The organism is Paraperlucidibaca baekdonensis (assembly GCF_003387535.1).
GTDB lineage: Bacteria > Pseudomonadota > Gammaproteobacteria > Pseudomonadales > Moraxellaceae > Perlucidibaca > Perlucidibaca baekdonensis.
On record NZ_QUNR01000001.1, the window covers coordinates 744,741 to 801,637 of the forward strand.

Below are 56,897 nucleotides of genomic sequence, written 5' to 3' on the forward strand. Positions count from 1 at the left end.
CAAAATGACAGTGTCTTTACGCTGTATCATCAACTCGACTACCAGCAAGACAATCAAGACGACGGTGCATTTTGGTCGCGTGGCGCGGTGTTCGGTCGCGCGCTGAGCGCCAATAGCAGCGCGGCCATTGGCGCCGCGCAGGAGGGTGTGAGTGATGCATGGCAGGAGCGTTCGCGCTATGTTTGGCTGCGCTATCGGCAGCAGTTTTTACGGGACTGGCTATTTTATGAAATCGAGCCACGCCTGACGCAGACGCGTGCCCGCGATTGGGATACGCTACCGTCTTTTACCTTGCGCCTTGAGGTGCACTTTGGCCATCAGCGCCGCGAAAAGCCTGCGCGTGTGGCATTTTTTCCTGATCAAGATGAGCGGTAATGACAACACTTCCCGCCAAGCAGCCGCATTGGCTAGGTGGCTTCGATGAGCATGTGCGTTGGGGCCTAAATGGCGACAGCGCTTATTGGCTGCAACACGACACGGTCATGCACCCACTGCGCCGCCACGCTCAGCGGCGTGTGGCCATGGCGCTATTTTCCCGCCACGATGGCCCGCGTTTGCACACATTGCACGATGAGTATGCCTTAGGCGCTGCCGATTTAGCGCGCTGGCGTGAGCGCGGCGACTGGGCGGCAGTCGAGCATACGTGGCCGTCGGGCAGCTTCTTAAGCGAGCGTGATGGCCTGCTGCGCGCGCGCTTTTTCGGCGCCAATGGCCAGGCCCAAATCAGCAGTCAAGCGCTGTCATTGCCCGAGCATCGCGTCACCTTGCGCAGTCCATTGGGCGCGCTCAAGGCTCAACCACATTGCCGCGATGGCCTCTGGCAGTTCACTCCGCCCGCGCGCCTCGGCCAAGCAGCGATGACACTCGACGGTCGCAGCGACGGCGGCCAATGGCAGTGCTATAGCCGCCTCGCCGCCATGGGCAGCGCCCAGCTACAGTGCGTGAGTTTTGCTGGCCAAACCAAGGCCAATGTGCTGGCCATGGGGCAGTGGCTGGCGCCGGCGCTGGGTCGTCGCGCGCCGTTGACCATTGCGCAGGCACAAGTCAGTGTCGGCGGCCGACAGTATTGCTTCGATCGCTGGCTGCCCAATGCCACTACCGATGCGCCGGAGTTTGGTGATTACCGCTGGCTGGCGACGCTCGTCAACGATGAGTTTCGCCTGCACATTCATGCCGATGGCGGCAATCCGCGCATCACGCCGTGGTTGGCTCTGCCCGACACGCGCAATCGCTGGCTGGCGCGGACCTTGCGCGTCACCCCCTTTGCCAGTTTGCGGTTGCGCATTTATCCGCGCGGTAGCGATCAGGCGTATATTGATCTGCGTAGCGAAAACTGCTTATTGCAGACCGTGCTGCCGGACTAAATCAATGGGCATAAAAAAGGCCCGGCAGTTGCCTGCCGAGCCCTTTTTCATGTGCGCTGCCCTTACGAGTGCGCAATAGCCTCGGCAACGGTCACGGCAGTCATATTGACGATACGGCGTACCGTCGCCGTGGGCGTGAGGATGTGCACGGGGCGTTTGGCGCCGAGCAGAATCGGGCCAATCGTCACGCCATTGCCGCTGGATGTTTTCAGCAGGTTAAAGGCGATATTGGCGGCATCTAAGTTCGGCATGATGAGCAGGTTGGCGGGGCCTTTCAGGCGCGCATTCGGGAACACTTTATTACGAACGTGCTCATTGAGTGCGGCGTCACCATGCATCTCGCCATCGACTTCCAGATCTGGAGCCTGCGCTTGCAGCAAGGCAAACGTCTCGCGCATTTTACGCGCGCTGGGGTTGTCATCGGTGCCAAAATTCGAGTGCGACAGTAGCGCCACTTTCGGTGTTAGGCCGAAGTTACGCACCACTTCCGCGGCTTTCAGTGTGATGTCGGCGAGCTGTTCAGCGGTGGGGTCTGGGTTCACATACGTATCGGTGATGAACAAGGTCATGTCTTGCAGCATCAGCACGTTTAAGGCGGCATAGTTTTGTGTGTCATGCGACAGGCCAACGACACGGCTGACATAGCGCAAATGCAAATCGTAGTTGGCGAAGGTGCCGCAGATCATGCCGTCGACATCGCCAAAATGCACGAGCATGGAGCCGATGAGCGTGGTGCGACGACGGACTTCGCGCATGGCCAGCTCTTGGCCAATACCGCGACGCTCCATCAGCGATAAGTAGTGCTTCCAGAACTCTTCGTAGCGCGCAATATTGTCTTGGTCGACGATTTCAACATCGTGTCCGGGACGAATACGCAGGCCTAGGCTCTTGATTTGTTCATTGATATCGCTGGTGCGGCCAATCAGCACGGGGAAGGCAATGCCTTCATCGACGGCGATTTGAGCGGCGCGCAGCACGCGTGGATCTTCACCTTCGCAATAGGCAATGCGCTTTGGCGCGGCTTTGGCGGCGGCAAACACGGGCTTCATCAGGAAGGCCGAGTTGTAGACAAATTCGGACAGGCGCTGACGATAGGCAGGGAAGTCGGTGATTGGGCGCGTGGCAATGCCGGAGTCCATCGCGGCCTGCGCAACGGCTGGCGCAATCGCCATAATCAAGCGTGGGTCGAGTGGGCCGGGGATCAGGTATTCGCGGCCGAAGCTGCTCGGTGACCCGCTATAGGCCGCCGCGTCTGATGACTCCACGTGTGCCATTTTTGCGATGGCATAGACACATGCGATCTTCATTTCTTCATTGACCGTGGTGGCACCGGAGTCGAGCGCACCGCGGAAAATATACGGGAAGCACAGGGCGTTGTTGACCTGGTTCGGGTAGTCCGAGCGGCCCGTGGCAATGATGGCGTCTGGGCGCACGGCTTTCGCCAGCTCGGGGAGAATTTCCGGCGTGGGGTTGGCGAGCGCGAAGATGATCGGGTCATCGGCCATGGCCTTGACCATGTCTTGCGAAACGATGCCGGCAGTGGACAAGCCGAGGAACATGTCGGCACCGGGAAATAGGTCGGCCAATGTGCGTGCGTCGGTGTCTTGCGCGTAGAGCTGCTTGCTGGCGTCGAGATTGTCACGGCCGCTGTGAATCACACCTTTGGAGTCGGTGACAAAAATGTTGCTGCGCGTAGCGCCGAGCGACACCAAGAGATTCAGGCAAGAAATCGCCGCCGCACCGGCACCGGAGCAGATGATTTTGATGTCTTCGATTTTTTTCTTCGACAACAGCAGTGCGTTTAATAAGCCCGCGCCGACAATTATTGAGGTGCCGTGTTGGTCATCATGGAAGACCGGAATTTTGCAGCGCTCGCGGAGTTTTTTCTCCACATAAAAGCATTCGGGCGCTTTGATGTCTTCGAGGTTGATCCCGCCAAAGGTTGGCTCCAGCGCAGCAATAATATCGACAAGTTTTTCTGGATCGCGCTCATTGATCTCGATGTCGAAGACATCGATGCCGGCGAACTTTTTAAACAGCACGCCTTTGCCTTCCATGACCGGCTTGGAGGCCAGTGGGCCAATATCGCCAAGACCGAGCACGGCAGTACCGTTGGTAATCACGGCCACTAAGTTGCCGCGCGCGGTGTAGCGTGAGGCGGTGGAGGGGTCGCGTTGGATTTCTTCACATGGCGCGGCGACACCGGGCGAGTAAGCCAGTGCCAAATCGCGTTGATTGACTAGCTGCTTGCTGGGTGTGACGTTGATTTTGCCGGGCTGGGGAAATTCGTGATAATCCAGAGCCGCTTTACGCAGTGCCTCATCCATAGTGATACTCGCTTGTGCCGTGCCTAGTAATAGCGCGCGATTATAGCACCGCAAAAGCGAGATCGTGTGCGCGTTTAGTCGCTTGTGCGTGACCCTTCAGTCTCGCGCGCAATGGCTCGGTAGCCAATATCGTGGCGATGAATTTCGCCGGCCCACTGGATTTTTGCCACCTCTGCATAGGCCGCTTGCTGCGCCGCTTTCACGGTCTCGCCAAGGCCCGTGGCGCAAAGCACGCGACCGCCGCTGGTGCAAATCTGATCATTGATGAGTTTGGTGCCGGCCTGGAAGACTTTCGCACCAGCAGCCTCTTGGCCTAGGCCTTCGATAGCATCGCCGGTCCGAATGTCGCCGGGATAGCCGGCAGCGGCCATTACCACGCCGAGCGCGGCCCGCGAATCCCACTGCGCTGTCGTGCTGGCCAGCTTGCCATCGAGACCGGCTTCAATGAGCTCAAGCAATGAGCTTTGCAGGCGCATCATGATGGGCTGGGTTTCGGGGTCGCCAAAGCGGCAATTAAACTCGATGACTTTTGGCGTGCCATCGGCATCGATCATCAGGCCGGCATAGAGAAAGCCGGTGTAGTCGTGACCTTCGGCTTTCATGCCCGCGACAGTCGGCTCGATGACGTCGCGCATGACGCGGGCATGCACCTCGGGCGTGACCACGGGCGCTGGCGAGTAGGCGCCCATGCCGCCGGTGTTGGGGCCCGTGTCGCCATCGCCAATGCGCTTATGGTCTTGGCTGGTGGCCATGGCCAGGGCATGGTTGCCATCGACCATGACAATAAACGAGGCCTCTTCGCCGTCGAGGAACTCTTCCACGACCACGCGCGAGCCGGCGCTGCCGAATTTATTGCCGGCGAGCATGTCGGTGATGGCATCTTCGGCCTCGGCTAAGGTCATCGCGACAATGACGCCTTTGCCGGCCGCCAAGCCATCGGCCTTGATGACAATGGGCGCACCCTTTTCGCGAACATAGGCGAGTGCGGCATCGGTCTCGGTGAAGACTTGGTAAAACGCGGTGGGGATGTCGTGGCGCGCTAAAAAGTCTTTGGCAAAGGCTTTCGAGCCTTCGAGCTGGGCCGCGTGTTGGGTTGGCCCCCAAATGCGTAAGCCGGCACCACGAAAGGCATCGACCACGCCATTGACCAACGGAGCTTCGGGGCCAACCACGGTCAGCGCAATGTCACTGCGCTGCGCGAAGGCCAGCAGCGCGGCGTTGTCGAGAATATCTAACGCGACATTTTCACACTTAGGCTCGGTTGCTGTGCCGGCGTTGCCCGGGGCGACAAACACGGTGTTGACGCGGGCATCTTGGGCCAGTTTCCACGCCAACGCGTGCTCACGACCACCGGAGCCTAAGAGTAAAATATTCATCGCAAAACTCGCTTAATTAGTGACGGAAATGACGCATGCCGGTGAAGACCATGGCGATACCCGCTTCATCGGCGGCAGCAATGGTCTCGGCGTCGCGCATGGAGCCGCCGGGCTGAATGATGGCGACAATGCCAGCTTTGGCGGCGTTATCGATGCCATCGCGGAACGGGAAAAAGGCGTCGGAGGCCATCACCGCGCCGGGCACGGGCAGGCCGGCATGTTCGGCCTTAATGGCGGCGATGCGCGCGGAGTTGACGCGGCTCATCTGTCCAGCACCAATGCCGATGGTCTGACGGTTTTTCGCATAAACAATGGCATTGGACTTTACGTATTTGGCGACTTTCCAAGCAAAAATGAGATCATGAATTTCGGCCTCAGTTGGCGCGCGTTGGCTGACGATTTTCAGGTCATCGCTGCCGATCATGCCCATGTCTTGATCTTGCACGAGCAAGCCGCCATTGACGCGCTTAAAGTCCCACTGGCTGGCGCGAGCATCAATGGCAGGCAGTTCGCCGCAGGCCATCACGCGCACATTTTGCTTAGTGGCAGTCACCGCCAAAGCCTCTGGCGTGATGCTCGGCGCAATAATCACTTCAACAAATTGACGCGAAACAATGGCCTGGGCAGTGGCGGCATCGAGCTCACGGTTAAAGGCAATGATGCCGCCGAATGCCGATTCGGTATCGGTGGCGTAGGCGAGCTCGTAGGCTGCCAAAATGCCATCAGTTGAGACTGAGACGCCGCAAGGATTGGCGTGTTTGACAATGACGCACGCCGGTTTCGCGAAGCTTTTCACGCACTCCAGCGCGGCGTCGGTGTCGGCGATATTATTGTACGACAGCTCTTTGCCTTGCAGCTGAGTGGCGCTGGCCACGCTCGCTTCGCGGCTGCTCGATTCGACATAAAAGGCCGCGCGCTGATGCGGGTTTTCGCCGTAACGCAGCTCTTGAGCTTTAACAAACTGACTATTGAACGTGCGCGGGAAGGTGTCGCGCGCGCTCAAATCGGCTGGCTTTTCACCCACTAATGCACCTAAGTAATTAGCGATCATGCCGTCGTAGCCGGCGGTGTGTTCAAAGGCTTTCACGGCTAGGTCAAAGCGCGTGGCGTGTGACAGGCCGCCATCGGTTTGGATCTCGGCGAGCACGCGATCGTAGTCAACTGTGTTGACAACAATGCCGACGTGGGCGTGATTTTTTGCCGCCGAGCGCACCATGGTGGGGCCGCCAATATCGATATTTTCGATGGCATCGGGCAGCGTGCAGTCAGGCTTGGCCACGGTCGCTGCAAACGGGTAAAGATTGACCACCACGAGGTCGATGCCGCCAATGGCGTGCTCGCTCATCACTGCGTCGTCTTGGCCGCGACGGGCCAAAATGCCGCCATGAATTTTCGGATGCAATGTTTTTACGCGACCATCCATCATCTCGGGAAAGCCGGTGTAGTCCGAGACCTCGGTGACGGCAATGCCTTCGCGACGCAGCAGCTGATACGTGCCGCCGGTCGACAACAAGGCCACGCCAGCCTCAGCCAGGCCGCGGGCAAACGGCACCAGGCCAGATTTATCGGATACGCTTAATAAGGCGCGCTGCACGCGATGGGTCGTGGATTGGCTCATAAAAACAGGCTCTTAAGACAAATGGTGAGGCATAAAAAAGCCACGGACAGGCCGTGGCGTGGGGCTTAGTTCATTAAGCCGTGTTGCTTGAGCTTTTTACGCAGCGTGCCGCGGTTTAAGCCGAGGATTTCCGAGGCGCGGGTTTGGTTGCCGCGGGTGTATTCGAGCACCACTTCTAAGAGCGGGGTTTCGACTTCGGCCAAGACCATTTCATAGACGTCGCTGGCGCGCTCACCGTCGAGATGGGCGAAGTAGTTACGCATGGCCAGCTCAACGTGATCGCGCAACGTTTGGTTTGGGCGGGTGCTGGTGCTGGTTAACGGTTTTTTAATGACAGACATGTCCATGCAAAACTCTCACAAGTGGCAAATGCACATTAGGCCGCACAACCCGAGCTGGGCTGCGTGCGCAAGTGCGAAAAAAATTCACTGACCAAGCGTCGCTGCTGGTCGGCATCCGTTAGGGCATTAAATGGTCGGCTCAAGGCGCGACCGTTGGGCATATGCTCGGCGTACCAAGACATGTGTTTGCGTGCAAAGCGCACGCCGAGACCCGGCCCATAAAACTCATGCAGGCTATCCAGATGGTGCAACACAATAGCTTCCCGCTCCGCCCACGGGATGGGCGGCAGTTGCTGACCTGTGCTGAGGTAGTGCTGGATCTCGCGAAATAACCACGGGCGCCCATGAGCGCCTCGGCCGATCATTATACCATCGCATCCGGTGTGCTCAAAGACGAAGCGCGCCTTTTCTGGCGTGCAGATGTCGCCATTAGCCAAAATAGGTAGGCTCACGGCGGCTTTTATCTCGGCAATGGTGTCGTATTCGGCATCGCCTAGGTATTTGTCTTCGCGGGTGCGGCCATGCACCGAGAGCAGGGCGATGCCAGCCTCTTCGGCGATGCGCGCGATGCTCACGCCATTGCGGGCGTTGCGCGCCCAGCCGGTACGAATTTTCAGGGTCACCGGCACATCCACCGCGGCGACCACGGCCTGCAAAATCTCAGCAACCAAGGGCTCATCTTGCATGAGCGCGGAGCCGGCGAGTCGATTGCAGACTTTCTTGGCGGGGCAGCCCATATTGATGTCAATGATTTGCGCGCCATTAGCGACATTGAGCGCAGCGGCCTCGGCCATCATGGCGGGATCATAGCCCACGATTTGCACAGTAATGGGGCCGGGCTCGCCGGTGTGGTCGAGGCGAAATCGTGACTTTTGCGAGTCCCATAGGCGCGATTCGGAGGTGACCATTTCCGAGACCACATGGCCGGCGCCTTGCGCGCGGCAGAGCTGGCGAAAGGGGCGATCGGTAACGCCGGCCATGGGCGCTAAGGCCAATGGCACATCGAGGCGATAGGGGCCAATCTGCAGGGGGCGTAAAAAGTCCGTCATGGCAGCACTTTTAGTTCGGCCTGCTCAAATGCCGGATAGCGACCATCGGGGCCGGGCTCGAGCGCCACGGAGACGCGAATGCGCACAGGCTGGCCATAGGCAATTAATGCCGTTGGCGCAAAGCGCGGCGGTAGGCCGGCGGGCAAGTAGTCGCTGGCTTGGACATTGCGGCGACCAACGAGGCTATTTTGCCAGTCGCGTAAGTTGACTTGCAGCGTGGGCCACGGTTGCAAAATGCGGGCGCGATTATTGAGCACGGCATCGAGATGCCAAATGGTGGTGCTGCCAGGCTCGGCGCTCAAGTTGAGGCCGGTGACTTCCCAAGCATTAGTCAGTACGGGGCGTATGAGGCGGTAGCCGACACGGTCCAAGGCTGGGCTCAGCACGCTACGCACCAGCGGTTGTTGCAGCCAAAAGTTTTGGCTCAGCCAAGCGCCTTCAACAATGATGGTTAGCGCGGCCAACAACGCCAGCACGAGCCATGGCCATTGGCGGGTGTGCGCGGGCAAGGCCTCCAGCTCCACCGGCACATCAACGCGGTAGAGGTCGGCAATGGGGTTGCTGCGCGCGTTGTCGCGTGGCTCGCTCATGTTATGCCTCGTGCTTGCGGCCTGAGAGTCGGCACCAGTCTTCATCGCGGGTGGCAAGGCCATCCATGGTAAACCATTGCTCATAAATTGAGCGTAGTTCATCGGTTTGTGAGCGGATGATGCCCGATAAGGCGATCTCACCGCCGGGCTTGCAATAGCCGGCGAGCAGCGGCGCGAGCTGGCCTAGGGGGCCGGCGAGGATGTTGGCAACCACCACATCAGCACCTTCGCCGCCATTGAAATCGGCAGGCATATCATCGGGCATAAACACGCGCAGGCGGTCCGCCACGCCGTTGCGCTCGGCATTGCTCTGCGTGGCGGTCAGCGCTTGCGGATCGAGGTCGACACACCAAGCCTCGCGCGCGCCGAGCAGCAGGGCCGCGACGGCCAAAATGCCGGAGCCGCAGCCATAATCGACCACGACTTTATCGCTGAGATCGAGGCTATCGAGCCACTCCATGCACAGTGCCGTGGTTTGGTGCGTGCCGGTGCCAAAGGCCAAGCCTGGATCAAGCAGCAGGTTGATGGCATCGGGGCGGGGCGGCGGTGTCCAGCTCGGCACCACCCACAGGCGCTCGCCAAAGCACATGGGGTGGTAGTTATCCATCCACGCGCGCTCCCAGTCTTTGTCTTCTAAGACCTCGATGCGGTGCTCGGGCAGGGCATGGCCAAGTTGGCGCTCAAGAAACTCCACCACGGCATCCATCTCGGAGTCGACGACAAACAACCCAGTGATTTTCGTGGCATCCCATAAGGGTTGCGCGCCGGGCGGTGGTTCGAGCAGCGGTTGATCGCCGGCATCTTGCATGAGCACGGCACTGGCGCCAGCGAGTTCGAGGAGCTCATCGAGTTGGTCAACAGCCGCTTTCGTTGTGCTGATGGTCAGTTGCAGCCAAGACATGATGTGCTCCAAAAAAACAGGACGCGCAGTGTAGTCGGGAAGCTGGCGATTTTATAGTCAAAAAGGGCCGCTTGGGCCCTTTTTTGTTGTCGCGCAGGCCGGTTTTACGTCAGGCCCAGCTTGTTTTCGAGGTGATGGATGTCGACGCCGCCAGCCAAAAAGCCAGGGTCTTGCAGGATGATGTCGCGATGCAACGTGATATTGCTGCGAATGCCATCAATGACGATTTCGTCGAGCGCATTTTGCAGACGCTTCAGTGCAATCTCGCGGCTTTCACCAAAAGCAATGAGTTTGCCAATCAGCGAATCATAGTGCGGTGGCACGCTGTAGCCGGAATATAAATGCGAGTCCATACGAATGCCGGGGCCGCCGGGTGCGTGGTAGTAGTTGACCTTGCCGGGGCAGGGCATAAAGGTTTTCGGGTCTTCGGCATTGATGCGGCTTTCCACGGCATGGCCGTGCAGGGATATTTGATCTTGCGTGACCGATAAGCCGAGACCGGCGGCGACGCGCAGTTGCTCTTTAATGATGTCGACGCCAGTGACCATCTCGGTTACCGGATGCTCAACCTGCACGCGCGTATTCATCTCAATGAAATAGAAGCGCTCGTTTTCGTAGAGAAACTCGAAGGTGCCGGCGCCGCGATATTTCATTTGTTCGCAAGCTTTGATGCAGGCGGCGTAGACGTCTTCGCGCAGCTTCATGGGAATGTGCGGGGCGGGGGCCTCCTCGACCACTTTTTGATGGCGGCGCTGCAAGGAGCAGTCGCGATCATACAGGTGGATGGCCTTGCCTTCGCCGTCGCCAATAACTTGGATTTCGACGTGGCGCGGGTGCACCAAAAACTTTTCCATATACACGGTGTCATCGCCAAAGGCCGCGCCGGCTTCTGAGCGCGTTACCGCTAGCGCACTTTTTACGTCGCTCATCTTGTGCACCACGCGCATGCCGCGACCACCGCCACCGGAGGCGGCTTTGATGATCACCGGCAGGCCGATTTTCTCGGCCATGGCTTCGGCATTTTCTTCACTGACGGCGCCATCGGAGCCGGGAACGGTGGGCACGCCGGCGGCTTTCATGGCGACAATGGCGGAGACTTTATTGCCCATCATGCGAATGGTTTCCGCGCGCGGGCCGATGAAAATAAAGCCTGACTTTTCCACGCATTCGGCAAAGTCGGCGTTTTCCGCCAAAAACCCATAGCCCGGATGAATGGCTTGCGAATCAGTGACTTCTGCCGCGGAAATGAGCGCCGGAATATTCAAGTAGGAGGCTTTGCTCGGCGCCGGACCAATGCACACGGCTTGGTCGGCTAAGCGCACATGCAGCAGGTCGCGATCGGCTTTTGAATAGACCGCTACGGTTTTAATGCCAAGTTCTTTGCAGGCGCGCAAAATGCGCAGCGCGATTTCGCCTCGATTGGCGATGACCACCTTGTCCAACATAGAGGTGATCTCCGCTTAAACGATGGTAAAGAGCGGCTGGTCAAACTCAACCGGCTGGCCATCTTCGATGAGAATGCTTTCCACCACGCCGGCTTTATCGGCTTGGATTTGGTTCATCATTTTCATCGCCTCAATGATGCACAGCACGTCGCCGGCTTGCACCGTGGCGCCAACTTCAACAAAGCGTGGCGAGGTCGGCGAGGGCGAGCGATAAAACGTACCGACCATTGGTGAGCGTTGCACAAAACCATGGGTAGCGGGCTCATCGGCAGCCGGTGCCGTGCCTTTTGATGCGTCAGCGGCGGCTGGCGCTGGCGCCGGTGCGGCATATGCAGCAGGCGCTGGCGCGGCGGCCGGCGGCAACGAGTAGCTCATGGCGGTGGGTGGGCGATTACGCGCAATGCGAACAGACTCTTCACCCTCGGTAATTTCCAGCTCATCAATGCCGGATTCTTCCACCAGCTCAATAAGCTTTTTAATCTTACGAATGTCCATATGTGTACTCCTAAAGTGTGGCAGGGCTCACGGAGCGCGGCCTGAAAGTTTTTATGTTGTCGTTACGGCCAAATGGCGTAACGCATAGTTCAGTGCGAGCTCGTAGCCTTGCGGCCCAAGCCCACAGATCACGCCAACGGCGCGATCCGAAAAGTATGATTGTTGACGAAAATGCTCACGGCTGTGGACATTGGAAATATGCACTTCAATAAATGGGACAGAGACCGCCAACAACGCATCACGCAACGCCACCGAGGTATGCGTAAACGCCGCTGGATTAATGATAATAAAATCAATGCCTTCTTGGGCGGCTTGATGAATGCGGTCGACTAAAACGCCTTCGTGATTGCTTTGCGTGGTGGCGAGTGTTGCCCCTGCTTGACTGGCTTGCTGCGTTAATCGGGCATCAATAGCCGCCAATGTTTCGGCGCCATAAATGCTGGGCTCGCGTTGACCGAGTAAATTCAGGTTGGGGCCATGCACAACTAAAATGGCGGGCATAAACGATATCCTAAAGTAAGTTCGGCTAACGTCGGCGAATGTCGCTGAACTGTCATGCACAAAGTATTCGCACAATACCGAATGCGTCGGCTTCCGGCAATCAATGGATGCGGTTTGCTGATCAATGGGCGGCGACTATGACTGAGCGGTCACTGAGTTTCAACACGACTATGGTTTGTTCACAGAGAAAATACAGTGACTGGCTAGACACTCGTCGCCGATGCACTTAATCTCGGACTCGATAAGAAGAGGTGGACGCGTAGAACGGCCAGTCACCCAGCCAACCTGCGCAATAAATCCATCAGTGTTTATGTTGCATCACACTTGAGGGGTCCGTTGCATGCGGAAAACCACATTATTTGGCGCTGTTTTTGGCGCTGCTGTTTTACTTTTTTCGCCATGGCTTATGGCTTCAACTAACTGGGATATGACCCCCGGTGTCACTGACATCAGTCAGCAAGTGCACGGCTTGCATCGCACTATTCTCTATATATGTATTGTCATTGGCCTGGGCGTTTTTGGCCTGATGTTTTGGTCTATTTTGCATCACCGCAAATCCAAAGGTGCGGTGGCCGCGAATTTTCACGAAAGCACCACTGTCGAGATTATTTGGACCGTTGTGCCATTCATCATCTTGATTGGTATGGCTATTCCGGCGACGAAAGTGCTGGTGGCCATGAGCGATACCAGCGAGTCGACCATGACCATTCGCGTCACCGGCTCGCAATGGAAATGGCACTACGAGTACCTCACCTACAACGAAGACAAAGACGTAGGCGTTAGCTTCTTATCAGCGTTATCTACGCCGCGCGAGCAATACGAGCGCCAGGGCAAGGGCTGGGACGCATCCAACATTCCTGACTTTGAAAAACACCCCAACTACTTAATTGAAGTCGATAAGCCACTGGTTATTCCAACAGGCCAAAAGGTTCGCTTCTTAATTACTTCAGATGACGTTATTCATGCGTGGTGGGTGCCTGATTTTGCGCTGAAACGTGATGCTGTGCCGGGCTTTATCAATGAAGTATGGGCGAATGTGCCGGTCGGCCAAGAAGGTATTTACCGTGGCCGTTGCGCCGAGCTGTGTGGCAAAGATCACGCCTTTATGCCCATTGTTGTGGAGGCTAAATCACCCGCTGACTTTAAAGTCTGGCTGGCCGATGCCAAGGTGCAAGCCATCGCTGATGCGAAAGCTGCTGCCGCTTCAGTCGATTACAAGTTCCCGTCATTGGCGGCCGCGATGACTGAAGGCGAGGGTGTATATGTGGCGCGTTGTGCTGCTTGCCACCAAGTCAATGGCGCTGGCTTACCGCCCATGTTCCCTGCCTTGAAAGGCAGCAAAATGGCCATCGAAAAAAGCGGGCTGCAAGATCACATCAATATTATTTTGCACGGCAAAAATGCCATGCCTGCGTGGAGCAGCCTGCTAACAGCGCGCGAAATGGCGGCAGTAACCACGTATGAGCGCAACGCCTGGGGTAATGACACCGGCGACCTCGTCCAGCCTTCGGAGTTTGCCAAATGAGCACCACAGCGACACACGCCGATCATCACGGCGAACATCATCAGCTCAAGCCGTTTTTGCTGCGCATGTTTACCACCACCAATCACAAAGATATTGGCACCATGTATTTGGTGTTTGCCTTCCTCATGCTGCTTTGTGGCGGCTTGGCGGCAATGGTTATTCGTGCCGAGTTAATGTACCCAGGCATGCAGCTGGTGCAGCCGGACTTCTTCAACCAAATGACCACGGTGCACGGCCTGCTCATGGTCTTTGGCGCCATCATGCCGGCCTTTACTGGCTTCGCGAACTGGATGGTGCCGATGATGATCGGCGCGCCCGACATGGCCTTGCCGCGTCTTAATAACTTCTCGTTTTGGTTGCTGCCATTCGCCTTTGCTATTTTGATTGGCTCGGTGATCATGTCGATTCTTGGCTATGGTGCCGCGCCCAACTTCGGTTGGACGTTCTATGCGCCGCTGTCGACTACGTATGGCCCGGCCAGCACCGACTTCTTTATTTTCTCTGTCCATCTCATGGGCATTTCGTCGATCCTTGGCGCCATCAACGTGGTGGTCACCATTTTCAACTTGCGTGCTCCCGGCATGACCATGATGAAAATGCCGCTATTTGTCTGGACCTGGCTCATTACAGCCTTCTTGCTGATCGCCGTGATGCCGGTCTTAGCCGGTGCGGTTACCATGATGCTCACCGATCGCCATTTTGGCACCAGCTTTTTCGATGCCGCTGGCGGTGGTGATCCGGTCATGTTCCAGCATATTTTCTGGTTCTTCGGGCACCCCGAGGTCTACATCATGATTCTGCCGTCGTTTGGCATTATCTCCGCGATTATTCCGGTCTTTGCGCGCAAGCCGCTGTTTGGCTACCCCTCCATGGTCTATGCCACCGCATCGATCGCGCTGCTGTCATTTGTGGTCTGGGCGCACCACATGTTCACCACCGGTCTGCCGCTGGCCGGGTCACTGTTTTACATGTACATGACCATGCTGATTTCCGTGCCCACGGGCGTGAAGGTCTTCAACTGGGTGGCCACTATGTGGCGCGGCTCGATGACCTTTGAAGTGCCCATGCTGTTCGCCTTGGCCTTTGTGGTGCTGTTTACCATCGGCGGCTTTTCGGGCCTCATGTTGGCCATCACCCCGGCAGACTATCAGTACCAAGACACCTACTTTGTGGTCGCGCATTTCCACTATGTGCTGGTGACCGGTTCGCTGTTTGCGATCTTCGCAGGGGCTTACTATTGGCTACCGAAATGGTCGGGTCATATGTTTAGTACATCGCTAGCTAAGCTGCATTTTTGGAGCTCATTGCTGTCGGTGAACTTGCTGTTCTTCCCCATGCATTTTGTTGGCCTCGCCGGCATGCCACGCCGTTATGCCGACTACTCCATGCAGTTTGCTGATTTGAACTTTTGGATCTCGATAGGTGGCTTCTGGTTTGGTGCTAGCCAGCTGTTCTTTATTGCCGTGTTGTTCACGTTGAAGCGCCAACCGAAGGCCAGCGCTAATCCCTGGGAAGCTGTTGATGGTTTGGAATGGACTGTGCCTAGCCCAGCGCCTTATCACACCTTCGAAACGCCACCCGTGATCAAGTAAGCGAGTGCCAAGATGACCATGCCCGCCAGCCAAAAACGTCAACTGCGCGTGTTATCACTCAGTGTGGTGGGCATGTTTGTGTTTGCTGTGTTTCTTATGCCGCCGCTATATGACGCTTTTTGTGAGCTCACCGGCCTCAATGGCAAAACCAATAATACCGCTGCCGCGGCGACCTCTGAGGTCGATCTTGAGCGCACCATTACGGTGGAGTTTTTGACGTCGGTAGATGCTGGTCTGCCGTGGCAGTTCACAGGTGAGCGCAATGCCATTGAGGTGCATCCCGGACAAATCAATACCGTCAACTTTGCGGTAGTCAATAACGCCGGTCAGGCCATCATTGGCCGCGCCATTCCGTCGGTATCGCCGGCGCAAGGCGCGAGTCATTTAAAGAAAACCGAATGCTTCTGTTTCCGTGAACAAACCTTGCAGGCAGGCCAAACGCTCGATATGCCGGTGGTGTTTTATATCGACCCTGACTTGCCGAAAAGTATTAAGACAATCACCTTGGCGTATCGATTTTATCGGCACCAAGAACCAAAAATCTAAACGCAACGCGCGCTAAAAATAACAACAGGAGCGTCACATGAGTGCATCACCGCAAGCGACTCCCGCCGGCGAAAAGCCCGCGCAATACTTTGTGCCAGCCAGCAGTCCGTGGCCTATATTCGGGTCGTTTATTTTATTTATTTTGGTGATCGGTGCCGGTAGTGTCATTCAGAGCATGAGCGGTTCGACGATTGCGCCCAACGAAGGCACGCTCAACGCCTTACTGCCGATTGGTCTGCTCGGCGTCTTTGTGCTGATGTATTTTTGGTTTCGCGACACCGTGCGTGAAAGCTTGGGTAATCAAAACTCATTGCAAATGGATCGCTCCTATCGCCAAGGCATGACCTGGTTCATCTTCTCCGAAGTGATGTTTTTTGCTGCCTTTTTTGGCGCGCTATTTTATGCGCGCGTGCTCAGCGTGCCGTGGTTGGGCGGCGAGGGTAAAGGGGTGATGACTCACGAGGTTTTGTGGCCGCAATTTCAGGCGCTATGGCCGCTGGTTTCCATGCCCAGTGGTGACACTACCACCGCCATGGGGCCATGGGGCCTGCCGTTTATTAACACCGTCATCCTGCTCGCGTCATCGGTGACATTGACCATTGCCCATCATGCGCTTCTGGTCGGCGATCGTGGTCGCCAAATCAGCTTCTTGGCGATCACCTCGCTGCTCGGCGTGATTTTCTTGGGCTGCCAAGTCTACGAGTATTACCACGCCTATAACGACCTGGGCCTGACCCTTGACTCTGGCATTTATGGTTCAACATTTTTCATGCTTACCGGTTTTCACGGCCTGCATGTGACCATCGGCACCATCATGCTAATAGTGATGACGCTGCGCTCGATGAAGGGCCATCTAACCGTTGATAATCATTTTGCCTTCGAGGCATCCGCTTGGTATTGGCACTTTGTCGACGTGGTCTGGTTGTTTTTGTTTGTCGTGGTGTATTGGCTCTAAGGCAATAAGTCGCGCCTCGTTGGAGACGCGGCTGACTTACAACGCGTGCGGTGTGATAACGCCCATGGCGCCAAGTACAAACAGCGCAGTGACAATAATAATCGACAAAATCACGCGCCGTTTTAGCGCTTCCATAAGTCGTTGCGGGTCACCTGTTTGGCCTCGTGATAACGCGCGTAACGCAGAGACCAGCTGCCACACCACTAAACCCAATGCCACGAGAAGAACAATTTTGGTCAGCATGCTTCTACCCCCTAATGTTAGTTGCCCAGTATACGAGGAGTTGTCCTCTTGTCTGTAGTGACAACATCGCCGGCGCCTTCTTGGCTGGCATGGCTGCTGTTGATCGCGGTGGCCTCAGCGTTACTGTCGCTGGCGTACTGGCAATATCAGCGCGCCGATGAAAAGGCAGCATTTATGGCCTTGCAGCGCGAGCGCGGCCAAACGGCTGAGCTCAGTTGGCTGCAGGCGGAGCAAGCGCCAGAGGTCATCGCGAATCGACCGATGGGATTGCGCGGTCGCTTTCTGCCTGAGTTCACCATTGCCCTAGATAATCAAATTCGTGCGGGTCGCGTTGGTATGGAGCTTTTGGTGCTATTTCAGCCCGAGGGTGCAGCGAATTTTGTGCTGGTCAATTTAGGCTGGGTGGTGAGCGATCGCAATGGCGGCTCAGCGCTACCAACAGCAGTTCCCAGCGATGGCGAAATCACCGGCGTGGTGCATCAGCCTTCGCGCTTCATCACCTTGGGTGGCCCTGAGCTGCATGATGGCGTTTGGCGCGTGGGGCGTGTGGAAACTGACTATTGGGCGAAGGCTTGGCAGCGTCCGCTCGTGCCATGGGTGCTGCGTTTAGATGCTACCGTGCCTGGCGGTTTTGCTCGCGACTGGGCGCCAACGCAGGCACAGCAAATTGGTCCTGATCGACATCGTGCCTATGCCTTTCAATGGTTGGCGTTAGCGCTGGCGTGGTGCGGGTGTTGGTTTGCATTTTGGCGTAAGGGGTTGGTGAAACAATGAGTACTCAGAATAAACCCACAGCACGTCGCAATCGCTGGTTGTTGCTGGGCTTTCTTGCCAGTTTTATTTTGCCCATCGTCATTGGCCAGATGGCCTACGATGGCGCCTGGTTCAGTGGTGGTCAAACCAATAAAGGTGATTTGCTCACGCCGCCTATGTCGCGCGATGGCTTAGCCTGGCAGCAGCATCATGACGAGGGGCCTGAGCTGTCATCGCGCTGGTGGGTTGTGTATGCCTTGCCGGCGCGTTGCGATGCCGCTTGCGAGCAAAGTCTGCAGGCTTTGCCGCGGCTGCACGAGAGCATTGGCCGTGAACGCGAGCGTCTCGGTATTTTGCTGGTGTTGGCGCCGGGCCAGACGGCGCCGCCCAGCTGGTTGCCCGAGACCCTGAGCGCTGCAGCCTTTGTACAGTGGGTGAGTGCGCCGGCAACGCCACAGGGCTCGGCAGCACTAGCCGATGACAGTTGGTATGTCATGGATCCGATGGGCTGGCTGATGTTGCGTTACGTGATCCCAGCAGACGAGGCGCCGGCTATTTTGCGCGCACAAGATTTGCTCGATGATCTGACGAAACTTTTAAAGGTATCTCGCATTGGTTAAGTCACGTTATCCGCGGCTTTATCGCGCCACACAGTTTGCCGTCGTACTGACGCTGGTGGTGATTATTTTGGGTGCCTGGACACGCTTGCGTGATGCCGGTTTGGGCTGCCCTGACTGGCCCATGTGCTATGGCCATCTCACGGTGCCATCGAGCCCTGAAAGCTTGGCGCGCGCCGAGCAGCTTTACCCTGGCCACGTTGTTGAGCCCGATAAAGCTTGGCCCGAGACGATTCATCGGTATTTTGCCGCTAGCATTGGTTTGGTGATTTTGCTGCTGGCCGCCGTGACCTGGCGCAAGCGCCGTCTGGCTGACATGCCGTGGCGTCATGCCGGCGCTTTGCTGGTGTTGGTGTGTGTGCAGGGCGCCTTCGGTGCGCTAACCGTCACCGAGAAGCTGTATCCGCCGGTGGTCACGCTGCATTTATTGTTTGGCTTTTCCACGCTCACCGGCCTGTTTTGGCTATTGCTGCGCATGCGGCGTGCCTTCGCGCCCACGGGTGATCGCTATGTGGTGCGGCTCAGGCCGTTATTAAGCCTGACAATCGTGGCTTTGGTCGTGCAAATCTTATTAGGCGGATGGACGGCATCAAACTACGCCGCCACGGTGTGTACCGAGCTGCCTATTTGTCAATCTGGGTGGCAGCAAGCGTGGTCACCGGCGGAGGCCTTTAGCCTATTTCATGCTGATGATCAGTCGTTCGAGTTCGCGCCACACTTAGGTGCGGCTGAAAAAATTACCATCCACGCCACACATCGCATTGGCGCGATGGTGGTGACCGGGCTTTTTGTGCTGCTTATTGCGCTGTTGCTCTTGCGTACGCAAGCGGGGCGTTATCGCGTCTTCGCCGTGATCTTGGCCGTAGGGTTGTTCGTGCAGATTGGCTTGGGTGTTACCAATGTTGTTGCCGGCTTGCCGCTCTGGAATGCGGTGGCGCATAACGTATGGGCAGCGCTATTGCTGCAAGTATTAGTGGCACTGGCCTATGCCATGCATCGCGAAAAACGCTTAGGAGGCTTTTCATGACAGCTCATATTTCCACCGTGACCATGAATCCAAGTTGGCGCGACTTTTGGGCGCTGACCAAGCCGCGTGTGGTGGCCATGCTCATGGTCACTGCCTTGGTGGGCATGGTCTTGGCGCCGCACGAATGGCTCGGTGTGTGGCAGTACACAGCGGCGATTGTTGGTCTATGGGCTGGCATGGCGTCGGCCGCAGTGATTAACCAGTGGGTCGATCAGCATTACGACGCCGTGATGGCGCGCACCCAAGGCCGGCCATTGGTGCAAGGAAAAGTCACCGCCGCGATGGCATTAGGTTGGGCAGGCTTGCTGGCGGCGGTGTCAATGATTCTGCTGAGCGTTTGGGTGAACCCGCTAACGGCTTGGCTGACAGCGCTAGGCATGGTCGGCTATGCCGGCATTTACACGCGCTATTTAAAGCGTGCCACGCCACAAAATATTGTCATTGGTGGGCTATCCGGTGCCTTGCCACCGCTGCTTGGCTGGGCCGCCGTGACCGGGCAAATGTCTGCCGAGGCGTGGCTGCTGGTGCTGCTGATTTTTGTCTGGACGCCGCCGCACTTTTGGGCGCTAGCCATTCATCGTCGCGATGAATATGCCGAGGCGGGCATTCCTATGCTGCCAGTGACGCATGGCATTGCGCTGACCAAAACGCTGGTTTGGTACTACACCATTTTATTGCTCGTGGTCAGCCTGTTGCCGTATTTGATTGGCATGATGGGGCCGGTGTATTTGCTCGCGGCCGTTGTCTTTGGCTTGGGCTTTATGCGCGAGGCTTGGAAGTTGCGTTTCCAGCCAACGGAAGGCCAGGCCATGAAAACCTTTGGCTTCTCGATTGTCTACTTGCTGGGCGTTTTTGGCGCGTTATTGCTCGATCGGGTGATCAGTGTGCTGCTGGCTTGACAAAGAAATCAACTTTGCTTATTGCCAAGCCGGTGCTTTCCGTGTCTAATCAGTTAGCCCGTGGGCATCGTCACCTCGTAACGCTATGTTTACCCATTTGCGCCAACGTTTGATGGCAGCACCACGGCCATCCGATACAGCGTTATTTGAGGTTGATTATGTCGCAACGTGAAGAAGGCACCGTGAAATGGTTCAACGATGCCAAAGGTTTTGGTTTTATTCAGCGTCAGGCCGGTGAGGACGTGTTTGTTCACTTCCGCGCTATCCGTGGCGATGGTCACCGCTCATTGCGCGATGGCCAAAAAGTTGAATTCAGCGTCGTGAAAGGTCAGAAGGGCTTCCAAGCCGAAGACGTCCTGCCGCTGGACTAAGACTGTTGTGAGAGCGGGCCTTCGGGCCCGTAATCATATCTAGCGCGGGTTTTTTATTCCCCGCCATTTTTAAATTTTTCGTTACCGCATCGGGAGCCGGGTTTTATTTCCTGACGTGCTCGGCTTTGGTATTGGTACCGTGTTGGCCCGATGCCCAACCGGGTGATAACCGCGTCGAGAGTACCCGTTATGCGTAGCAAGCAAACTATTGCACTGATCTATTCCATTTTAGGTTTAAGTTTCGCCCTCAATGGCCTGTTTATGCTGGCCCTGCCACACCTCTGGCTGACCTTTTTCCCCCTCGCTTTTGCTGAACCCTCTGCCAATGCTGAATTTGCTGTGCGTCTGCTCGGCACTGTAGATATTGGTTTAGCGCCGTTATTTTTCTGGTGTGCTCGCAACTTAAAGCGTTGCCGTACCGTGCGCCTGACTTTGACGATCATCACCACTGGTTCAGCGGCGGTCGCTATTATCAGCATGATCGCCGCCTCAGTGCCATTGCTCAACTTGGCGCCGTCGATTGTGTTGATGGCGTTGCCCGCGCTGGTTTTGCTGGCTCTTAGCTTCCCGGCGCGTACCATTCGCGTGAAAGGCCCGCGTGAGCAGGGTGAAGTGAAATGGTTTAACGCCAACAAAGGTTTCGGTTTTATCACCCGCGACATGGGCGACGATGTGTTCGTGCATTACCGCGCGATTCGCGGTGAGGGTCATCGCACTTTGCGTGAAGGTCAGCGTGTCGACTTTTATCTCAAGCGTGGTGATAAAGGTTTGCAGGCAGATGATGTGCAGATGATCTAAGCCATGACAGATGCCATTGCTGCCAATGACTCCGTCGAGTCGATTGACGTAGATGTTGAAACCGTGAGCGCGCCAGCCGCGCCCACATTGTTTCGAGACCTACCACTACCTAATGAGATTTTGCGCGCCGTTGACGATCTGGGCTTTTCGCAATGCACGCCAATTCAAGGCCGTGTGCTGCGCTTTACCCTAGCTGGCCACGATGCCATTGGTCGCGCGCAAACCGGCACAGGTAAAACCGCTGCGTTCTTGCTCACGGTCATTGCCGACTTCTTAAAAAATCCACCAAGTCCTGAGCGTTGCTTAGGTGAGCCCCGCGCCTTGGTGCTGGCGCCAACGCGCGAGCTTGCCCTGCAGATCGCGCGCGATGCCGAGGATTTAGGCAAGTACGCCAACTTGAGCGTGGTGACTTTAGTCGGCGGCATGGACTACGAGAAGCAGCGTCGCCAGCTCGATCGTGCGCCAGTCGATATTGTCGTGGCCACACCGGGTCGCCTCATCGACTTTGCCAACAAACAAGAGCTGTTTCTCGATCAAGTTGAACTCTTGGTTATAGACGAAGCCGACCGCATGCTCGACATGGGCTTTATTCCCGATGTGAAGCGCATTGTCCGCCTCACGCCACCGAAGTCTCACCGACAAACCTTGATGTTCTCAGCTACGTTCACGCGTGATGTCCTCAACCTTGCCAGTCAATGGACATTTTATCCGGTCACCGTGGAAATTGAACCTGAGTCCGTGGCCACGGAAACCGTTGAGCAAAAGGTTTATATCGTCACGGCCGATGAGAAAGTAGCACTGCTCTATAACCTCATCACCACGCAGTCACTTGAGCGTGTCATGGTGTTTGCTAACCGTCGCGATCAGACGCGTCGGCTGACCGATGTATTGAAGGCACATGATATTTCCTGCGCACTGCTATCGGGTGATGTGCCTCAGGAGAAGCGCGTCAAAACGCTCGAAAACTTCCGTGAAGGTAAAATCAAGGTGCTAGTTGCCACCGATGTGGCTGGTCGTGGCATTCACATCGATGGCGTTAGCCACGTGGTGAACTTCACGCTGCCTGAGCAGCCCGACGACTATGTGCACCGGATTGGCCGAACCGGTCGTGCCGGTGCCAGTGGCACCAGTATTAGTTTCGCTTGCGAAGACGATGGTCACCTGATTCCTGAGCTGGAGTCCGCCATTGGTCGTAAATTAGAGTGTCTTTATCCACCCGCCGAGCTGTTAGCAGCGGTGCCAAAAGTACACGTTGTGCATGGTGCATCCGGCGCCAAACCTGCTCCTCGTAAGCCGCGCCCAAGTGGTGCAGGCGCTTCACGTCCTGGCGCTCGCCGTCACTAAACCTCCCCGCTGCATCCGCTTTTTGTGCTGAATACGACCAAAGTCCTGATTCCTCAATCAGGGCAGGTCGTTACAGTCGGTACTAGGCATCTTTGCCTTTTCGTATCGGAGAAAACAAATGGCGAGTTCCAATAACTCTCAGGCGAAAGCCTATTGGCAAGCCAACCTAAGGCTCCTACTTAGTTTGCTTGTGGTGTGGTTCGTGGTGTCGTTTGGTTTTGGCATTTTGTTAGTGGATGCCCTCAACCAAATTAACCTCGGTGGTTTCAAACTGGGCTTCTGGTTCGCCCAGCAAGGCTCGATTTTTACTTTCGTGATTTTGATTTTTGTCTACGCGGCAAAAATGAATGCGCTCGATCGTAAATACGACGTTCACGAAGATTAATCGGAGCTCATTCATGGATACTCAAACCTGGATTTATTTAATGGTGGGCGGCTCGTTTGCGCTCTATTTCGGTATTGCGCTGTGGGCTCGTGCGGGCTCAACCAGCGAATACTATGTCGCTGGCGGCGGCATTCACCCCATCGCCAACGGCATGGCAACAGCCGCCGACTGGATGAGCGCCGCGTCGTTCATCTCCATGGCCGGCATCATCTCTTTCTCTGGCTATAGTGGCTCGGCCTACCTCATGGGCTGGACCGGCGGCTATGTGTTGATGGCGTTGCTGTTGGCGCCGTATCTGCGCAAGTTCGGTAAGTTCACCGTGCCTGAGTTCATTGGCGACCGCTTCTATTCGCGTACCGCGCGTATCGTTGCCGTGGTCTGCTTGCTGGTGATCTCGCTGACCTATGTGATCGGTCAGATGCGTGGTGCCGGTGTGGCGTTCTCGCGCTTCTTGGAAGTCGACATCGAAACCGGCCTCTACATTGGCATGGCGGTGGTGTTTAGCTACTCAGTGCTCGGCGGCATGAAAGGCATTACGTATACGCAGATCGCGCAGTATGTGGTGCTGATTTTTGCCTACACTGTGCCAGCGATTTTCATCTCCTTGCAGTTAACCGGTTGGGCGTTGCCACAAATCGGTTTGGGTGCGACTTTGCAAGGCAGTGACAACGTCTTCTTGCTGCAAGCCGTTGATAACATTGTTCAAGACCTCGGTTTTGCGCAATACACGGGCATGGGCTCTGCGACCACATTAAATGTGTTCTTGCTGACCATGTCGTTGATGATCGGTACCGCGGGTCTGCCTCACGTGATCGTGCGCTTCTTCACTGTGCCTAAAGTACGTGATGCGCGTCGTTCAGCCGGTTGGGCATTGATCTTTATCTCCATTCTTTACACTACAGCACCTGCTGTGGGCGCGATGGCCATCTATAACTTGGTGAAAACTATTCAGCCCGGTGAGATCGGTAGCCCAACAGGTAATATGGTCCTAGAAGAGCGTCCTGAGTGGATGAAAACCTGGGAGCGTACTGGTCTGCTGTCGTTTGACGACAAAAACGGCGATGGTCGTGTGCAGTACTACAACGAGAAAAACCCAGAGTTTGCTGCGAAAGCAGAAGCCATGGGCTGGAAAGGCAACGAAGTCACCATCGATAAAGACATCATGGTGTTAGCAAACCCAGAAATTGCCAAGCTACCCGGCTGGGTGATTGCCTTGGTGGCTGCTGGTGGTTTGGCGGCTGCGTTGTCGACGGCTGCAGGTCTGTTGCTGGCAATCTCCTCAGCTATTTCGCATGACTTGTTGAAAGGCATTTTTATGCCAAAAATCAGCGATAAAGCCGAGTTGCGCGCAAGCCGCATTAGCATGGTTGGTGCCATTGTTGTGGCTGGCTACTTGGGTCTGAACCCACCGGGCTTTGCGGCGGAGGTGGTGGCATTGGCCTTCGGCTTGGCGGCGGCGTCATTGTTCCCCGTGTTGATGATGGGTATTTTCAGCACACGCATGAACAAAGAGGGCGCCATTGCCGGTATGTTGGCTGGTCTGCTCAGCACCGTGATCTACATCTTCTTGTTTAAGGGCTGGTTCTTCGTGAAAGGCACGAACATGTTCCCTGACACATTAGATGGCTGGTTCTTCGGCATCTCACCATCGGGCTTTGGTGTGATCGGTGCGCTGATCAACTTCGCTGTGGCCTATGTGGTGTCCAGCGCGACATCGGCACCACCTGTGCACATTCAAGAGCTCGTTGAGAGTGTTCGTGTGCCACGTGGCTCCGGTACTGCCGTTGCTCACTAAGTAGTTCCTGCTGAGAAAAAGGCTGCCCTCGGGCAGCCTTTTTTATGGTCCAAACATTAGTTAGTAGGCACCGATTCAGCGACTGCTTTTGGCGGCCAAAATAACGTCAGTGGCCGCTGTTTTAGCTGGGCAAAAATCTCTTGCAGTAATGGCCACCAGAGCCGGAACTTCACCCCACGAGACTTCAGGGCCAGCATTAAGGCCAGTGAAAAGCTCACGCCGAGGTTGGTCATGCCAATAGCGGCAATACCTATGCTGCTGATGGCAACGACTTGCCAGCTCATCACAAAGTCAAACGTCACCAAGGCGTAAGCAAAGTTGGCGGTCGAAAAGGCGATGTGGCGGATATCGAGCGGCAAGCCAAATAAAAAGCCAATCGTGCCCATGCTGCCGAGCATCACGCCGAAATAAAAATTGCCGGCCAGTGCGCCGAGGTTGTGACGCAGGTATTTAGCGATTTTTTCGCGCCGCCGCCGTGAAATCCAATACAGCGCGCGATGGGCAATAATCCGTTCGGGGATGCGCGAGTAGATGGCTTTATTGTCGTAGTAGCCTGAGATGATGCCGGACAGAAACAAGAAAAAGCCTGCAATGGCCGCATGAAAAATTGCCAGGCTATCGATCGGGCTGAGGTCATGGATTAAGTGGTTGGCCTTGTCGACACTGACGGGGAAGTGCCCCAGCCATTGCCACATCAAACCCACCGCAATGGCGATAGGGAAGGCGATGCCGACATTGCCTAAAATGGCGATGAACTGGCTGCGGAACACATCAATACACAGGCGCGCTAGATCGCCTAAATGCTTCTCGGGCCGGTGTGTGCCAATTTGTTCAACGCTCGCGGCAAGATGCGAGGCGGTCATGGCTGGCTGCTTGGTGGCAATGGTGCCATGCAAAATATGAATCAGCATGAAGCCAAACGAGTAGTTCAAGCTGTAAACGAGGGCCTGCCCCAATGGCGCAAGCGCTAGGCGCGTGGAGATGATTTTCAGCAGCGCCATGAATGCGACAATAACCCCGGCACGAGCGGCTGAGCGCCACATATCAAAAAAACCACTTCGCGATGTGGTGACGTAGTGATCGCCGGTTTCGCTGGCGTGTTCGGTGACGTTGCGCGCAAGCAGCTCGGTATTGCGCGACATCAGGGCGCGCAGGCTGTGGCTATCGGCTTCGCTGCGACTCATTTGTTTGAGAAAGCGCGCCAAGCGCAGCGGATGCGAGGTGTTGTCGCCGGCAATAAACTCAAGCAGCAGCTCCATGCGCTCGAGCGTTTGATTCATGCGGACCATCAAGTAGGTCAGGCTAATGCTCACGCCGTATTGCGCCGAGAGGCGTTTGACCTTGCGAATGAGCTCATGGCATTGATCCATCAGCACCTGCATTTGGCGATGATCAATGCCGTCTTCGCGGAGCTCTTGCAGCAGCTCACGTTGATGCCGAACAAAGCGCTCGGTCTCATTGCTCAGCGCCATAAAAGGCGACTCGAAGGCCTCCACGGCGGGGTAATTGCGTACCAGCTCAGGCTCTAGACCCATGGCGCAGACGCGGTGAGCGAGCACACGGAGGGCGTCGAGCTGCTCCAAATGCGTGTGGCGTAGCACCGCTTTCGGGCGAGCGCCGGATAGCAGCGCCTCAAACACGCGCGCCCAGGTTTCATCGGGGACGGCCTCGATCCAGTCGGCATCTTTACCGCGCCGAATAAGCCGCGAAAAGGCTTCGTCTAGGTATTGATCATCGCTAATGGGCGGCAGCAGACGCTCGCCGACACGCCGCCAAAAGCCTGCCGCCAGCCCTTCGCTGCTTAAAATGCCGGTGTCGGTGTAGAGGTGAATTTGTCGGCGACCAACGAGTAAATGGTCAATATAGCGTTGCAGGCCAGCGCGCAGCTCGGGGCGGCGCGAGAGCAGGCCCAGCAAGGCCTCAAAATTACGATCAATGCTTAGGCTGTCATCGGCTTGTTCAGGCCGCAGTTGCTTGAGAAGGCGCCCAAGTGGGCGGAAAGCATCTGTTTCAGGGTCGCGTGTAATCTCTTCCAGTATATCTTTGAGCATCTGATGGAACTCATGGGGCCATCAAATAGCAAACAGCCCGAATTAAAGAATGCCGCGCATCAAGTTTGTGTTGTCGTCGTGCCATCTAAGGCCACAGGCTTCACGAGTGCGGGTGTACGGCGATAACGAATGGGTGATAGTAGCGAGCGCAATGCAATACGATTTTTGTAGGCAAGTACGAGCAGTATCAGCCCTAAAACAACGCCAACACCAACGCCTGCGCTCAAATAGAGCAAGAAATAATCATAGCTCATGATGGGCTCCTAAAGGCTTTCAGGCGGTGGTAGAGACGCAGATAATAAATGATCTGTGTAATCAGTGTAGCCAACAAACTCGGCATTGTAGCGAATTTTTTCGAGTACCTGACCGATCTCGTTTTGCAGCACGATGATCTCATAGAAGGCAAATAGCGAGCCGACTTCCATATGAAAGAGCTTGCCCATGAGGGCGTCGACATCCGAAGCGGGGCAGGCAAACAGGAATAAATACAGATACTGGTTATCGTTGGTGATAAACACGCCGGGACGATCTGGTCGAAATGCATCAAGCGCGGTCAGGTGTGGGCACTCGGAGCGCAGTGTCAGGCGCACCACCACACTATCAATATTGGTATTGGCGCTCACCCGCATAAACTCATCGGCTGTAATGGCAAAGTCCACCGGCGTCATGTAGCCGACGCTTTCATTGGGCTGTGCTTCGGCAAAAAACTGGTCAAAGTCGGGCTCGATTGCGCGCCAAAACCACTGGCCTTTGAGTGATGAGATCACTCGGAAGCTCTCAGAGACTTCCAGGTCTTTGCGTAATAATCGCGTGGCGCCGGTGTGGTAGAGCTGCATTTCCTGCTGATAACTTAAGCTGGCATCGACCTCGTGAATAACGATTTTCAGGCGCCGGCCGCAGGCAATGCGGAGCTTATGGACTTGGCGTGCGAGCGTGCTGAAGTGTTGTGCCACGCGGTGGTCGAGAATGACCGTGGCCGCCACCGCCGACTGCGTGACCTCGGTCATCAGCTCGTCGATATCGTCGAAAATCTCCCAGTTCACCGGCGTACTCTGGCCAAAGCGTGCAGGGTTCCAGCAGCTCAATACCCGGTGTGCGTCTTCGCCACCGCGCAGGTTATTTTCCGGCTGCTGATGCAGGCCGAGGGTAAATAAGCGGCCATCTTGGCGCGAGCCCATGCCGTAGCGCGCGTCATTAATTTGCGCATTGCTGCTGTGCCAGTGGTTAATGCGCCACGTTAGGCGGCTGTCATCAATGAGCAAGCCGGCGAGACCATCGAGCTGTTTGGCGTGGCGCAATAACGTTGGCCACAGCTGGTCTGCATCTTCTGCAATAAATAGTCCAGTGCAGCCGTGCTGACGGTGCCAGTCGTGCAAAATGCCGAGCTGGCGTTTATTGGCCGCGCGATGATGCGTTGCCAACAAACTGCTGGCGCCAACGTAAATGATGCAGTCGCTGCGATGCGCTTTTTGCGCCTCCAAGCTCTCCAAGAAATCCCAAATAGTGCGCGATGGATGATTGATGGCGAGTGGGTCGATGCGCAACAAGGTGGTGCTGTTGACCTGGCCATGTTCATTGAGAAATGCATTCAGCGGCGTCACGAGGTGTTGCGGCGCGGCGGCACAAATCGTCACGCGGCTGCCTTGTTGCAGGCCGCTGGCGAGTGTGTCGATCACCAGTGCACTGGTGGAGTGGCCCCGGGGCAAGGTGGCCACATAGAGGCTGCCGGGCCGGAGTTCAGCGGCTTCCGCCGGCAAGCCTTCAATGCCCATTAGGCACGGCGAAAATGGCGCTAAGATGGCGGGCGATATGTCTTGCCGGCGCGGCTTTAGCAGCCGAAAGATATCAAAGGCCATCACAACTCCTCAAAATGACAAACAATGTCGGATTAGAAGCAGTATATAGTGAACATCTCGATAGACTGTTGTCTAATTGACTACGTTGCGTTGGAGTATGTGGATGTATGTGTTGTCGCTGTTTTCGCGAAAAGGCGGGGTGGGGCGTACGGTATTTGCGGTCAATTTGGCGGCAATTTTTGCCGAGCAAGGCCTGCGTGTAGCTGTGCTCGAGTGCGACCCACAAAACACCTTGTCACAACATTTTGATGACCTTGATGCGCACACGCGTGGCTGGGCGCATACCTTATTGCCCGATAGCCACGCGGAGCCAGTGCATTGGTCGCCGCGCGACAACTTGATGATTATCCCTTTTGGCAGCATTGGCTCTGCCCAGCGCTTGATTGTTGAGCAAGCATTGGCCGCGCAACCACAGAGGCTAGCGGAGTTTATTCGGGCGCCATTTTTAGCCGATGTCGATGTGATGCTGATCGATACCCCTGGCGGCTATAGCGTTTATAGCGACCAAGCTGAGCGTGTGGCCAGCGCCGCGCTGTCGATTTGGCTATGCGACGCCGCCTCGCAAAAAGCCTTTATTGGCAGTGAGCGCCGCGTGTTGCCGGTGGCCTGTGCGCACCGCCATATCATCAATCAAATTAATGCCAGTAAAGGCTCCCGCCGCGTGCTGATGAAGCGCTGGCGTGAGCTCGTTGGCGATGAGTTATTGCCAACGCCCGTCCATCAAGATGAGTTGGTATCCGACGCCTTGCATGAAGGCACGACCGTGACCTGGTATGCGAACTACAGCCAAGCCGCGCATGATTTGCAGGGTGTTGCCACATGGCTGCGTCAGGAATGGTTAGCCGATGTCTGAGCCGACCATCAAGCCGCGCTGGATTGATCGCTGGCGGGCACGACCCGCGTGGCATTGGTGGTGGCTATTTATTCTGCCGGCCACTCAGCGCCGCCCCATTGCGCTGCTTGATGGCTTGGCCCTGCGCGCACGTGCGTGGGTGGCCGGCGAGCTCGGCGTAGAGCAGCCAGCGCCGCTGCGACTCTGGCTCTGGCGCGTGTTTGTGCTGCCCGATAGCTATGCGTATCGGCATACGAAAATCCTCTGGCGCATCATTCGCCAAGCGGTGATGTGGCCAATCTATACCCTACTGCGTGCCTGGCGGCCCGTTCAACACTGGCTAGATTTGCAGATCGATCGAGCAGCGATTGGCGACCGCATGGACAGCGCGGCCTTGGCTTTGCCGACCTTGACGCTGGGTTGGCGCTTGCTCATTGCGGTGGTGTGTTTGCCCCTGCTCGGGGTGATTGTGAGTACGCCATTGCAGCCGTTAGATCAGGCGTTGTTTGCCGTGCTGATGCTTGGCTTGGCGGTTTTTGCACGACAAATGCCGGGCAAAACCGCGCGCGTGTTTTTGCTAACCCTGTCATTGGTCGCCACCTTGCGTTACCTGTGGTGGCGGGTCACTGTCACGCTGCCCTATAACGAGCCGGTCGACCTAGCCTTTGCGCTGATCTTATTTGCTGCCGAACTCTACGCCGTGACTATTTTGCTGCTCGGCTATTTTCAAACCGCGTGGCCATTGGGCCGTGAGGTGGCAACACTGCCCGCGAACACCGACGAATGGCCATCTGTCGATGTCTATATCCCGACTTACAACGAGCCTTTGAAAGTACTCAGGCCCACCGTGCTGGCGGCGCTCGGTATGGATTGGCCGGCCGACAAGCTGTCGATTTGGGTGCTTGATGATGGTCGCCGCGATGACATCAAGCGCTTCTCTGAAGAGGCCGGCGTGAATTATTTGATTCGCCCAAATAACTTCCATGCGAAGGCAGGCAACTTAAACCACGCGCTGCAACATAGTACCGGCGACTATATTGCTATTTTTGACTGCGATCACATTCCTACGCGGCCATTTTTGCGCGCCACCATGGGGTGGTTTTTAAAAGACCCGAAATGCGCCGTGGTACAAACGCCGCACCATTTTTTCTCGCCCGACCCGTTTCGCCGCAACCTCGGCATGAAAGATGGCGAGCCCGCCGAAGACATGCTTTTTCACGGCCTGCTGCAAGACGGCAACGACTTTTGGAACGCGACGTTTTTTTGCGGCTCCTGTGCGGTCATCAAGCGTGAGCCATTGCTCGAGGTCGGCGGTATTGCGGTCGAGACAGTGACCGAAGATGCCCATACCGCGCTCAAGCTGCACCGGCGCGGCTACACCACCGCGTTTATCAATATGCCGCAGGCGGCGGGTTTAGCCACCGAAAGTATTGCCGATCATGTAGGCCAACGGATTCGCTGGGCGCGCGGCATGATTCAGATTTTTCGCACCGATAATCCCTGGCGTGGGCCGGGCTTAAGCTGGGCGCAGCGCCTGTGCTACACGAGCTCAATGCTGCATTTTTTGTATGGCATTCCGCGGCTGATTTTTTTGCTCGCCCCCATGGCCTATCTATTTTTTGGGCTGCACTTAATCGCCACCACGGCGGCAGCCATCATTGCCTATATTTTGCCGCAGCTTATTCATGCCAATTTGGCGAACTCGCGCGCGCAGGGGCATCACCGTCACTCCTTTTGGTCCGAGGTCTATGAGACCGTGCTGGCGTGGTATATCGCCGTGCCAACGACCATGGCCTTGATTAACCCGAAGCTGGGTAAGTTTAATGTGACCTCGAAAGGCAGCTTAGTCGATAGCAGCTTTTATGACTGGGGTATTGCCAAGCCGTATTTGCTGTTGATTGTCATCAACATAGCCGGACTGGGCTTTGGTGTGGTGCGGCTATTGGCGCCGGATAATCCCGAGGTGGGCACGGTACTGCTAAACGTCTTTTGGGTGCTTTATAATCTTGTGGTGCTTGGCGTGGCCATGGGGGCCTCGCGCGAGAGCATGCAGCTGCGCGTATCGCCGCGCGTCAACGGCGAGATGCCGGTGGTGGTCTATCGTATCGATGGCCAAGCCATTCGCGCACAGTCATTAGACTACTCCATGACAGGTATTGGCTTGGTATTGCCCGATGGCATTGATTTGGCCGATGGTGAGCATTTGCGCATATTATTGCCCTCGGATGACGACGAGATGGCATTTAACGCGCAGGTCATGTGGCGTAGCGAACGTCGCGTCGGTTTACGTTTCGAAAATATGACGCTACGCGATGAGGCGAATTTGGTGCGCTGTACGTTTGCGCGGCCTGGCGCTTGGTATACCTCGCCGGTGGTCAATGACAAGCCGTGGCAAAGTCTGGTTCGCATCAATACCTTGTGCTGGCAAGCCTATAGTCAGCTCTTTTCTCTTGTTCCGACCCTCTGGCGATTGCGCCGCGAGCGTCACCATTCCTCTGCTGTGGAGCGCACATGAGCTACTCGCGTCGCATGACCTTATCTTTTCTGCTGCTGGCTTTTGCTGGCCTCGCCAATGCGGCAACGAGTCAAGGCTTTACGCCATCGGAGCGTAGCTATGCCCGCAGTTTTAGCGAGATGGGCGCGGGCAACTATGAGCTGGTTGGCCTCAATAACGACGCCTATTTAAATGTTGGCGTGCGCGCCGATGAGATTGTCCAAAGCGCCACGCTCGAGCTCAGCATGAGCTATTCGCCCGCGCTGCTTGAGGGGCTGTCGCACATCAAGGTGTATTTAAATAACGAAGTTGTTGGCACCGTGGCGTTACCCAAGCAGGCCTCACCCGAGCCGGTGGTGTCGCGCGTGCGCATTGATCCTCGTTACTTTAGTGACTTTAACCAGCTGCGCTTGTCGCTGGTGGGGCATTACACCCTAGGTTGCGAGGATCCGGCGCACACTAGCTTGTGGGCCAATATCAGCAAAAATAGCCGCTTATTATTGCAAGTTGCCCCAATCACACTGCCTAATGATTTAGCGCGTTTACCCGCGCCATTTTTTGATCGTCGCGATAACCAACGCCTGACCATTCCCTTTGTCTTTGCGGCGCAGCCGAGCACAGATACGCTGGCTGCTGCTGGCATTGTGGCATCATGGTTTGGTCAGTCGGCGGACTATCGGACGGCGCGTTTTCCCGCCAGCCTGAATCGATTGCCGGCCGGCCATGCCGTGGTGTTTGCGACAAATGGCGACAGCATTAACGGCTTATCGCTGCCGGATGTGAGTGGCCCGACTATCGACCTCGTACCAGCTTACCGTCGTCCTGCAGTGAAGTATCTGGTGATTCGTGGTCGCAACATCAATGACCTACGCATTGCCGCTCAAGCCTTGGCGCTTGGCAAGGTGCTCATGAGTGGCTCGCAAGCGCGCATTCGCTCGGTAGACTTGGGGCAGCCGCGACTTGCCAATGACGCGCCAAACTGGGTGCGTACTACTGGCCCGATTCGGTTTGCTGAGCTCATCAAGCAGCCTTACGAGTTGCAACGCAGTTACGCCAACCGCGACCCCATCCGCCTGAATCTACGTCTGCCGCCTGATCTGTTTACGTGGCGCGTGCGCGGCATTGATATGGATCTTCGCTATCGGTATACGCCACCCGTGCGTCGTGATAATTCGCTGCTGGGCGTCTATCTCAACGATCAGCTCGTCACGGCCTATCCGTTATTGCCCGGGCAGCACAGCGATGCGCAACAGCTCAGCATGCCGGTGCTCGATGAGGCCAGTATTCAAGCCAAGAAAACACTTTCCGCGCCGCCATTTTATGTGGGTGTGCGCAATGAATTACAGCTGCGCTATCAGCCTGAGGTCACTAAAGAAAATCTCTGTACCGCACAAATCAGCGACAGTTTGGTGGCGGCGATTGATCCCGACTCCACCATCGACTTTTCCCGCTATCCGCATTATATCGCCATGCCCAGCCTCAGTGCCTTTGCGCAGGCCGGTTTTCCCTTCACGCGCTATGCCGATTTGGCGCAAACCGCTGTGGTGCTGGCCGATCAGCCCAGTGCGGGTGACATAACCGCCATGCTCAATAGCGTTGCGCGCTTGAGTGCAGCTACTGGCTATCCTGGTGTGCGGTTGCAGGTGGTCAGCGTGGCCACGGCTGAGCAGATGACCAACAAAGACTTCTTGGTTATTGGCAGTACGGCCGCTCGAGCATTACGCGCGCAATGGCAGCCCCAGGCTCCGGCCTATGTGACGCGCGTGATGCGCGTGTTGCGCAGCTCACAGCCGCAAACTGATGCCGAGTCGGGTTGGCTGACGGCACAAGGCGATCCAGTAGCGCGCCGAGATATTTCCGTCATGCTCACCGCCAATGGCGCGCACAGCGCCATCACAAGCTATCAGGCGCCACGTGGCAAGGCGCGCACGGTCGTGGCGCTGAATGCGACCGACAGCGCCAGTTTGCAGGGGCTGTTTGATGCGCTCGATCGTCCTCAGCTTGTGGAGCGGATGTCTGGCGATGTGGTGCTGGTTAACGGTCAACAGGTCGATAGCTTTCGGACGCAAAAGGTCTATCACGTGGGGCATTTGCCGGTGCTTACGCGCCTATGGCTGGCGTTTTCCGACCAGCCCATTGTCTTAGCGATAGCATCTGTGGCGCTGGGTTTATTTGTCGCCATGCTGATGTTCTTTGGCCTGAACTACGTCGCTAAGCGCCGTTTGGTGAAGTGAGCTATGACTTGGCGCGCGATGAGCTTTTGCGTGTTGGCATTGATGCTGACTAGCTGTGCGTTGGCCGAAACGGGTGCGCCAATCGCATCAGCGCCAGCGCCATGCGCATCACACCCCGCCTGGCAGGCATTTGCGCGTGAGTTCATCAGTGCCGATGGCCGCGTCATCGATGCCAGCACCGAGGCTATGATTACCACCTCGGAAGGCCAGAGCTATGCCTTGTTTTTTGCTTTGGTGAATGACGATCGGGCGCGCTTTAAGCAGCTGATTGACTGGACAGAAAACAACTTGGCCGCCGGCGATTTGCTGGCACGACTACCAGCCTGGTCGTGGGGGCGCAGCGCCAATGGCCAATGGCGTGTGCTCGATAGCAATGCCGCCAGTGACTCCGATGTGTGGATTGCCTACAGCCTATTAGCTGCCGCTGAGCGCTGGTCCGATGCGCGTTATCGCGCCATGGGCTTGGCGTTGGCGACGCGCATTGTGGCACTCGAGAGTGTTGAGCTGGCGAACTATGGGCGGGTTTTATTGCCCGGGCCGAGCGGCTTTCATCCCACCGAAAACACTTGGCGTCTCAACCCGAGCTATTGGCCAATTAGCGTGTTGCGCGGCTTGGCAGAATACACTGGCGATGCCGCTTGGCAGGCGATGGTGCATAGCAGCGAAGCGCTGATGCGAGCGAGTGCGCCGAAAGCGGTGGCGCCCGATTGGTTTGTGCTCAATAGCGCCACTGGGGCGTTGACCTGGCCCGCGACCGACAGCCCAAATGAAGGCGCCTATAACGCCATTCGTGTGTATTTATGGCTCGGCATGATGCCGCTCGTTGACCCCTTGAGTGCGAGCTTGCGTAGCCATTTTGCGCCATGGGCCACGCGTGCCTTGGCGCGTGGCTCGGTGCCTGAGCGCCTCAGTGTGCGTGATGGCGCTGTGCTCTCGGACTATCAACCAGTGGGCTTTGCGCAAGCGGCATTGCCGTTTTTGCAGCTACAGGCGGAGCGCCATGAAGTAGCCGGTTTAGCCGCCATTGAGGCACGCGCAAAACAACCGCGCGAGGGTTATTACAACGCCGTGCTGTCGCTGTTTAGTGAGCTGTGGCGCAGCCAACGCTTCTATTTTCAGCGCGATGGTCGCCTGCAACTTGCCGCGGAGTGTTTGTGATGCGCAAAAGCCTCATTGCCCTGATGCTTTGCGCCAGTGTGGGTGCGCACGCCGAGGCCGTTGATCAGCAATTAGCCTCGGTACAGCTTTGGCTCGATAAAAATCGCACCGACTTAGCCGAGACGGCCCTGACCAAGGCCTTGCTGATTGCGCCGACGCATGCTGAGGCACTGTTGTTACGCGTCAAGTTGTCGTTTGCAGCGGGCCAGCGTACCCAAGCAGAGGCGGCATTGGCGCTACTGGCCGAAGCTCATCCGCGCTCGTCGGCATTAGCGCAGGCGCAGGCGTATCGGCGTTTAGCCGGTAGTGATGGTCGCGATTTTGCTACCGCTGAAGTGATGGCACGCACCGGGCGTGGCGACGCGGCGGTGGCCATAGTGAAGCGCGTATTTCCCAATGGCCCGCCTGGCGGCGACCTCTCGTTGCGCTATTTTCACGTGCTGGCCAGTGAGCCGGCGAATTGGTCGCTGGTGACCGATGGCCTACGCCAACTGGCGCGGCAATACCCTCAGCGCGCCCGCTACCAACAGGCATTGGCGGCTCAATTAGCCTCGCCCGAAGGGCAGCGGCGTGCGCAGGCGGCCGCTGAGGAAGCTATCCGCAATGATCCCTTTGTGATCGCGCGTGAGCGTGCCTTAAGCGAGCTCGATGTCGCGCCTGATAGTGCAGAGGCCGCCTTGGCGGTGTTATTGCGTCAGCGTCCAGCTGATGAGGCAACGCTAGCAGGACTTGGGCGCTTACGTATGCGCCAAGGTCGCCATGAAGAGGCAGTGCCACTATTTTCGCGAGCCCTACGCGCTAATAACCCCGATCGTCGCAATGAGTTATCGAGCTTAAAACGGACGTCGCAATTTTGGGCAGCCGTTGCCGCCGCGCGTCGCGCTGAGAGCGCCGAGGCGATCTTGGGTGCCACCGCTGAGGCTTTGGCGATTCAGCCGCATCAGGCCGATGCGCTCAATCTGCGCGCGCAAGCATTCGCCGATCAGGGCAATAACGTTGAAGCCGAGGCCGCTTGGCGCTTGGCCCTAGAGCACACGCCAAATCATGAGGCGAGCTTGAGTGGCTACTTGCGCTGGCTTGCCAATGCCGGCCGCCTCGACGAAGCTAATGCGCTCTTGGCCGGTGCCGACGATCAGCCGGCATTGCGCGAGATGTTAACGCGGGTGCGGGCGGGGCAGCGTCGTGACGAAGCCGATGCGTTTATTGCCGCCGGTGATGTGGCGTCGGCTGAAGCCAGCCTGCGCGCGGCGCGCGTTGTGTTGAGCGATGACCCATGGCTGGCGTTTGATTTGGCCAAGCTCTTGCAAAGCCAACAGCGTCTTGCCGAGGCAGATGCCGTGATGGCGCCTTTTGCGCGTACCGCCGAGCCATCTTCCGCCTATGCCTATGCCCTGTTTGCCAGCTCGCAGGGTCGCTTAGCCGATGCCCAGGCCGCGCTGGCGGCGGTACCAACAGCGGCGCAGGATGACAGCATTCGGCAATACGCCGATGATCTGCAACTGCGTCAGCAGCTTGAGGTGTTGTCGCAATCCTCGCAGCCGGCGCAGCGAGCAGCGGCCTTTGCCGAGGCCGAGCGTCTAAGCCAAGCTGACCCGCAAGCCAGTGCCGCTATTGCTAAAGCATTGTTGCAGAAGCCGCAGGCCACGCTCCCCAATGGCCTTGCATGGATGCAGGCGCGTACAGCCAGCGCGGATCCGCAGCAGCGCCACACTCAGTGGCAGTTTGCTTTGGCCGATGTCTTAGTGGTGGCGGATCAGCCGGCAGCAGCCGATGCGTTATTAGCGCCCTACGCGGCAGCGCCACAGCGCCTGACCGATGCCCAATACAGTCAGTTTCAAGCGGTTCGTATTGGTGCGGCACTTACCCAAGGCGAGCGTGCCGAGGCGGCCGGTCAGCATGCGCAAGCCTTCACCTGGCATGCCCAAGCCCGCGAGCGAGAAGGTTTTCCCGTGGCCGATGCCAATGCCTTAAGCGTTGAGCCTGAGTTCGCGCAAACCGCGGCTGAGCGCGCCCTCACGCGCAACCAAAAACGCCTCGATGGCTACGTGCACAGTGCACTGATTTACCGCGATAAATCCGGCGATGATGGCCTATCGACTACGCGCGTGCGCGAGCTACCCACGGAGATTTATTGGCCAGTGGGCTACCACGGTCACGCGCTGGTGCGCATTGATCAGGTCAGCATTGATGCTGGCACGCTGTCATCTGACCCGAATGATCAGGCGCAGTTTGGCCAGGTGTTGGCGAAGGCGCCCAGCGGTATTCAGCCGATTAGCCAATCCGCCGATGGCGTGGCGCTCGGACTAGGGTTTGAGACGGATCATTACCGCGCGGATATCGGCACGACGCCGTTGGGCTTTGCTGTCACCTCGTTGGTTGGTGGTCTGCGCTACAGTGCCGCCGACGCCACGCGCTATCAAAGTCTGGAGCTGTTTCGGCGGCCCGTGCAGAGCAGCGTTTTATCGTATGCCGGTACGCGCGATCCGGTGTCTGGGCGCACCTGGGGTGGTGTTGTGCGCACCGGTATTGGCGGGCGTTTGAGTCACAGCGTGGATGGCCGTACGCGCGCTATTGGTGGGCGCGCCGCCGTGCTCACCGGGCGGTCAGTCGCGCGCAATGATGAGCTGCGCTTAAGCGTGTCGCAAAGCCACGATGTCATCGATCGGCCCAATACAACGGTCAATGCTGGCGTGGCCCTAACCTATTGGCGCTTTGCTAAAGACCTGAGTGAATTTACCTTCGGTCATGGTGGCTATTACAGCCCGCAGCAGTATTTTAGTGTCGACTTTCCGGTGCGCTGGACGGGGCGCTGGCGTGATTTTGCCTATTTGCTAGAGCCGAGCGTGGGCGTGAGTTGGGCGAGCTCCACCGACAGCGATTACTTTCCGACTGATGGTGCATTGCAGGCGCAAGCGGTGGCCAATGCCGCCAATCCGCCGGCGGGCGTGACGTTGCCAACACCTGTGTATGCAGGCGGCAGCAGTGGTGCTGGGTTTAGCTACAGTCTGCAGGGCGCCTTAGAAAAACGCGTGGCGCCGAACTGGTTTGTGGGTGGTGGCTTTCGCATCGATCGCGCCGAGTTTTATTCGCCCAATGTGCTGCAGCTTTACTTGCGCTATGAGATCAAACCGAAACGCGGCGCTGTCGAATATCCGCCGCGGCTGCTAGGCACCTATGCCGATTTCTAGGGCTTATTGGTAGCGGTAATTCGCCCAAGCACCGCCCTGGTAGCGCAAATAGTACGCATCGCTATAACGCACCACCGTCACGGCTTCATTGCTTGATACATAGGGCGTGCTGGTCATGCTGGCCGCTAATGTGGCCGCTGTGACGCTGGGGTTGCGGTAAGGGTCTTGCGCAATGACATCCGCCAATAGGCCAGCCAGGTCGATATAGCTGGTGGGTTGGTCGATGGTGATGGGGCGCGGTGTTTTCTCTAGACCCACAAAGCGCAGCGCCACGGGCGCGAGTGTGATGGCCGGACTTGGGTTTTCACGCATAAACGGAATTTGCATGCGATCGCCGCGCGCCCCCGCGCCATGCTCGGGAATCATCACCAGCAGTGTCGGGCGTTGCTGGGTTTCCAAGGTGCTAATGAGTTGGTCAAGATCGCTCATCAAGCGCTGCACTCGCTCCCCGTATTGGTTCGCTGAGCCGTGTGCAGAGGCTGTGCCGGGCGGATGATTGCCGTCATGCAGGCTGGTGGTGTTGTAGTACAGAGCCTGTGGTGCATCGGCGTTATGCGGATGACGTTGCAGCCAGCCATTGAGCACATCGAAGTCGTTTTTAATGGCTGAACCATCAAAGCCGAGCCATTGCGTTTTCGCCGGCGAGTTGGCGTCAGGCGAGATATTTAGGCCGCCAAACTGCTGAATCTCACCAAGCATGTCGCCATACACGCCGTCGTGATTGAGCAGCAAGTGCTTACTAAAGCCGGCCTGCTCAAACTGATTAAACAAATAGCAATTCGCCGTGGTTGGCTCATACAGTGCGTCATGGGACGTTTGGCCGCAGGTAGAGCGCAGCAGCCGAATAGCCGCGGGGCCGCTGTACGACGTGGCGGTATTGAAGCGTTTGAGCAAGATATCCGTATGATCGAGCAACGGCGACCGGTCGTTATCCGTCATCAGCAAGTCATCCCATGCCAATGAGCAAATTTGCACAATCAGGACATCAAACACGGGCGTTTTGTCGGGCCGCAAAAAGCTCACTTGCCGCTGACCTTGCGTGCTGTAAAACGCCGCTAAGGCTTGATCAATTGCCACGTCATTGATGGCGCCTGAGGCACCGGGCGGTGCGATGCTGGCGGGTGAGGCGTTGGGCGTCGTCGCCAGTTGCGTTGGCGCTTGTTGCTGCATCAGACTATGTTGCCAGGCCTGAAACAGTGGAATAGCGGGCCAAATAGCCAAGACTACAAACGTAGTAAGCCGCAGTTTGCGTGCCAGTATATAGGCCAATAAAAACAAGCCAACGATCAATAACACGGTGCTGGGGTTAATAAAGCGGCTGGTCAGTTCAACAACATAGCTGAGGCTAAACTGTTCGACGTTTTGCTGCTGTGCGAGCAGTCGTGAAAAGGGCGGCAGGCGGGTATCGGCATACAGTAGTGCTATGGCCGCTGGGATCGAAACGAATAAGCGCAAAACGCGCCAGCGCGTTTTGACCAAGGGCACAAGAACGAGGGCGGCAAGCGCGAGGTTTAGCCAAATACTGAAGTCAATGACATCGGTGTAGAACAAGCTGAGCTTGGCAATAAAGTAGCCGTTCCACAAACCCATGGTGGTGTCCTTAGCCGAGTCGGCGCAGCAGCCGAGTGAGGCGCTGGCTTAGCTCATTGGGCTGAAAAGGCTTGGCTAGGAAGTCGTTGGCTCCGGCTTCTACCACACGAGCAATGTCGGCTTCGCTGGTTTTGCCCGTCAGCACTAGGACCGGTAATTCAGCGGTTTTTGGATCGCCGCGCAGGGCTTTGAGGAGTGCAAAGCCATCGAGGTAGGGCAGTAATATATCTAATATCACGATATCGGCAGCCGCCGTTTGCAGCATCTGTTTGCCGGCTTCGCCATCGGGTGCCCACACTAATTCATGGCCTAGGCGTTCAACTAAGAGCCTGACGAGACCGGCAATTAGCTCATCATCTTCAATCAATAAAATCGTGCGACGAGACATAAAAATCCCTTGAGGATGCATTCATATAAATGATTACAGGCCGCAAAGTGTAGCACTATCTCAGAAGTAAATGTCTGGCTTGGTCATTGACAGCGCTAGTGCGTTCGCACCAGTGCGGCGCGCGCTAGGTCGGCAAGCGCATCGCGCCAGATGGAATGTTCCAGTGAATCGAGCGCCTCAATGGCGGCATCAGACTCGGCCTTAGCCCGCGCCAGGCTGTAGTCCAGCGCGCCGCAGCGTTGCACGAGATCAATAATTTCTTGCAGGTGCTCCAAGCCGCCGGTGCGAATGGCGTCGCGGACCATGTCAGCTTCGTGTGGTGCGGCAATTTTCATGGCTTGAATGAGTGGCAGCGTGGGCTTGCCCTCAGCGAGGTCGTCGCCAACATTTTTGCCCATCACGGAGGCCGAGCTGGTGTAGTCGAGCACGTCATCGATGATTTGGAAGGCAGCACCTAAGTGACGCGAGTAGGCGGCCATGGCGCCACGATGGCTGGGCTCAGTGAGCGCGGCGGCACATTCAGCAGCGGCTTCAAAAAGCTTGGCGGTCTTGCCATGAATGACGTCAAGGTAGCGCTGTTCGGTGGTGTCGGGATCGTGCTGATTGATCAGCTGCAACACCTCACCCTCGGCAATAACACAGGTGGCGTCGCTCATGATGTCGAACACCGCCTGACTTTTCAGGCTGGCAATCATTTGAAAGGCGCGAGCCACCAAATAATCGCCCACCAACACGGCGGTGGCGTTGCCCCAATGGGCATTAACCGTGGCTCGTCCGCGGCGCAGGTTGGAATCATCAACGACGTCATCGTGCAAAAGTGTGGCGGTGTGCAGCATCTCAATGACGCCGGCCATGACCACAGGGGCGTTGCCGTGGTTAAATCCACAGGCGCGCGCAGTAAGCAAGGTGACTAATGGCCGCAGACGTTTGCCGCCACTTTGCACAATATAGCTGCCCACTTCGCTGACGAGTGGCACGCGCGACTCCAGTTGCTGCTTGATGCAAGCGTCGACAGCGGCGAAATCATCGCGAACGAGAGCTAAAATAGCGTTGAAATCCATGGTGCAGTTTTACGTGGGCACAATAAGGATGCGAATCCTACCAGTCACGGCGCGGCGCGGCCATAAGGCGGCGGGCATAATTGCGCCAAAGCACAGATAAGCGGCGCGACAGCTTGCGTAACGCGGCGGTTTTCACTAAGATTGCGCGCCTTGCGAAATTCTCGAATGCGGGTGCTCATTCCCTAGAGCACAACGGCTGCCCTAACCGGCGGCGACCTGTTTCGATAGACTGGTTGGAGCCAAGAAATGTACGCAGTAATTAAAAGCGGTGGTAAGCAGCACCGTGTAGTCGAAGGCGAACGCCTGAAAGTCGAATTGTTAAACATCGAGCCAGGTCAAACGGTCACGTTTGATGACGTGCTGATGGTTGTTAACGGTGACAATATTCAAGTCGGTACACCGATTGTGGCCGGCGCGAAAGTCACTGCTGAAGTGTTAGATCACGGTCGTCATGACAAAATTCGTATCGTCAAATTCCGTCGTCGTAAGCATTACCGTCGTCAAGCCGGTCATCGCCAGTACTACACTGAATTGAAAATCACAGGTATCAGCGTTTAAGCGCTGAACGGCAGGAGAAACAGACATGGCACATAAAAAAGCCGGTGGTTCCACCCGTAACGGTCGCGATTCAGAAGCCAAACGACTTGGCGTGAAAGTCTATGGCGGCCAACAAATCCAAGCGGGTGGTATTATCATCCGTCAACGCGGTACACAGTTTTGGGCTGGCGAAAACGTCGGCATGGGCCGTGACCACACCTTGTTCGCGAAAGCGCATGGCGTGGTGAAGTTCGTCACCAAAGGCGAGTTCAACCGTAAGTATGTTGTGGTTGAAGCAAACGCCTAAGGCGCTTTGGTTTGCAAAAGCCCCGCCTGCGCGGGGCTTTTTTGTTTTCGGAGAGATGTCATGCGGTTCGTCGATGAGGCAGTGATCAAGATAACGGCAGGCGATGGCGGCAATGGCTGCATGAGCTTCCGTCGTGAGAAGTTCATCCCCTTCGGCGGCCCCGATGGCGGCGATGGCGGCCACGGCGGCTCAGTCTGGGCGCAAGCCGATGTGGGCGTTAATACGCTGGTGGACTATCGCTACACCCGTTCATTTCGTGCCGAACGCGGCGTCAATGGTCGCGGCGCAAACTGCACCGGCCGCAGCGGTCAAGACATCACGCTCAGCGTACCCATTGGTACTACCGTGCTCAATGAGGTCACCGGCGAAGTCTTTGGTGATCTCACCGAAGATGGTCAGCGTATTTTGCTGGCGCGCGGCGGTCGCGGCGGCCTCGGTAACATCAACTTTAAAAGCTCAACAAACCGGTCACCGCGCAAAACCACCGACGGCATTGAAGGTGAAATGCATGAGCTGCGTCTTGAGCTCAAAGTGCTCGCCGATGTGGGCTTGCTCGGCCTACCCAATGCCGGCAAATCGACGTTCATTCGCGCCGTATCTGCTGCCAAGCCCAAGGTTGCTGATTACCCGTTTACTACGTTGGTGCCGAATTTAGGCGTGGTCGATGTCGATCGCCATCGCTCGTTTGTCATGGCCGATATTCCCGGCTTAATCGAAGGCGCCTCTGATGGCGCAGGCCTTGGCATTCGCTTTCTCAAGCATTTGGCGCGCACGCGTTTCTTGCTGCATATAGTTGATATTGCGCCCTACGACGAAACCGATCCGGTGCACGCCGTGGAGGTCATTGCCAATGAGCTGGAGAAGTTTTCGCCAACCTTGGCCTCGCTGCCTCGCTGGCTGATTTTAAACAAAACCGACTTGCTGCCATCGGCAGAAGAAGTTGATGCACGTTGCAATGATATCGTGGCGCGCCTGAACTGGAATGGCCCGATTTTCCGCACATCAGGCCTCACGCGCGATGGCGCCATGGCGGTGTGTTATCGCTTGATGGATGCAATTGAAGAACAACGCGCCGCTGAAGACATTGATCCGGTCTTGGCCGAGGCTGAGCAGGCCAAGCGCGAGCGCATGGTACAAGAAGGCCGCGAGCGTATTCGTGAGCTGGAGGTGCGCCGTTCGGCTGAGCGTCGTGCCATTCGCTTAGGGATTGATCCCAGCGAACTGAACGATGACGACGATGACCTCGACGAAGACGCCGAAGACGCGCCGGAAATTATTTACCGACCTTAAGAGTGGTGGCCGCTCCCATGTCACACGCATCTGTTTCCTCTCAGCGCCATCGCTTGCAGCACGCCAAGCGCTGGGTGGTGAAAATTGGCTCGGCACTGCTCACCGACAATGGCCAAGGCCTCGATCAGCGCGCCATGGCGGCGTGGGTCGAGCAAATGGTCGCGCTTAAGAACCAAGGCATTGAGCTCATTTTAGTCTCCTCTGGCGCCGTCGCTGAGGGCATGGTGCGCATGGGCTTGTCGCAGCGCCCCGACAGTGTGCCGGCCTTGCAAGCCTGCGCGGCCATTGGTCAGATGGGTTTGGTGCAGGCCTACGAAACGCATTTTCGCGAGCATCAGGTGCGCACCGCACAAGTCTTGCTCACCCACGATGACCTCGCCGATCGCAAGCGCTACTTGAACGCGCGCAGCACCTTGCGCACGCTGATGAGCTGGGGCGTGATCGCGGTCATCAATGAAAATGACACGGTGGCCACCGACGAAATTCGTTTTGGCGATAACGACACGCTCGCCGCGCTGGTGGCCAATCTCGTGGAAGCGGACGCACTGATCATTCTCACCGATCAAGAGGGCATGTTTGATCGCGACCCGCGCCATGACGCCAATGCCGTGCTCTTGCCAGAGGTGCAGGCGCTCGATGCGCGCTTACTGAAAATGGCTGGTGGCGGGGGCGCACTCGGGCGCGGTGGCATGATCACGAAAGTGCGCGCGGCGCGCTTGGCGGCGCGTTCGGGTTGCGCCACGGTGATTGCCAGTGGCTCGGGCCATCAAGTCTTGCCACGCCTGAAGCAGGGCGAAGTGCTCGGCACCTTATTATTACCGGAGCAAGATCGGCTGGCGGCGCGCAAACAATGGCTGGCGGGGCATTTGCAGGTGGCCGGCCGAGTGCAGCTCGATGCCGGTGCCGTCGCGGCTTTGCGGCAAGGCCGGCGAAGTTTATTGCCGGTCGGTGTGCGCTTAGTTGAAGGCAGTTTTCAGCGCGGTGAAGTGGTGGCGTGTTTTGATGATGCTGGCGAGCAGGTTGCACTGGGTTTGGTGAATTACGGCGCTGATGAAGCGCGGCGTATTGCCGGTCAGGCCTCGGAGCGCATTGAGGCGATCTTGGGCTATGTCGATGCGCCCGAGCTGATTCATCGCGACAATATGGTGCTGTGTTAAAAAAAGCGGTGTTAAAAAAAGCGGTGCTGAAAAGTCGTGTTGAGAGGAGTAGTGCTGAGGCGCGGCGAGCCCAAATGGGCGTCACAATAAGCCCCTAGCTCCTGCAAGATTGTCAGACAATCCTTGACGGCTGCGATGGCGCTTGCTATCACAGTGGCTCACGTGTTGCCTGAGCCGGTCATTATGTCTTCTGTTGTGTCATCAAAAATGCGAGCGCCGCATGCGCGCGGCCTACCGTTGATTGGCTATTTGCCACAGTTTATGAGCGACCCGCTGGCCATTTGCCGCACGCTAGAAAGGCGCCATGGCTTGGCGTTTCGCACGCATATCATGATCGACGTTACGGTGCTGCTTGGGCCTGAGGCCAATCAGTTTGTGCTGCAAAATCGCGACGGCATTTTCTCCAGTCACGGCGGCTGGGCGTATTTTATTGATGGCGTCTTTCCTGGCGCCATTATGTCTATGGACGACCCCGAGCATCGTTTGCAGCGGCGCATCATGCAGCAAGCATTTAAGCAGCCGGCTTTGCTGCGCTACCTCGAACATATGCAGCCGGCCATTGCTGAGCGGCTGTCGCATTGGCAGAGCCATCCGCGCTTTATGGCCTATGAGCACATCAAGCAACTCACGCTAGACATCGCCACGTCGGTGTTTATGGGTGAGGCCGTGGGTGCCGAGGCGCAGCGCATCAACCAAGCTTTTGTCGACACGGTGGAGGCTTCGCTGGCGCTGATTCGCCTGCCGATTCCGCCGTTTAGCATGTGGCGCGGCGTGAAAGGGCGCGAGACCTTGGTGGCGTATTTTCAACGCCTCATGGCGAGCAAGCGCGCTAGCGATAGCCCGGATTTCTTCAGTCAGTTTTGTCATGCCCGCGATGAAGACGGCCATCAATTCAGTGATCAGGAAGTCATCGATCACATGATTTTTCTGATGATGGCCGCGCACGACACCACCACATCGACGTTGACCTCGCTGCTCTATGCGCTGGCGATGAATCCGCAATGGCAGGCGCGCGTGCGTGAGGAGAGCCAGGCCTTGGGCGAGACGCTGAGCTTTGAGGATTTGGCGCGTTTGCCCGCCTTGGATTTGTGCATTAAAGAGGCGCTGCGCTTGTATCCGCCGCTGACCTCTATGCCGCGCCAAGCCACGGCGGATTGTGAGTTTCAAGGGCATTTTATTGCCAAGGGCACTAGCGTTGGCGTGTTTCCCTTGCACACGCATTTTATGGATGACTACTGGAGCAGCCCATTTCGCTTCGATCCCGAGCGTTTTGCGCGCGGCGAACACAAGCAGCATATGTTTCAGTACGTGCCGTTTGGCGGTGGCGCGCATATGTGTTTGGGGCAGCACTTCGCGAATGTGCAAATCAAAGCCATCATGCACCAGCTATTGCGCGGCTTTCGCTGGTCATTGCCGGCAGATTATGAGCTGAAAAACCAAATGGTACCGATTGTTAAGCCAAAAGATGGCTTGCCGTTACAGTGGCAACGCATGCGCTAAAGACCTTTACACAGCAACAACAGGGCGCGTTGCGAAAGTTGACGCAGATCAAAAAAGTCAGCCATCACTTACGTTCTAATGAATCTATCGAAAACAACGTGGAGACACGATCATGTGGATGGATTTAGTCGGAACCTGGAGTGGTGCGCTGTCATTGGCGGTGATTTTAATTTGTGCGGTGGGTATTCCTGGCGCTGTGGTCATTGCGCTGATGCGCCAAGTGAAGGGCCCGATTGAGCTAGCCCATGAGCCAACAGTGAGCGCCGTCAAACACACCGCATGGCACGACCAACGCTACGCACACGACTAACGCTTATTCATGGCAGGATGCCTGAACACGCGCGGCGAGCGCTTCGGCATGGAGGATACGAAGTTGCTTGCCATGGACCTCAATGAGGCCGTCGGCGGCGAGTTGCGACAGCACGCGGCTAACGGTTTCAAGCGCAAGCCCCAAATGATTGCCGAGATCGGCACGACTCATGGCTAAACGCAGCTCATGCGCGGCTAAATGGCGTTGCTGCTGACGCGCCGATAAGCCCAAGATAAAACTCACCACCCGCACCTCGGCGCTGGCCTGCGCCATCAAATGCAAGCGCTGATAATCGGCGCGCAACTCGGTGCTCATGATCTGGAACAAATGCCCCTGCAGTTCCGGCAATTGCTGCGACAGTCGGCTGATGCCGCTTACCGGCAGCTCACAGAGTGTGGTTTTCTCCAGCGCCGTGGCGGTACTGGCGCAATGGCTTTGGCCCATATTATCGAGCCCGATCACCTCGCCAGGTAGGTAAAATCCGGTGATTTGCTCCTCGCCCGAGGCCAGCAACATACTGGTTTTGAGGGCGCCAGAACGTACCGCATAAAGCGCGGTCATGGGGTCGCCGAGGCGATACACCGTGTCATGTTTGCTGAAGGCGCTAGGTTGCGCCACGAGCTGGCTGATGCGCGTTAAGGCGCTTTCATCAAAGCTCGGTGGAAAGCAGAGTTTTTGCAGGCCGCAATCGAGGCATCGCGTGGCGGCGGGGTGCAATGACATGCGTTAGCTCACGATCAATGAATCATGCGCGTAATCGTAGACGCAAAAAAGCCGGCGTGATAGCCGGCTTTTTCATTCACAGCGAAGAGCTTAAGCGGCTAAGGCTTTGATCTGCGCATTCAAGCGGCTCTTATGACGAGCGGCTTTGTTTTTGTGAATGATGCCTTTGTCGGCGAGACGGTCAATGACCGGCACGGCGGCAGTGTAAGCAGCTTGCGCAACGGCTTTATCGCCACCGGCAATAGCAGTCACAACTTTCTTGATGTAGGTACGCACCATGGAGCGCAGGCTCGCATTGTGCAGACGCTGCTTGTCGTTTTGACGTGCGCGTTTTTTGGCTTGTGCAGAGTTGGCCACCAGGCGGCTCCCATAAATATCGGACTATAAAGTGTTCTGAAACCGCGCAAACACCTAGGTGTTCAAGAGTTCCAAAATCAGGCGCGCAATGATGCCGCTGAGATGATCATAAGTCAACCCGCCTTGCTAGCGAATCAAGGCCTGCCTGCGCTACTATCGCGGACGATCTTGGAGCTCACATGTCAACCACGCCTGACCCTTCTTCGGCAAAAGCCGTATCGCCTGTGATTGCGCGCGCCGCTAGCTTATGGCGATCGACCTTTATTGTCAGCGCCATGACCTTATTGTCGCGCATTGCCGGCCTGGTGCGCGACATGGTGTTCATGAATTTATTCGGTGCCAGCCGGCTCATGGATGCGTTTTTGGTGGCCTTCAAAATCCCCAATTTCCTGCGCCGCTTATTTGCCGAGGGCGCTTTTTCGCAAGCCTTTGTGCCGGTGTTGAGCGAGGTGCGCAGTCAGCGCGGCGATGATGCCGTGCGCGTGCTCATCAATCATGTGGCGGGCTCACTGACGCTGGTGATTGGTGCGCTCAGCGTGATCGCCATTGTCTTCTCGCCAGCCATTATCTTCGTTTTCGCGCCCGGTTTTCGCGGCGATGAGCTGAAGTTTGATCTCGCCGCCGACATGCTGCGCGTGACCTTTCCGTATTTATTGCTGATTTCGCTGACCGCGTTTGCCGGAGGTATTCTCAATACCTATGGCCGTTTCGGCGTGTCGAGCTTCACGCCGGTTTTGCTCAATATCACCATGATTGGCTGCGCCGTGTGGCTAGCGCCGTTATTGACAACGCCCATCATGGCACTGGCTTGGGGCGTATTGATCGCGGGTGTTGTGCAGCTCGGCTTTCAGTTTTGGCCATTGCAGCGACTGAATTTATTGCCGCGTTTTAAGCCGAATTTTCAAGATCCTGAGGTTAAGCGCATCCTCACGCTGATGGTGCCGGCGATGTTCGGCGTCTCGGTCAGCCAAATCAATTTGCTGCTCGATACCGTGTTGGCCTCGTTTTTGGTCAGCGGCTCGGTGTCATGGCTCTACACCGCCGAGCGCCTCACTGAGCTGCCGCTCGGGCTGATTGGCATTGCCGTGGCGACTGTCATTCTGCCGACGCTATCGGCGAAACATTCTGAGAAGTCCGATGCTGAGTTTCGCGGCACCATCGACTGGGCCTTAAAAGTGATCGTGATGGTCGGCTTGCCGGCCTCATTGGCGATGGGCTTTTTGGCGCAGCCGCTGCTGGCTTCGCTATTTCATCATGGTGCCTTCGATGCGGAGGATGTGGTGAAGTCGGCGATGGCCTTGCAGGCGCTGGCCGGCGGCATCTTGGCCTTCATGCTGATTAAGGTCTTTGCGCCGGCGTTTTATGCGCGCCAAGATACGAAAACGCCGGTGCGCATTGGCATCATCGCCATGGTCGCCAATATGGTCTTCAACCTCATGTTGGTCTGGCATTTGGATCATGTCGGCTTGTCCTTGGCGAGCACGCTAGCAGCCTTTGTCAACGCCGGCTTGCTCTACAAAGGCCTGCATCAAAAAGGCATTTATCGTCTCGATGCGCGCTGGTTGCCGTTGCTGCTGCGCTTTGCCCTCGCCAACACGGTCATGATGTTGGTGCTCTGGTTCATCACGCCCAGCAATGACTGGTGGCTGGCAGCGCAGGGCTGGTCGCGCGTGGGCTGGGTGCTGTTGGTGTGCGCCGCCGGTGCCACGTCTTATGCGGCGGCATTGTTGGCCGTGGGCTTTCGCCCGCGTGAGCTGCGGCATCCCTGATGCGCTTTCGGTATACTCACGCGCTCAGTTGGCGAAATCGACGCAGCAGCCCATGCATTTAATCCGCGGCATTCATAATTTGCGCCCCAGCCTAGGGCCACACGCACTCACCATCGGCAATTTCGATGGTGTGCACGCGGGTCATCAGGCCATGATCGCGCAGCTGCGTGGGGCGGCCGAGCGCTTGAACTTGCCGGCTATGGTCATGTGTTTTGAGCCGCAGCCGCAGGAGTTTTTTGCTGGCGATCAAGCCCCCGGCCGGCTCATGACGTGGCGCGATAAAGTCGAGACTTTGGCAAGTGTTGGTGTTGATCGGGTCTTGCTGGTGCGTTTTGATGCGCGTTTTCGCGCCTATACGGCGGCCGGTTTTATCGACGACCTGCTCGTGACCAAGCTACAAACCAAATACATCTTAGCCGGCGATGACTTCCGCTTCGGCTGCGACCGTAGCGGCGATTATGCGCAATTGCAGCGCGCCGGTGCTGTGCATGGCTTTGAGGTCGATGAACTCGACACGCATACCTTAGCTGGTGAGCGCGTGAGCAGCACGCGCATTCGTGCCGCCATCGCAGCGGGTGACTTCGCGCAGGCACGGGCGCTCACCGGACGTGATTTTTTTGTTGCCGGGCATGTTGTCCATGGCGATAAAATCGGCCGCACGCTGGGCCTGCCCACCGCCAATATTCTCATGCGCCGCCAAGTGTTGCCGTTGCGCGGGGTCTTTGCGGTTTGGGTCGATGGTCTTGGCGAGCAGGCACTGCCGGCAGTCGCTAATGTGGGCACGCGGCCCACGGTGGCCGGCATTCAGGCGCGCTGCGAAGTGCATTTGCTAAATTATCGTGGCGATATTTATGGCCGCCGCTTGCGGGTGCGCTTTGCTCACAAACTGCGCGATGAGCAACGCTTCGCGTCGCTCGAGGCATTAAAAGTTGCCATTGAGGCCGATGTTGTGGCTGCGCATGGCTATTTCACCGCCGAGGCTGCGTGCACACCGCAGACTATTTCTGATGCTGAGGGCTCGCGCGCCAGCAGCTCATCTCTTACACCGCACGCTGGGAATTAATTGCAGGCTATGGACTATAAAAGCACGCTGAATCTACCGGAAACCAAATTTGCCATGAAGGCCAGCCTCGCCACGCGCGAGCCGGCGCGGGTGGCGGCGTGGCAGTCGGAATCGCTGTATGCGCGCATTCGTCAAGCGCGTGCGGGGGCACCAAAATACACCCTGCATGATGGCCCGCCCTACGCCAACGGCGATATTCATATTGGCCATGCGGTGAATAAAATCCTCAAAGACATGATCGTCAAAGCCAAGGGCTTGAGCGGTTTTGATGCGCCCTATGTGCCCGGCTGGGACTGCCACGGCCTGCCCATTGAGCTCAATGTCGAGAAGAAGTTTGGCAAGCCCGGCGTTAAGCTCAGTGCCGCGGAGTTTCGTGAAAAATGCCGCGAATACGCGGCCTCGCAAGTGGCGCGCCAGTCGCTGGACTTCCAGCGCTTAGGTGTGCTCGGCGATTGGGACAAGCCGTATCTGACCATGAACTTTGGCCAAGAGGCTGACATCATTCGCGTGCTCGGCAAGATTGCTAGCAATGGCCATTTGCACAAGGGCATGAAGCCGGTGCATTGGTGTATGGATTGCGCCTCGGCCTTGGCTGAGGCTGAGGTGGAATATCAGGACAAAACCTCGGCGGCGATTGATGTGGGTTTCGCGGCAACGGATGTAGCCGATTTTGCCAAGCGTACGGGCTTAACCCTTGCCTCGGCGGAGGTGGTGATTTGGACCACCACGCCATGGACACTGCCGGCCAACCAAGCCGTCTCGCTGCATCCTGAGCTGAGTTACGCGGTAGTGAAAGCCCGTGTGGCAGGGCTGATCAGGCATCTCGTGCTTGCCGAGACGCTGGTGGCCGATGCCTGTGCGCGCTATGAGGCGAGCGATATTGAGGTGCTCGCCACCGTCAGCGGTCAAGCCCTAGAAGGCCTGCAACTGCACCATCCGCTCTATGAGCGCGTAGTGCCGGTGATTGTCGGTGAGCATGTGACGGCCGATGCCGGTACCGGTGCGGTGCATACCGCACCCGGCCACGGCCAAGATGACTTCGTGATTGGCAAACGCTACGGCCTCACCGTCGATAACCCCGTCGATGGCAATGGCGTGTTTTTGCCCAATACGCCGCGCTTTGCCGGTCTGCACGTAAACAAGGCCAATGAGCCAATTGTTGAGGCCCTGCGCGAGCCACGAGCCGATGGCTGTGCGCCATTGCTGTGTTTTAACAAATTCCAGCACAGCTATCCGCATTGCTGGCGCCATAAGACGCCGATTATTTTCCGCGCCACGCCGCAATGGTTTATCAGCATGACCCAAAACGGTCTGCGCGATGCCGCCATGGATACCATTGGGCAGGTCGAGTGGCTGCCCGAATGGGGTCAGGCGCGCATCGAGGGCATGGTCTCGGGCCGCCCCGATTGGTGTATTTCGCGCCAACGCACCTGGGGCGTGCCGATCACTTTATTTGTCCACAAAGAAACCGGTGAGCTGCACCCGCGCACGGCCGAGTTTATTGAAGCGGTGGCCTTGAAGGTCGAAGCTCAAGGCATTGAGGCGTGGTTTGCCTTGGACGCCGCCGAGCTCTTGGGTGCTGAGGCGGCGCATTACGACAAAGTCACCGATACGCTTGATGTGTGGTTTGACTCCGGTGTTACTCACAGCTGCGTGCTCAATCGCGTCGATGATCTGCGCTATCCCGCCGATCTGTATTTGGAAGGCTCGGATCAGCATCGCGGCTGGTTCCAGTCCTCGCTGCTCACCGCCGTCGCGGCCAATGGCTCCGCGCCCTTTAAGACCGTGCTCACGCACGGCTTCACTGTGGATGGCCAAGGCCGGAAAATGTCGAAGTCGGTGGGCAATGTGGTCGCGCCACAAAAAATCATGCAGACATTGGGTGCCGACATCATTCGCTTATGGGTCTCCGCCACAGATTATCGCGGCGAGATGACCGTTAGCGATGAAATCCTCTCGCGCATGTCCGATAGCTATCGTCGCATCCGCAACACGCTGCGCTTTTTGCTGTCGAACTTAAGTGGTTTTGACCCCGCGCGCGATGCCGTGGCTAGCGATGACATGCTGGCGCTCGATCGCTGGGTGGTCGATGCCGCCGCCAGCCTGCAAGACGACGTGATTGCCGCCTACGACAGCTTCCAGTTCCACCAGATTTATCACAAGCTGCACAACTTCTGCGTCAATGAGCTTGGTGGTTTTTATCTCGACATCATTAAAGATCGTCAGTACACCACGCAGGCGCAGTCGCTGGCGCGGCGCTCCACGCAAACCGCGCTCTGGCATATCGCCGAAGCGTTTGTGCGCTGGGCTGCGCCGATTTTGAGCTTTACCGCCGAGGAAATCTGGGAAGTGCTGCCCGGTACGCGTGAAGACTCGGTATTTTTGAGCGAATGGTATGACGGCCTAGCGCGCTTACCCGGCACCGAGCCAATGCTCACCCAAGCCTATTGGCAGGATGTCTTGGCGGTAAAATCGGCGGTCAATAAGCAGATTGAAGCCGCGCGTAATCGCAAAGAAATCGGCTCGGGGCTCTCAGCCGACATCGTGCTGTATGCCAATGAAGCCATCACCGAGACGCTCAACGCCCTCGGCGACGAACTGCGCTTTGTGCTGATCACCTCCAGCGCCACGGTCATGCCCCTATCGGCCAGCGGCGGTGAGGCCAGCGAGCTCGATGGCCTGCGCGTTAGCGTCACCGCATCGGCGGGTATTAAGTGTGTGCGCTGCTGGCATTACCGCGATGATATTGGTCAGCACAACGAGCATCCAGAGATTTGTGCGCGCTGCGTGAGCAATGTCTGCGGTGCCGGCGAGGAGCGTCATTATGCCTAAGCCTAATGTGCCACAGGAACCTATGACTCCGCCGAGCGGCTTGCGCGCCATCCTCGATCGCCCGCTGAATTGGTTGTGGCTGGCGGTACTCATTTATGTCGCCGATTTCTACACCAAGGCCTGGGCGTCTTCGAGCTTGTATTACGGGCAATCCATCGAGATCTTGCCGTTTTTGAATTGGACGCTGGCGCACAATACCGGCGCCGCGTTTAGCTTTTTGCATGATGCCGGTGGCTGGCAGCGCTGGTTTTTTGTCGGCATCGCGGTGGTGGTGAGTGTCGCGCTAATCATTTGGATGGCGCGCTTACCGCGCGGCTCGCGTTGGCTGCCACTGGCCTTGGCGCTGCTCTTAGGCGGCGCGGTGGGAAACCTTCATGACCGCCTAGTGCAGGGCTATGTCGTCGATTTTATCCATGTCTATTGGCAGAACTGGCATTTTCCGGCGTTCAATATTGCCGACTGTGGCATCACCGTGGGCGCGATTATGTTGATCATCGATAGCCTAATTTTTGAGCCACGTCGCGAGCGCGCGGCAAAAGCACAGGAGCATCAGCAATGAGCAAAGTCGGTCCAGGCACGCGTGTCAGCCTGCATTTTACCGTGTCGTTAAGCTCCGGTGAGGTGCTCGACAGTACCCACGAGCGCAGCGAACCGCCCACGTTTGAGTTTGGCGATGGCAATTTGTTGCCCGGCTTCGAGAAAGCCATGGAGGGTATGCAGGCGGGCGAGCAAGGGCGTTTTGTCATTGCTGCTGTGGATGGTTTTGGGCTTTGGCAGGAAGACAATGTGCAGCATTTCCCGCGCCATCAGTTTGGCGAGCAGCTCTTGGAGCCGGGCATGGTCATGCAGTTCGCCGATGCCAGCGGTGCCGAGCTGCCCGGCGTCATTAAAAGCTTGCCAGAAAATGCCGTGGAAGTGGATTTCAACCACCCGTTGGCGGGTCGTGAGTTGGTTTTTGAGGTCGATGTGTTGCGCGTTACCGACGCCGACGCCAAGCCGGTGACGTTGAACTAAGCGCTTGGATGGCGGAGTTCGCCACTCGTCGCACCTTTTACCGCAACATGGAGATCATCATGGATATCAAGCTCGCCAATCCCCGCGGTTTTTGCGCCGGTGTCGACCGCGCCATCGAGATCGTCAATCGTGCACTGGAGGTCTTTGGTCGCCCAATTTATGTGCGCCACGAAGTCGTTCATAACAAATTTGTGGTCGATGATTTGCGCGAGCGCGGCGCGGTATTTGTCGATGAGCTTGAGCAAGTCCCCGATGACGCCATCGTGATTTTTTCTGCGCACGGTGTGTCAAAAGCCGTGCAAGATGAAGCCAGTGCCCGTGGTCTGAAAGTCTTCGATGCCACCTGTCCATTAGTCACCAAAGTGCATATGGAGGTTGCGCGCTATGCCCGCACCGGCACCGAGGCGATTCTCATTGGCCACGCGGGGCATCCCGAAGTGGAAGGCACCATGGGTCAGTACGACAAGGGCAATGGCGGCGCTATTTATTTGGTCGAAGATGAGGCCGATGTCGCGAAATTGCAGGTCAACAACCCTGAAAACTTAGCTTTTGTTACGCAAACCACGCTCTCGGTCGATGATACCGCGCGTGTCATCGATGCTTTGCGCGCGCAGTTCCCGCAGATTCAAGGCCCACGTAAAGATGATATTTGCTACGCCACGCAAAATCGCCAAGACGCCGTGAAAACGCTGGCTGAGCAATGCCAAGTGGTGCTGGTCGTGGGCTCGCCAAACTCTTCGAACTCCAACCGACTGCGTGAGTTGGCCGAGCGTATTGGCGCCCGCGCGTATTTGGTCGATAACGCCGAGCAGATCAATAAGTCCTGGCTCGATGGCGTTGGCGCTGTGGGCGTGACCGCCGGGGCGTCGGCGCCGGAAGTGCTGATTCGCCAAGTCATTGATCGTTTGGGCGAATGGGGCGGTGCCAAGCCGCTCGAGCTCGATGGCCGCCCTGAGAATGTCGTGTTTTCGATGCCCAAAGAGCTACGTATTCCCATCAAAGCCGTGTGATTTTCCACGCGCGCCCTAGCAATCGCGAAAATCTTTGCCACCCTTTAGGTAGGCGTGCACATGGTGTTGCACGGCGGAGGGAGGCGCGATGGCGAGCCGGCGATATCCTGCGCGCAGATGGCAGCAGCGTGGCTTGGGTCTGCCCGAGACGCTGATTGCCTTTACGCTCATGCTGGTGGCGCTCACCGGACTGTTAGCAGCGCATCAGCAGGCCAAGCTTATTCAGCGCGATGCCAGTCAGCGGCTGCAAGCGATTGTTGCGTTGCGCGAATTATCGCTGCGTTGGCAGCTCAATGGCGCGTCGACAAATCACTACCGTGCGGCTATTGCTCAGGGCTTAGCTGCTGCTGGCGATGACTTTCGCTGCACACAAGCGGCTTGCTCCGCAGCTGCGCGCGCGCAAGCCGATGTGGCCTGGGTGGCCGCCATGCTTAAGGGCCTATCTCGCGCGCAGTGGCGCATTCATCCCTGCCGTGAATGGTTGGCGGATTGCCTGTGGTTGGGCTGGGGGCGAACCACCTGCAATGGTCAGCGCACGCCGCGGCGCACAGAGCGCTGCATGCAATGGCTATTGCCGCCATGAGGCGCTCGCGGCGAGTTAGCCAGCGTGGCATTGCCATTGCCGAATGGGCATTGGCAGCCGTGCTTGGTGCCTTGGTGTTGGCGGCAGCATTAGCTTGGGTGCAAAGCAGCCTCGTACTTGCCATGTCGCAGCGTGTGCCGGCGCAGCTGCAAGAAGCAAGTTATTGGTTGATGCAACGCCTCGAGCGCATGGTTAGCACGGCGGGTGCTGGCGGCGTGCACCCTTTGGGGCTCGATGATCCGGCGTTATCGGCTTGGTGGCCGACAACGCAGGCCGATACCGGGCGCGTGCCGAGCGATCAACTCCTGCTGCAACGTCGAGTTCTGGATGAGCGTGATGATTTCGATTGCGAGGGTCGCCGTACGGCGCTTGGCGCACGTCAAATTAGCCGATTATTTTTGCGTCGTGAAAGCGTCTCGCCATTGTGGGCCTTGGCTTGTGACGCCGGCTACTGTGATAGCTCTGGTTGTCATGCTCTGGGCGATGCCGGCATTGTCTTGATGTCGGGTGTCAGCGCTATTCATTGGTCGATCCTCGCGCAAGGGTCAGCAAACAGTCCATTAGTCGCGTCTGAGTGGGACTCGGTGGATGCCTTGACGGGCGTCATAACACCTGTTGGTTTGCGAGCAGCTATCTGGACAACCAGCGACACCGAGTTTTCGCGGGATCGGCGTTGGGCTGCGCCACCGACTTGGCAGGGACCGGCCATCGAACCGCTGCGCGAACGTCGCGCGCA

The 56,897-nt window shown here is 57.1% G+C and carries 52 protein-coding genes and 1 pseudogene (2 of these 53 cut by a window edge); 34 read left to right on the forward strand and 19 right to left on the reverse strand.

Annotated features, from left to right (window positions below):
* Positions 1-375 carry the final stretch of a hypothetical protein gene (locus DFR26_RS03485; RefSeq protein ID WP_116207533.1) on the forward strand. Its footprint begins 615 nt before the window's first position, so only the last 375 of its 990 coding nucleotides appear in the window; its start codon lies beyond the left edge, outside the window; its stop codon occupies positions 373-375.
* Positions 375-1,364: a hypothetical protein gene (locus DFR26_RS03490; protein ID WP_116207534.1), complete on the forward strand. Its 990-nt coding sequence runs from the start codon at positions 375-377 to the stop codon at positions 1,362-1,364. The genes DFR26_RS03485 and DFR26_RS03490 overlap by 1 nt, the downstream gene beginning before the upstream one ends.
* A 62-nt stretch (positions 1,365-1,426) precedes the next feature.
* Here DFR26_RS03490 and DFR26_RS03495 read toward each other — a convergent pair whose 3' ends face one another.
* The 10 genes from DFR26_RS03495 to aroQ all read right to left on the reverse strand — a co-directional run bounded on the left by DFR26_RS03495 (position 1,427) and on the right by aroQ (position 12,007).
* A complete protein-coding gene (locus tag DFR26_RS03495; protein WP_116207535.1) occupies positions 1,427-3,691 on the reverse strand; it encodes an NADP-dependent malic enzyme in 2,265 nt (754 codons plus the stop codon).
* A 74-nt stretch (positions 3,692-3,765) separates the two neighbouring features.
* Positions 3,766-5,067 (reverse strand): phosphoribosylamine--glycine ligase, encoded by a 1,302-nt coding sequence (gene purD, locus DFR26_RS03500; RefSeq protein WP_116207536.1) that lies wholly within the window; start codon positions 5,065-5,067, stop codon positions 3,766-3,768.
* A 16-nt stretch (positions 5,068-5,083) separates the two neighbouring features.
* Positions 5,084-6,685, reverse strand: a complete 1,602-nt coding sequence (gene purH, locus DFR26_RS03505; protein WP_116207537.1) for a bifunctional phosphoribosylaminoimidazolecarboxamide formyltransferase/IMP cyclohydrolase — start codon at positions 6,683-6,685, stop codon at positions 5,084-5,086.
* A gap of 65 nt (positions 6,686-6,750) precedes the next feature.
* Positions 6,751-7,026 (reverse strand): DNA-binding transcriptional regulator Fis, encoded by a 276-nt coding sequence (fis, locus tag DFR26_RS03510; protein WP_220375698.1) that lies wholly within the window; start codon positions 7,024-7,026, stop codon positions 6,751-6,753.
* A gap of 35 nt (positions 7,027-7,061) precedes the next feature.
* Positions 7,062-8,054, reverse strand: coding sequence for a tRNA dihydrouridine synthase DusB (gene dusB, locus DFR26_RS03515; protein ID WP_245953002.1), 993 nt, complete (start codon positions 8,052-8,054; stop codon positions 7,062-7,064).
* 17 nt (positions 8,055-8,071) lie between these two features.
* Positions 8,072-8,665 carry a DUF3426 domain-containing protein gene (locus DFR26_RS03520; protein WP_181898973.1) on the reverse strand — a complete coding sequence of 198 codons (594 nt, stop codon included), beginning with the start codon at positions 8,663-8,665 and terminating at the stop codon, positions 8,072-8,074.
* 1 nt (position 8,666) lies between these two features.
* Positions 8,667-9,566: a 50S ribosomal protein L11 methyltransferase gene (gene prmA / locus DFR26_RS03525; RefSeq protein ID WP_116207541.1), complete on the reverse strand. Its 900-nt coding sequence runs from the start codon at positions 9,564-9,566 to the stop codon at positions 8,667-8,669.
* A gap of 104 nt (positions 9,567-9,670) precedes the next feature.
* A complete protein-coding gene (accC, locus tag DFR26_RS03530; protein WP_116207542.1) occupies positions 9,671-11,011 on the reverse strand; it encodes an acetyl-CoA carboxylase biotin carboxylase subunit in 1,341 nt (446 codons plus the stop codon).
* 15 nt (positions 11,012-11,026) lie between these two features.
* Positions 11,027-11,506: an acetyl-CoA carboxylase biotin carboxyl carrier protein gene (gene accB / locus DFR26_RS03535; RefSeq protein WP_116207543.1), complete on the reverse strand. Its 480-nt coding sequence runs from the start codon at positions 11,504-11,506 to the stop codon at positions 11,027-11,029.
* A gap of 51 nt (positions 11,507-11,557) precedes the next feature.
* Complete coding sequence (gene aroQ, locus DFR26_RS03540) at positions 11,558-12,007, reverse strand: type II 3-dehydroquinate dehydratase (RefSeq protein ID WP_116207544.1); 450 nt, start codon at positions 12,005-12,007, stop codon at positions 11,558-11,560.
* A 340-nt stretch (positions 12,008-12,347) separates the two neighbouring features.
* Here aroQ and coxB point away from each other — a divergent pair, with 340 nt between their 5' ends.
* From coxB to DFR26_RS03560, 4 genes are read left to right on the forward strand one after another with little or no spacing between them, the layout of a single operon-like run.
* Positions 12,348-13,532, forward strand: coding sequence for a cytochrome c oxidase subunit II (gene coxB / locus DFR26_RS03545; RefSeq protein WP_116207545.1), 1,185 nt, complete (start codon positions 12,348-12,350; stop codon positions 13,530-13,532).
* Entirely contained in the window at positions 13,529-15,124 is a 1,596-nt protein-coding gene (gene ctaD / locus DFR26_RS03550; RefSeq protein WP_116207546.1) for a cytochrome c oxidase subunit I, read from the forward strand. The genes coxB and ctaD overlap by 4 nt, the downstream gene beginning before the upstream one ends.
* A 12-nt stretch (positions 15,125-15,136) precedes the next feature.
* Positions 15,137-15,670 carry a cytochrome c oxidase assembly protein gene (locus DFR26_RS03555; protein ID WP_116207547.1) on the forward strand — a complete coding sequence of 178 codons (534 nt, stop codon included), beginning with the start codon at positions 15,137-15,139 and terminating at the stop codon, positions 15,668-15,670.
* Positions 15,671-15,707: 37 nt separating this feature from the next.
* Positions 15,708-16,625 carry a cytochrome c oxidase subunit 3 gene (locus DFR26_RS03560; protein ID WP_116207548.1) on the forward strand — a complete coding sequence of 306 codons (918 nt, stop codon included), beginning with the start codon at positions 15,708-15,710 and terminating at the stop codon, positions 16,623-16,625.
* A gap of 36 nt (positions 16,626-16,661) precedes the next feature.
* Here the strand turns inward: DFR26_RS03560 and DFR26_RS03565 are convergent, their stop codons facing one another.
* Positions 16,662-16,868, reverse strand: coding sequence for a DUF2909 family protein (locus DFR26_RS03565; protein ID WP_116207549.1), 207 nt, complete (start codon positions 16,866-16,868; stop codon positions 16,662-16,664).
* A gap of 57 nt (positions 16,869-16,925) precedes the next feature.
* On the opposite strand from DFR26_RS03565, the gene DFR26_RS03570 reads away from it, so the two are divergent.
* The 9 genes and pseudogenes from DFR26_RS03570 (at position 16,926) to DFR26_RS03610 (ending at position 24,857) form a co-directional block, all read left to right on the forward strand.
* On the forward strand, positions 16,926-17,642 hold the full coding sequence (locus DFR26_RS03570; protein WP_245953003.1) for an SURF1 family protein: 717 nt from the start codon (positions 16,926-16,928) through the stop codon (positions 17,640-17,642).
* Positions 17,639-18,241, forward strand: a complete 603-nt coding sequence (locus DFR26_RS03575) for a hypothetical protein (RefSeq protein ID WP_116207551.1) — start codon at positions 17,639-17,641, stop codon at positions 18,239-18,241. Before DFR26_RS03570 ends, DFR26_RS03575 begins: the two co-directional genes overlap by 4 nt.
* Positions 18,234-19,265, forward strand: a complete 1,032-nt coding sequence (locus DFR26_RS03580) for a COX15/CtaA family protein (protein WP_116207552.1) — start codon at positions 18,234-18,236, stop codon at positions 19,263-19,265. The genes DFR26_RS03575 and DFR26_RS03580 overlap by 8 nt, the downstream gene beginning before the upstream one ends.
* Positions 19,262-20,164, forward strand: coding sequence for a heme o synthase (gene cyoE, locus DFR26_RS03585; protein ID WP_116207553.1), 903 nt, complete (start codon positions 19,262-19,264; stop codon positions 20,162-20,164). The genes DFR26_RS03580 and cyoE overlap by 4 nt, the downstream gene beginning before the upstream one ends.
* A gap of 158 nt (positions 20,165-20,322) precedes the next feature.
* Positions 20,323-20,535 carry a cold-shock protein gene (locus DFR26_RS03590; protein ID WP_116207554.1) on the forward strand — a complete coding sequence of 71 codons (213 nt, stop codon included), beginning with the start codon at positions 20,323-20,325 and terminating at the stop codon, positions 20,533-20,535.
* A 585-nt stretch (positions 20,536-21,120) separates the two neighbouring features.
* Entirely contained in the window at positions 21,121-21,333 is a 213-nt protein-coding gene (locus tag DFR26_RS11025; RefSeq protein ID WP_245953004.1) for a cold-shock protein, read from the forward strand.
* A gap of 3 nt (positions 21,334-21,336) precedes the next feature.
* Positions 21,337-22,533, forward strand: a pseudogene (gene rhlB / locus DFR26_RS03600) (ATP-dependent RNA helicase RhlB); the annotation flags it as partial.
* 262 nt (positions 22,534-22,795) lie between these two features.
* Positions 22,796-23,062, forward strand: a complete 267-nt coding sequence (locus DFR26_RS03605) for a DUF4212 domain-containing protein (protein ID WP_116207556.1) — start codon at positions 22,796-22,798, stop codon at positions 23,060-23,062.
* Positions 23,063-23,075: 13 nt separating this feature from the next.
* A complete protein-coding gene (locus tag DFR26_RS03610; protein ID WP_116207557.1) occupies positions 23,076-24,857 on the forward strand; it encodes a sodium:solute symporter family protein in 1,782 nt (593 codons plus the stop codon).
* 56 nt (positions 24,858-24,913) lie between these two features.
* Here DFR26_RS03610 and DFR26_RS03615 read toward each other — a convergent pair whose 3' ends face one another.
* From DFR26_RS03615 to DFR26_RS03625, 3 genes are read right to left on the reverse strand one after another with little or no spacing between them, the layout of a single operon-like run.
* A complete protein-coding gene (locus DFR26_RS03615) occupies positions 24,914-26,908 on the reverse strand; it encodes a site-specific recombinase (protein WP_116207558.1) in 1,995 nt (664 codons plus the stop codon).
* A gap of 59 nt (positions 26,909-26,967) precedes the next feature.
* A complete protein-coding gene (locus DFR26_RS03620; RefSeq protein ID WP_116207559.1) occupies positions 26,968-27,162 on the reverse strand; it encodes a hypothetical protein in 195 nt (64 codons plus the stop codon).
* 9 nt (positions 27,163-27,171) lie between these two features.
* Entirely contained in the window at positions 27,172-28,764 is a 1,593-nt protein-coding gene (locus DFR26_RS03625) for a BcsE family c-di-GMP-binding protein (protein WP_116207560.1), read from the reverse strand.
* 103 nt (positions 28,765-28,867) lie between these two features.
* Here DFR26_RS03625 and DFR26_RS03630 point away from each other — a divergent pair, with 103 nt between their 5' ends.
* Genes DFR26_RS03630 through DFR26_RS03650 form a run of 5 tightly spaced genes read left to right on the forward strand, consistent with a single transcriptional unit; the run spans position 28,868 to position 38,670 of the window.
* The gene (locus DFR26_RS03630) at positions 28,868-29,617 is read left to right on the forward strand and encodes a cellulose synthase operon protein YhjQ/BcsQ (RefSeq protein WP_181898975.1); all 750 of its coding nucleotides are present in this window, start codon (positions 28,868-28,870) and stop codon (positions 29,615-29,617) included.
* Positions 29,610-32,111 (forward strand): UDP-forming cellulose synthase catalytic subunit, encoded by a 2,502-nt coding sequence (gene bcsA / locus DFR26_RS03635; protein ID WP_116207562.1) that lies wholly within the window; start codon positions 29,610-29,612, stop codon positions 32,109-32,111. The genes DFR26_RS03630 and bcsA overlap by 8 nt, the downstream gene beginning before the upstream one ends.
* On the forward strand, positions 32,108-34,324 hold the full coding sequence (gene bcsB / locus DFR26_RS03640; RefSeq protein WP_116207563.1) for a cellulose biosynthesis cyclic di-GMP-binding regulatory protein BcsB: 2,217 nt from the start codon (positions 32,108-32,110) through the stop codon (positions 34,322-34,324). The genes bcsA and bcsB overlap by 4 nt, the downstream gene beginning before the upstream one ends.
* Before the next feature lie 3 nt (positions 34,325-34,327).
* Positions 34,328-35,482: a cellulose synthase complex periplasmic endoglucanase BcsZ gene (gene bcsZ / locus DFR26_RS03645; protein ID WP_116207564.1), complete on the forward strand. Its 1,155-nt coding sequence runs from the start codon at positions 34,328-34,330 to the stop codon at positions 35,480-35,482.
* Positions 35,482-38,670 (forward strand): cellulose biosynthesis protein BcsC, encoded by a 3,189-nt coding sequence (locus DFR26_RS03650; RefSeq protein WP_116207565.1) that lies wholly within the window; start codon positions 35,482-35,484, stop codon positions 38,668-38,670. Before bcsZ ends, DFR26_RS03650 begins: the two co-directional genes overlap by 1 nt.
* A gap of 3 nt (positions 38,671-38,673) precedes the next feature.
* Here the strand turns inward: DFR26_RS03650 and bcsG are convergent, their stop codons facing one another.
* The 3 genes from bcsG to DFR26_RS03665 form a co-directional block, all read right to left on the reverse strand.
* Positions 38,674-40,260, reverse strand: coding sequence for a cellulose biosynthesis protein BcsG (gene bcsG, locus DFR26_RS03655; RefSeq protein ID WP_116207566.1), 1,587 nt, complete (start codon positions 40,258-40,260; stop codon positions 38,674-38,676).
* 10 nt (positions 40,261-40,270) lie between these two features.
* The gene (locus DFR26_RS03660; protein WP_181898976.1) at positions 40,271-40,648 is read right to left on the reverse strand and encodes a response regulator transcription factor; all 378 of its coding nucleotides are present in this window, start codon (positions 40,646-40,648) and stop codon (positions 40,271-40,273) included.
* A 95-nt stretch (positions 40,649-40,743) separates the two neighbouring features.
* Entirely contained in the window at positions 40,744-41,709 is a 966-nt protein-coding gene (locus tag DFR26_RS03665) for a polyprenyl synthetase family protein (RefSeq protein ID WP_116207568.1), read from the reverse strand.
* Between the two features lie 246 nt (positions 41,710-41,955).
* Between DFR26_RS03665 and rplU the strand changes: the two genes are divergently transcribed.
* From rplU to DFR26_RS03695, 6 genes are all read left to right on the forward strand, one after another.
* Entirely contained in the window at positions 41,956-42,267 is a 312-nt protein-coding gene (gene rplU / locus DFR26_RS03670) for a 50S ribosomal protein L21 (protein WP_116207569.1), read from the forward strand.
* Between the two features lie 25 nt (positions 42,268-42,292).
* A complete protein-coding gene (rpmA, locus tag DFR26_RS03675) occupies positions 42,293-42,553 on the forward strand; it encodes a 50S ribosomal protein L27 (RefSeq protein WP_116207570.1) in 261 nt (86 codons plus the stop codon).
* 60 nt (positions 42,554-42,613) lie between these two features.
* Positions 42,614-43,843: an Obg family GTPase CgtA gene (gene cgtA, locus DFR26_RS03680; protein ID WP_116207571.1), complete on the forward strand. Its 1,230-nt coding sequence runs from the start codon at positions 42,614-42,616 to the stop codon at positions 43,841-43,843.
* Between the two features lie 17 nt (positions 43,844-43,860).
* Positions 43,861-45,000 carry a glutamate 5-kinase gene (gene proB, locus DFR26_RS03685; protein ID WP_116207572.1) on the forward strand — a complete coding sequence of 380 codons (1,140 nt, stop codon included), beginning with the start codon at positions 43,861-43,863 and terminating at the stop codon, positions 44,998-45,000.
* Between the two features lie 183 nt (positions 45,001-45,183).
* A complete protein-coding gene (locus tag DFR26_RS03690; protein ID WP_116207652.1) occupies positions 45,184-46,500 on the forward strand; it encodes a cytochrome P450 in 1,317 nt (438 codons plus the stop codon).
* A gap of 112 nt (positions 46,501-46,612) precedes the next feature.
* The gene (locus tag DFR26_RS03695; protein WP_116207573.1) at positions 46,613-46,810 is read left to right on the forward strand and encodes a hypothetical protein; all 198 of its coding nucleotides are present in this window, start codon (positions 46,613-46,615) and stop codon (positions 46,808-46,810) included.
* A 3-nt stretch (positions 46,811-46,813) separates the two neighbouring features.
* On the opposite strand, the gene DFR26_RS03700 is transcribed toward DFR26_RS03695, so the two are convergent.
* Together DFR26_RS03700 and rpsT are read right to left on the reverse strand one after the other, a co-directional pair.
* The gene (locus DFR26_RS03700; RefSeq protein ID WP_116207574.1) at positions 46,814-47,533 is read right to left on the reverse strand and encodes a helix-turn-helix domain-containing protein; all 720 of its coding nucleotides are present in this window, start codon (positions 47,531-47,533) and stop codon (positions 46,814-46,816) included.
* A gap of 90 nt (positions 47,534-47,623) precedes the next feature.
* On the reverse strand, positions 47,624-47,890 hold the full coding sequence (gene rpsT / locus DFR26_RS03705; RefSeq protein WP_116207575.1) for a 30S ribosomal protein S20: 267 nt from the start codon (positions 47,888-47,890) through the stop codon (positions 47,624-47,626).
* Positions 47,891-48,069: 179 nt separating this feature from the next.
* Between rpsT and murJ the strand changes: the two genes are divergently transcribed.
* The 8 genes from murJ to DFR26_RS03745 form a co-directional block, all read left to right on the forward strand.
* The gene (murJ, locus tag DFR26_RS03710; protein WP_116207576.1) at positions 48,070-49,659 is read left to right on the forward strand and encodes a murein biosynthesis integral membrane protein MurJ; all 1,590 of its coding nucleotides are present in this window, start codon (positions 48,070-48,072) and stop codon (positions 49,657-49,659) included.
* A gap of 52 nt (positions 49,660-49,711) precedes the next feature.
* Complete coding sequence (gene ribF, locus DFR26_RS03715) at positions 49,712-50,722, forward strand: bifunctional riboflavin kinase/FAD synthetase (protein WP_116207653.1); 1,011 nt, start codon at positions 49,712-49,714, stop codon at positions 50,720-50,722.
* Positions 50,723-50,731: 9 nt separating this feature from the next.
* Complete coding sequence (gene ileS, locus DFR26_RS03720) at positions 50,732-53,554, forward strand: isoleucine--tRNA ligase (protein ID WP_116207577.1); 2,823 nt, start codon at positions 50,732-50,734, stop codon at positions 53,552-53,554.
* A complete protein-coding gene (lspA, locus tag DFR26_RS03725; protein WP_425453342.1) occupies positions 53,547-54,113 on the forward strand; it encodes a signal peptidase II in 567 nt (188 codons plus the stop codon). The genes ileS and lspA overlap by 8 nt, the downstream gene beginning before the upstream one ends.
* Positions 54,110-54,568, forward strand: coding sequence for an FKBP-type peptidyl-prolyl cis-trans isomerase (locus DFR26_RS03730; RefSeq protein WP_116207578.1), 459 nt, complete (start codon positions 54,110-54,112; stop codon positions 54,566-54,568). Before lspA ends, DFR26_RS03730 begins: the two co-directional genes overlap by 4 nt.
* 59 nt (positions 54,569-54,627) lie before the next feature.
* Entirely contained in the window at positions 54,628-55,578 is a 951-nt protein-coding gene (gene ispH / locus DFR26_RS03735) for a 4-hydroxy-3-methylbut-2-enyl diphosphate reductase (protein ID WP_116207655.1), read from the forward strand.
* Between the two features lie 88 nt (positions 55,579-55,666).
* Positions 55,667-56,161, forward strand: coding sequence for a type IV pilus modification PilV family protein (locus DFR26_RS03740; RefSeq protein ID WP_116207579.1), 495 nt, complete (start codon positions 55,667-55,669; stop codon positions 56,159-56,161).
* Positions 56,143-56,897, forward strand: the 5' portion of a protein-coding gene (locus tag DFR26_RS03745) for a hypothetical protein (RefSeq protein WP_116207580.1). Its footprint extends 43 nt past the window's final position; 755 of the gene's 798 nt are visible here — the first part of the coding sequence; its start codon is at positions 56,143-56,145; the stop codon falls past the right edge of the window. The genes DFR26_RS03740 and DFR26_RS03745 overlap by 19 nt, the downstream gene beginning before the upstream one ends.

Bases quoted from the DNA above. Each gene is read 5' to 3' on its own strand.
- DFR26_RS03590 (WP_116207554.1), top strand. From the start codon at position 20,323: ATGTCGCAACGTGAAGAAGGCACCGTGAAATGGTTCAACGATGCCAAA.
- lspA (WP_425453342.1), top strand. From the start codon at position 53,547: ATGCCTAAGCCTAATGTGCCACAGGAACCTATGACTCCGCCGAGCGGC.
- DFR26_RS03695 (WP_116207573.1), top strand. From the start codon at position 46,613: ATGTGGATGGATTTAGTCGGAACCTGGAGTGGTGCGCTGTCATTGGCG.
- fis (WP_220375698.1), bottom strand. From the start codon at position 7,026: ATGTCTGTCATTAAAAAACCGTTAACCAGCACCAGCACCCGCCCAAAC.
- purH (WP_116207537.1), bottom strand. From the start codon at position 6,685: ATGAGCCAATCCACGACCCATCGCGTGCAGCGCGCCTTATTAAGCGTA.
- DFR26_RS03520 (WP_181898973.1), bottom strand. From the start codon at position 8,665: ATGAGCGAGCCACGCGACAACGCGCGCAGCAACCCCATTGCCGACCTC.
- murJ (WP_116207576.1), top strand. From the start codon at position 48,070: ATGTCAACCACGCCTGACCCTTCTTCGGCAAAAGCCGTATCGCCTGTG.
- bcsZ (WP_116207564.1), top strand. From the start codon at position 34,328: ATGACTTGGCGCGCGATGAGCTTTTGCGTGTTGGCATTGATGCTGACT.
- aroQ (WP_116207544.1), bottom strand. From the start codon at position 12,007: ATGCCCGCCATTTTAGTTGTGCATGGCCCCAACCTGAATTTACTCGGT.
- DFR26_RS03665 (WP_116207568.1), bottom strand. From the start codon at position 41,709: ATGGATTTCAACGCTATTTTAGCTCTCGTTCGCGATGATTTCGCCGCT.
- cgtA (WP_116207571.1), top strand. From the start codon at position 42,614: ATGCGGTTCGTCGATGAGGCAGTGATCAAGATAACGGCAGGCGATGGC.
- bcsG (WP_116207566.1), bottom strand. From the start codon at position 40,260: ATGGGTTTGTGGAACGGCTACTTTATTGCCAAGCTCAGCTTGTTCTAC.
- ribF (WP_116207653.1), top strand. From the start codon at position 49,712: ATGCATTTAATCCGCGGCATTCATAATTTGCGCCCCAGCCTAGGGCCA.
- DFR26_RS03740 (WP_116207579.1), top strand. From the start codon at position 55,667: ATGGCGAGCCGGCGATATCCTGCGCGCAGATGGCAGCAGCGTGGCTTG.
- DFR26_RS03490 (WP_116207534.1), top strand. From the start codon at position 375: ATGACAACACTTCCCGCCAAGCAGCCGCATTGGCTAGGTGGCTTCGAT.
- DFR26_RS03625 (WP_116207560.1), bottom strand. From the start codon at position 28,764: ATGGCCTTTGATATCTTTCGGCTGCTAAAGCCGCGCCGGCAAGACATA.
- DFR26_RS03690 (WP_116207652.1), top strand. From the start codon at position 45,184: ATGTCTTCTGTTGTGTCATCAAAAATGCGAGCGCCGCATGCGCGCGGC.
- DFR26_RS03660 (WP_181898976.1), bottom strand. From the start codon at position 40,648: ATGTCTCGTCGCACGATTTTATTGATTGAAGATGATGAGCTAATTGCC.
- cyoE (WP_116207553.1), top strand. From the start codon at position 19,262: ATGACAGCTCATATTTCCACCGTGACCATGAATCCAAGTTGGCGCGAC.
- proB (WP_116207572.1), top strand. From the start codon at position 43,861: ATGTCACACGCATCTGTTTCCTCTCAGCGCCATCGCTTGCAGCACGCC.
- ispH (WP_116207655.1), top strand. From the start codon at position 54,628: ATGGATATCAAGCTCGCCAATCCCCGCGGTTTTTGCGCCGGTGTCGAC.
- coxB (WP_116207545.1), top strand. From the start codon at position 12,348: ATGCGGAAAACCACATTATTTGGCGCTGTTTTTGGCGCTGCTGTTTTA.
- DFR26_RS03620 (WP_116207559.1), bottom strand. From the start codon at position 27,162: ATGAGCTATGATTATTTCTTGCTCTATTTGAGCGCAGGCGTTGGTGTT.
- rplU (WP_116207569.1), top strand. From the start codon at position 41,956: ATGTACGCAGTAATTAAAAGCGGTGGTAAGCAGCACCGTGTAGTCGAA.
- rpmA (WP_116207570.1), top strand. From the start codon at position 42,293: ATGGCACATAAAAAAGCCGGTGGTTCCACCCGTAACGGTCGCGATTCA.
- DFR26_RS03730 (WP_116207578.1), top strand. From the start codon at position 54,110: ATGAGCAAAGTCGGTCCAGGCACGCGTGTCAGCCTGCATTTTACCGTG.
- DFR26_RS03630 (WP_181898975.1), top strand. From the start codon at position 28,868: ATGTATGTGTTGTCGCTGTTTTCGCGAAAAGGCGGGGTGGGGCGTACG.
- purD (WP_116207536.1), bottom strand. From the start codon at position 5,067: ATGAATATTTTACTCTTAGGCTCCGGTGGTCGTGAGCACGCGTTGGCG.
- DFR26_RS03650 (WP_116207565.1), top strand. From the start codon at position 35,482: ATGCGCAAAAGCCTCATTGCCCTGATGCTTTGCGCCAGTGTGGGTGCG.
- accC (WP_116207542.1), bottom strand. From the start codon at position 11,011: ATGTTGGACAAGGTGGTCATCGCCAATCGAGGCGAAATCGCGCTGCGC.
- DFR26_RS03610 (WP_116207557.1), top strand. From the start codon at position 23,076: ATGGATACTCAAACCTGGATTTATTTAATGGTGGGCGGCTCGTTTGCG.
- ileS (WP_116207577.1), top strand. From the start codon at position 50,732: ATGGACTATAAAAGCACGCTGAATCTACCGGAAACCAAATTTGCCATG.
- DFR26_RS03615 (WP_116207558.1), bottom strand. From the start codon at position 26,908: ATGCTCAAAGATATACTGGAAGAGATTACACGCGACCCTGAAACAGAT.
- accB (WP_116207543.1), bottom strand. From the start codon at position 11,506: ATGGACATTCGTAAGATTAAAAAGCTTATTGAGCTGGTGGAAGAATCC.
- bcsA (WP_116207562.1), top strand. From the start codon at position 29,610: ATGTCTGAGCCGACCATCAAGCCGCGCTGGATTGATCGCTGGCGGGCA.
- DFR26_RS03560 (WP_116207548.1), top strand. From the start codon at position 15,708: ATGAGTGCATCACCGCAAGCGACTCCCGCCGGCGAAAAGCCCGCGCAA.
- DFR26_RS03605 (WP_116207556.1), top strand. From the start codon at position 22,796: ATGGCGAGTTCCAATAACTCTCAGGCGAAAGCCTATTGGCAAGCCAAC.
- DFR26_RS03575 (WP_116207551.1), top strand. From the start codon at position 17,639: ATGAGTACTCAGAATAAACCCACAGCACGTCGCAATCGCTGGTTGTTG.
- DFR26_RS03700 (WP_116207574.1), bottom strand. From the start codon at position 47,533: ATGTCATTGCACCCCGCCGCCACGCGATGCCTCGATTGCGGCCTGCAA.
- DFR26_RS03555 (WP_116207547.1), top strand. From the start codon at position 15,137: ATGACCATGCCCGCCAGCCAAAAACGTCAACTGCGCGTGTTATCACTC.
- DFR26_RS03495 (WP_116207535.1), bottom strand. From the start codon at position 3,691: ATGGATGAGGCACTGCGTAAAGCGGCTCTGGATTATCACGAATTTCCC.
- ctaD (WP_116207546.1), top strand. From the start codon at position 13,529: ATGAGCACCACAGCGACACACGCCGATCATCACGGCGAACATCATCAG.
- bcsB (WP_116207563.1), top strand. From the start codon at position 32,108: ATGAGCTACTCGCGTCGCATGACCTTATCTTTTCTGCTGCTGGCTTTT.
- DFR26_RS03565 (WP_116207549.1), bottom strand. From the start codon at position 16,868: ATGCTGACCAAAATTGTTCTTCTCGTGGCATTGGGTTTAGTGGTGTGG.
- prmA (WP_116207541.1), bottom strand. From the start codon at position 9,566: ATGTCTTGGCTGCAACTGACCATCAGCACAACGAAAGCGGCTGTTGAC.